Origin of the sequence: Cellulomonas humilata (genome assembly GCF_030814415.1) — a bacterium.
GTDB lineage: Bacteria > Actinomycetota > Actinomycetes > Actinomycetales > Cellulomonadaceae > Cellulomonas > Cellulomonas humilata_A.
This window is the reverse complement of record NZ_JAUSVB010000001.1, coordinates 966,484-1,024,154: the sequence shown is the minus strand read 5'-3', so window position 1 is coordinate 1,024,154 and position 57,671 is coordinate 966,484. Positions and strand designations below refer to the sequence as shown.

General features: G+C 70.1%; 50 protein-coding genes (2 of these 50 only partly in view). 29 read left to right on the top strand and 21 right to left on the bottom strand.

Features of this window, described 5'->3' with window-relative positions; genetic code table 11:
* From J2X26_RS04660 to J2X26_RS04645, 4 genes are all read left to right on the top strand, one after another.
* A protein-coding gene (locus tag J2X26_RS04660; RefSeq protein ID WP_307490210.1) for a squalene cyclase crosses the window boundary here: on the top strand, positions 1-36 show its final stretch. Its footprint begins 963 nt before the window's first position; 36 of the gene's 999 nt are visible here — the last part of the coding sequence; its start codon lies off the left edge, out of view; it ends in the stop codon at positions 34-36.
* 89 nt (positions 37-125) lie between these two features.
* A complete protein-coding gene (locus J2X26_RS04655; RefSeq protein ID WP_307490209.1) occupies positions 126-491 on the top strand; it encodes a hypothetical protein in 366 nt (121 codons plus the stop codon).
* A 197-nt stretch (positions 492-688) separates the two neighbouring features.
* Positions 689-1,342: an HAD family hydrolase gene (locus J2X26_RS04650; RefSeq protein WP_307490711.1), complete on the top strand. Its 654-nt coding sequence runs from the start codon at positions 689-691 to the stop codon at positions 1,340-1,342.
* 154 nt (positions 1,343-1,496) lie between these two features.
* Positions 1,497-2,039 carry a GNAT family N-acetyltransferase gene (locus tag J2X26_RS04645; protein WP_307490208.1) on the top strand — a complete coding sequence of 181 codons (543 nt, stop codon included), beginning with the start codon at positions 1,497-1,499 and terminating at the stop codon, positions 2,037-2,039.
* A gap of 324 nt (positions 2,040-2,363) precedes the next feature.
* Here J2X26_RS04645 and J2X26_RS04640 read toward each other — a convergent pair whose 3' ends face one another.
* A complete protein-coding gene (locus J2X26_RS04640; RefSeq protein ID WP_307490206.1) occupies positions 2,364-3,575 on the bottom strand; it encodes a GNAT family N-acetyltransferase in 1,212 nt (403 codons plus the stop codon).
* Positions 3,576-4,251: 676 nt separating this feature from the next.
* Here J2X26_RS04640 and J2X26_RS04635 point away from each other — a divergent pair.
* A complete protein-coding gene (locus J2X26_RS04635; protein ID WP_307490204.1) occupies positions 4,252-5,229 on the top strand; it encodes a phosphotransferase enzyme family protein in 978 nt (325 codons plus the stop codon).
* 241 nt (positions 5,230-5,470) lie between these two features.
* Here J2X26_RS04635 and J2X26_RS04630 read toward each other — a convergent pair whose 3' ends face one another.
* From J2X26_RS04630 to J2X26_RS04620, 3 genes are all read right to left on the bottom strand, one after another.
* Positions 5,471-5,749 carry a hypothetical protein gene (locus tag J2X26_RS04630; protein WP_307490203.1) on the bottom strand — a complete coding sequence of 93 codons (279 nt, stop codon included), beginning with the start codon at positions 5,747-5,749 and terminating at the stop codon, positions 5,471-5,473.
* A 565-nt stretch (positions 5,750-6,314) separates the two neighbouring features.
* A complete protein-coding gene (locus tag J2X26_RS04625) occupies positions 6,315-7,661 on the bottom strand; it encodes a hypothetical protein (protein WP_307490202.1) in 1,347 nt (448 codons plus the stop codon).
* A gap of 431 nt (positions 7,662-8,092) precedes the next feature.
* On the bottom strand, positions 8,093-9,079 hold the full coding sequence (locus tag J2X26_RS04620) for an aldo/keto reductase (protein ID WP_307490200.1): 987 nt from the start codon (positions 9,077-9,079) through the stop codon (positions 8,093-8,095).
* A gap of 139 nt (positions 9,080-9,218) precedes the next feature.
* On the opposite strand from J2X26_RS04620, the gene J2X26_RS04615 reads away from it, so the two are divergent.
* The 4 genes from J2X26_RS04615 (at position 9,219) to J2X26_RS04600 (ending at position 13,908) form a co-directional block, all read left to right on the top strand.
* On the top strand, positions 9,219-10,106 hold the full coding sequence (locus tag J2X26_RS04615) for a helix-turn-helix transcriptional regulator (RefSeq protein WP_307490198.1): 888 nt from the start codon (positions 9,219-9,221) through the stop codon (positions 10,104-10,106).
* Between the two features lie 476 nt (positions 10,107-10,582).
* Positions 10,583-12,328: a cellulose binding domain-containing protein gene (locus J2X26_RS04610; protein WP_307490197.1), complete on the top strand. Its 1,746-nt coding sequence runs from the start codon at positions 10,583-10,585 to the stop codon at positions 12,326-12,328.
* Between the two features lie 366 nt (positions 12,329-12,694).
* Complete coding sequence (locus J2X26_RS04605) at positions 12,695-13,285, top strand: SigE family RNA polymerase sigma factor (protein WP_307490196.1); 591 nt, start codon at positions 12,695-12,697, stop codon at positions 13,283-13,285.
* Positions 13,282-13,908, top strand: coding sequence for a hypothetical protein (locus J2X26_RS04600; RefSeq protein ID WP_307490195.1), 627 nt, complete (start codon positions 13,282-13,284; stop codon positions 13,906-13,908). Before J2X26_RS04605 ends, J2X26_RS04600 begins: the two co-directional genes overlap by 4 nt.
* Positions 13,909-14,046: 138 nt before the next feature.
* On the opposite strand, the gene J2X26_RS04595 is transcribed toward J2X26_RS04600, so the two are convergent.
* Positions 14,047-14,376 carry a hypothetical protein gene (locus J2X26_RS04595; RefSeq protein ID WP_307490194.1) on the bottom strand — a complete coding sequence of 110 codons (330 nt, stop codon included), beginning with the start codon at positions 14,374-14,376 and terminating at the stop codon, positions 14,047-14,049.
* Positions 14,377-14,785: 409 nt separating this feature from the next.
* On the opposite strand from J2X26_RS04595, the gene J2X26_RS04590 reads away from it, so the two are divergent.
* Positions 14,786-14,989, top strand: a complete 204-nt coding sequence (locus J2X26_RS04590) for a hypothetical protein (RefSeq protein ID WP_307490192.1) — start codon at positions 14,786-14,788, stop codon at positions 14,987-14,989.
* Positions 14,990-15,214: 225 nt separating this feature from the next.
* On the top strand, positions 15,215-15,700 hold the full coding sequence (locus J2X26_RS04585) for a hypothetical protein (protein WP_307490190.1): 486 nt from the start codon (positions 15,215-15,217) through the stop codon (positions 15,698-15,700).
* Positions 15,701-15,764: 64 nt separating this feature from the next.
* Here the strand turns inward: J2X26_RS04585 and J2X26_RS04580 are convergent, their stop codons facing one another.
* On the bottom strand, positions 15,765-16,502 hold the full coding sequence (locus J2X26_RS04580; RefSeq protein ID WP_307490188.1) for a hypothetical protein: 738 nt from the start codon (positions 16,500-16,502) through the stop codon (positions 15,765-15,767).
* Positions 16,503-16,666: 164 nt separating this feature from the next.
* Between J2X26_RS04580 and J2X26_RS04575 the strand changes: the two genes are divergently transcribed.
* The gene (locus tag J2X26_RS04575; RefSeq protein ID WP_307490709.1) at positions 16,667-17,536 is read left to right on the top strand and encodes an HAD hydrolase family protein; all 870 of its coding nucleotides are present in this window, start codon (positions 16,667-16,669) and stop codon (positions 17,534-17,536) included.
* Between the two features lie 130 nt (positions 17,537-17,666).
* On the opposite strand, the gene dnaB is transcribed toward J2X26_RS04575, so the two are convergent.
* The gene (gene dnaB, locus J2X26_RS04570) at positions 17,667-19,043 is read right to left on the bottom strand and encodes a replicative DNA helicase (protein ID WP_055915964.1); all 1,377 of its coding nucleotides are present in this window, start codon (positions 19,041-19,043) and stop codon (positions 17,667-17,669) included.
* A 307-nt stretch (positions 19,044-19,350) separates the two neighbouring features.
* Between dnaB and J2X26_RS04565 the strand changes: the two genes are divergently transcribed.
* Positions 19,351-20,712 carry an MATE family efflux transporter gene (locus J2X26_RS04565; RefSeq protein ID WP_307490707.1) on the top strand — a complete coding sequence of 454 codons (1,362 nt, stop codon included), beginning with the start codon at positions 19,351-19,353 and terminating at the stop codon, positions 20,710-20,712.
* A gap of 207 nt (positions 20,713-20,919) precedes the next feature.
* Here the strand turns inward: J2X26_RS04565 and rplI are convergent, their stop codons facing one another.
* The 5 genes from rplI to J2X26_RS04540 form a co-directional block, all read right to left on the bottom strand.
* The gene (rplI, locus tag J2X26_RS04560) at positions 20,920-21,369 is read right to left on the bottom strand and encodes a 50S ribosomal protein L9 (RefSeq protein WP_055915966.1); all 450 of its coding nucleotides are present in this window, start codon (positions 21,367-21,369) and stop codon (positions 20,920-20,922) included.
* Positions 21,370-21,383: 14 nt separating this feature from the next.
* A complete protein-coding gene (rpsR, locus tag J2X26_RS04555) occupies positions 21,384-21,620 on the bottom strand; it encodes a 30S ribosomal protein S18 (RefSeq protein WP_028051084.1) in 237 nt (78 codons plus the stop codon).
* 77 nt (positions 21,621-21,697) lie between these two features.
* Positions 21,698-22,240 carry a single-stranded DNA-binding protein gene (locus J2X26_RS04550; RefSeq protein WP_307490183.1) on the bottom strand — a complete coding sequence of 181 codons (543 nt, stop codon included), beginning with the start codon at positions 22,238-22,240 and terminating at the stop codon, positions 21,698-21,700.
* 72 nt (positions 22,241-22,312) lie between these two features.
* Positions 22,313-22,606, bottom strand: a complete 294-nt coding sequence (rpsF, locus tag J2X26_RS04545) for a 30S ribosomal protein S6 (protein ID WP_055915972.1) — start codon at positions 22,604-22,606, stop codon at positions 22,313-22,315.
* Between the two features lie 211 nt (positions 22,607-22,817).
* On the bottom strand, positions 22,818-25,187 hold the full coding sequence (locus J2X26_RS04540) for a transglycosylase domain-containing protein (protein ID WP_307490179.1): 2,370 nt from the start codon (positions 25,185-25,187) through the stop codon (positions 22,818-22,820).
* Between the two features lie 299 nt (positions 25,188-25,486).
* Here J2X26_RS04540 and J2X26_RS04535 point away from each other — a divergent pair, with 299 nt between their 5' ends.
* The 4 genes from J2X26_RS04535 to J2X26_RS04520 all read left to right on the top strand — a co-directional run bounded on the left by J2X26_RS04535 (position 25,487) and on the right by J2X26_RS04520 (position 30,341).
* A complete protein-coding gene (locus J2X26_RS04535) occupies positions 25,487-26,137 on the top strand; it encodes a PadR family transcriptional regulator (RefSeq protein WP_307490178.1) in 651 nt (216 codons plus the stop codon).
* Positions 26,134-27,225 carry an inositol-3-phosphate synthase gene (locus J2X26_RS04530; RefSeq protein ID WP_307490177.1) on the top strand — a complete coding sequence of 364 codons (1,092 nt, stop codon included), beginning with the start codon at positions 26,134-26,136 and terminating at the stop codon, positions 27,223-27,225. The genes J2X26_RS04535 and J2X26_RS04530 overlap by 4 nt, the downstream gene beginning before the upstream one ends.
* A gap of 120 nt (positions 27,226-27,345) precedes the next feature.
* Positions 27,346-28,656 carry an MFS transporter gene (locus tag J2X26_RS04525; RefSeq protein ID WP_307490175.1) on the top strand — a complete coding sequence of 437 codons (1,311 nt, stop codon included), beginning with the start codon at positions 27,346-27,348 and terminating at the stop codon, positions 28,654-28,656.
* Positions 28,653-30,341, top strand: coding sequence for a SpoIIE family protein phosphatase (locus tag J2X26_RS04520; RefSeq protein ID WP_307490173.1), 1,689 nt, complete (start codon positions 28,653-28,655; stop codon positions 30,339-30,341). Before J2X26_RS04525 ends, J2X26_RS04520 begins: the two co-directional genes overlap by 4 nt.
* Here J2X26_RS04520 and J2X26_RS04515 read toward each other — a convergent pair.
* A complete protein-coding gene (locus J2X26_RS04515; RefSeq protein WP_307490169.1) occupies positions 30,316-31,824 on the bottom strand; it encodes a CCA tRNA nucleotidyltransferase in 1,509 nt (502 codons plus the stop codon). The genes J2X26_RS04520 and J2X26_RS04515 overlap by 26 nt on opposite strands.
* A gap of 80 nt (positions 31,825-31,904) precedes the next feature.
* Between J2X26_RS04515 and J2X26_RS04510 the strand changes: the two genes are divergently transcribed.
* The 8 genes from J2X26_RS04510 (at position 31,905) to J2X26_RS04475 (ending at position 42,184) form a co-directional block, all read left to right on the top strand.
* A complete protein-coding gene (locus J2X26_RS04510) occupies positions 31,905-32,459 on the top strand; it encodes an NUDIX hydrolase (protein ID WP_307490167.1) in 555 nt (184 codons plus the stop codon).
* Positions 32,456-34,582 (top strand): DUF6049 family protein, encoded by a 2,127-nt coding sequence (locus J2X26_RS04505; protein WP_307490165.1) that lies wholly within the window; start codon positions 32,456-32,458, stop codon positions 34,580-34,582. The genes J2X26_RS04510 and J2X26_RS04505 overlap by 4 nt, the downstream gene beginning before the upstream one ends.
* Positions 34,579-36,225: a murein biosynthesis integral membrane protein MurJ gene (gene murJ / locus J2X26_RS04500; RefSeq protein ID WP_307490163.1), complete on the top strand. Its 1,647-nt coding sequence runs from the start codon at positions 34,579-34,581 to the stop codon at positions 36,223-36,225. The genes J2X26_RS04505 and murJ overlap by 4 nt, the downstream gene beginning before the upstream one ends.
* Positions 36,226-36,254: 29 nt before the next feature.
* A complete protein-coding gene (locus J2X26_RS04495; protein ID WP_307490161.1) occupies positions 36,255-38,186 on the top strand; it encodes a protein kinase family protein in 1,932 nt (643 codons plus the stop codon).
* A 93-nt stretch (positions 38,187-38,279) separates the two neighbouring features.
* A complete protein-coding gene (gene trxB / locus J2X26_RS04490) occupies positions 38,280-39,275 on the top strand; it encodes a thioredoxin-disulfide reductase (protein WP_307490159.1) in 996 nt (331 codons plus the stop codon).
* Entirely contained in the window at positions 39,275-39,607 is a 333-nt protein-coding gene (gene trxA, locus J2X26_RS04485; RefSeq protein ID WP_307490158.1) for a thioredoxin, read from the top strand. The genes trxB and trxA overlap by 1 nt, the downstream gene beginning before the upstream one ends.
* 102 nt (positions 39,608-39,709) lie before the next feature.
* Positions 39,710-41,056 (top strand): PLP-dependent aminotransferase family protein, encoded by a 1,347-nt coding sequence (locus tag J2X26_RS04480; protein WP_307490157.1) that lies wholly within the window; start codon positions 39,710-39,712, stop codon positions 41,054-41,056.
* A 174-nt stretch (positions 41,057-41,230) separates the two neighbouring features.
* The gene (locus J2X26_RS04475) at positions 41,231-42,184 is read left to right on the top strand and encodes a D-alanine--D-alanine ligase family protein (RefSeq protein ID WP_307490156.1); all 954 of its coding nucleotides are present in this window, start codon (positions 41,231-41,233) and stop codon (positions 42,182-42,184) included.
* Positions 42,185-42,234: 50 nt separating this feature from the next.
* On the opposite strand, the gene J2X26_RS04470 is transcribed toward J2X26_RS04475, so the two are convergent.
* The 8 genes from J2X26_RS04470 to rpmH form a co-directional block, all read right to left on the bottom strand.
* Positions 42,235-43,398: a ParB/RepB/Spo0J family partition protein gene (locus tag J2X26_RS04470; protein WP_307490155.1), complete on the bottom strand. Its 1,164-nt coding sequence runs from the start codon at positions 43,396-43,398 to the stop codon at positions 42,235-42,237.
* Positions 43,395-44,777: an AAA family ATPase gene (locus J2X26_RS04465; RefSeq protein ID WP_307490154.1), complete on the bottom strand. Its 1,383-nt coding sequence runs from the start codon at positions 44,775-44,777 to the stop codon at positions 43,395-43,397. The genes J2X26_RS04470 and J2X26_RS04465 overlap by 4 nt, the downstream gene beginning before the upstream one ends.
* Positions 44,778-45,528: 751 nt before the next feature.
* Entirely contained in the window at positions 45,529-46,206 is a 678-nt protein-coding gene (rsmG, locus tag J2X26_RS04460; RefSeq protein WP_307490153.1) for a 16S rRNA (guanine(527)-N(7))-methyltransferase RsmG, read from the bottom strand.
* 4,033 nt (positions 46,207-50,239) lie between these two features.
* Positions 50,240-50,755 carry a Jag family protein gene (locus tag J2X26_RS04455; RefSeq protein WP_307490151.1) on the bottom strand — a complete coding sequence of 172 codons (516 nt, stop codon included), beginning with the start codon at positions 50,753-50,755 and terminating at the stop codon, positions 50,240-50,242.
* A gap of 35 nt (positions 50,756-50,790) precedes the next feature.
* Positions 50,791-51,843: a membrane protein insertase YidC gene (gene yidC / locus J2X26_RS04450; protein ID WP_307490150.1), complete on the bottom strand. Its 1,053-nt coding sequence runs from the start codon at positions 51,841-51,843 to the stop codon at positions 50,791-50,793.
* A 21-nt stretch (positions 51,844-51,864) separates the two neighbouring features.
* The gene (yidD, locus tag J2X26_RS04445; RefSeq protein WP_307490149.1) at positions 51,865-52,161 is read right to left on the bottom strand and encodes a membrane protein insertion efficiency factor YidD; all 297 of its coding nucleotides are present in this window, start codon (positions 52,159-52,161) and stop codon (positions 51,865-51,867) included.
* A gap of 7 nt (positions 52,162-52,168) precedes the next feature.
* Positions 52,169-52,534, bottom strand: coding sequence for a ribonuclease P protein component (gene rnpA / locus J2X26_RS04440; protein ID WP_307490147.1), 366 nt, complete (start codon positions 52,532-52,534; stop codon positions 52,169-52,171).
* Positions 52,535-52,545: 11 nt separating this feature from the next.
* On the bottom strand, positions 52,546-52,683 hold the full coding sequence (rpmH, locus tag J2X26_RS04435) for a 50S ribosomal protein L34 (protein WP_010849920.1): 138 nt from the start codon (positions 52,681-52,683) through the stop codon (positions 52,546-52,548).
* A gap of 490 nt (positions 52,684-53,173) precedes the next feature.
* On the opposite strand from rpmH, the gene dnaA reads away from it, so the two are divergent.
* From dnaA to recF, 4 genes are all read left to right on the top strand, one after another.
* Positions 53,174-54,718, top strand: coding sequence for a chromosomal replication initiator protein DnaA (gene dnaA, locus J2X26_RS04430; protein WP_307490146.1), 1,545 nt, complete (start codon positions 53,174-53,176; stop codon positions 54,716-54,718).
* A 708-nt stretch (positions 54,719-55,426) separates the two neighbouring features.
* Positions 55,427-56,557, top strand: coding sequence for a DNA polymerase III subunit beta (gene dnaN / locus J2X26_RS04425; RefSeq protein WP_056018536.1), 1,131 nt, complete (start codon positions 55,427-55,429; stop codon positions 56,555-56,557).
* Between the two features lie 66 nt (positions 56,558-56,623).
* Positions 56,624-57,553, top strand: a complete 930-nt coding sequence (gene gnd / locus J2X26_RS04420; protein WP_307490145.1) for a phosphogluconate dehydrogenase (NAD(+)-dependent, decarboxylating) — start codon at positions 56,624-56,626, stop codon at positions 57,551-57,553.
* A 9-nt stretch (positions 57,554-57,562) separates the two neighbouring features.
* Positions 57,563-57,671 carry the 5' end (the start) of a DNA replication/repair protein RecF gene (gene recF, locus J2X26_RS04415; RefSeq protein ID WP_307490144.1) on the top strand. Its footprint extends 1,073 nt past the window's final position, so 109 of the gene's 1,182 nt are visible here — the first part of the coding sequence; the start codon lies at positions 57,563-57,565; its stop codon lies off the right edge, out of view.

Genomic DNA, 57,671 nt, shown 5'->3' with positions numbered 1-57,671 from the left:
CCGGCTCGAACCGCTGGAGGCGCGACGGGGCGGTAGTGGGCCGGTGAACCGGCCGTGGCCTGACTCCTCGTGGTCTTCATCGGGCTGACCCTCACGGATCCCGCCGAGCGGTGTGACCATGAGACATGGCCGTGCTTGAGGATGTCCGATCGCTGGGCACCGAGCTGGAGCGGTCCTATCCGGTCTACGTGCGCGGCCGGCTGAAGTTCCGCGTCAAGCAGATCGTCTACGTCGCGTTCTCTCTCGACGAGCGAGTCATGGGCTTCGCCTTCCCCAGGGAGGAGCGGGCAGCGCTCGTGGCGAGCGACCCCCGCAAGTTCCAGCTACCGGGGGAATCCGACCTGCGGTTCAACTGGGTGCAAGCCGACCTCGCGGCGCTTGATCCGGCCGAGGCGCGCGAGCTCGTCGTGGACGCGTGGCGCATGGTCGTCCCGCTGAAGGTCGCCCGCGTCTACGATCTCGCCCATCCCGCCGGTCCCGGCCGAGCCTGACCATGGGGACCGAAGTCGCGCCGACGTCCGGCCCGTGATCAGGATCGATGACCTCGATCGCGCGAGAACCTGCGCGTCACCACTCCCCGCCCTGCCGGTGACGCCCCATGCACGTTGCCGGATCGGCCGACAGTCAGCCAGTGCTGGTGCTGGTGCTCCCGGTAGCGACGGGGTGGCGACAGGATCGGCAGGTGGCGATGATCGCCGACGTGAAGAAGTTCATCCTGTTCGACCACGACGGCGTCCTGGTCGACACCGAGCACTGGTACTTCACGGCCGGCGAGCGGGCGCTGGCCGAGATCGGAGTGAGGCTGGACAAAGAGCAGTACCTGCTCGACATGGCTAGCGGCGCAGGGACGTGGGTCCAAGCGAAGGCTGCTGGGATCAGCGACGGCACCATCGACAGACTGCGCCGGATCCGGGACGGCTACTACCAGGAGTACCTGAGGACCGAGCCGATCGAGATCGACGGTGTGGTCGAGGCTCTCGCGGAACTGTCCCCATACGTGCGCATGGCGATCGTGACCACGTCCAAGCGTGAGGACTTCGAGCTGATCCATCGAGGCCGTCACATCCGGCAACACATGGACTTCGTTCTCGTTCGCGACGACTACGCCCGTGCCAAGCCGGACCCGGAGCCGTACGTCACGGCGCTGCAGAGGTTCGGGGCAGAGAAGCACGAAGCGCTGGTTGTCGAAGACTCGTCGAGAGGACTGCGCTCCGCCGTGGCGGCCGGCATCGACTGCGCCATCGTCGACAACACGTTCACGAGGTCGCAGGACTTCTCTCAGGCGACCTATCGGATCCACTCGCTGGCGGAGCTCAAAGGGGTCGTCCTCGGCTTGGCGTGACGAGCGGCGCATGCTCATCAGCCGGCTCGACGAGCCTTCGCGTAGCTCGCAGCCGCCCACACCCCGGGCGTGAGGGTCGTTGAACTCGCGGTCGAACTACGCCGTGTGCACGGGATCGCGGGCACCGTCAGGGCCGCGTCCGTACTGTCGGGGCATGGCAGAGCTTGGGTGCGTCACGTGGCCACCCGGACCGATCGAGACGGCTCGACTTCTGCTCCGCCCGCCGGAGGCGCGCGATCGCGCGGCATTCGTCGAGCTCTACGCATCACCCGAGGTCGGGACCTACACAGGCGGATCACGATCGCGTGAGGCGGTCGAACGCGCGCTGCCAGCGGCTCCGCACGGGCGACCCGGTCATTTCGTGATCGACCTCGACGGAGCGATGGTCGGGATCGTTCAGTTCGAACGCCGGGACGTCGACTACGAGGTTCGCCAGGCGGCCGGCCACGTGGACCTGGGGTACCTCCTTCTCCCGGAGGCATGGGGACGGCGATACGCCACCGAAGCCTGCGAAGCCGCACTCAGCTGGTTCGCTGGCGCACTGCCCGGTGAAGCCGTCGTACTCATCACCCAGACCGCGAACGTGCCGTCGATGCGCCTGGCAGGGAGGCTGGGGTTTGTCGAGGTCGAGCGGTTCGAGGCATACAACGCCGAGCAGTGGGTCGGTACGTGGACCCCAGCCGCAGCGACCGGCTGAGCTGTACCGACCAGAGCTCCATCGGAAGCAGCGCCCCTGCCACCGTCACCGGCACCGTGCCGCTCGAGTCGGGCAGCCTGTGGGAGTTCAGCACGATGACCATCACGATCACTCACCTCTGAGAGGCATGCAGCACGCCGCACGGAAGAGGTCGAACGGGTGTCGGGATGCGGCACAGACTGCCCGGCTGCGAGCGCATTGCTTTGACCGCGTCCCTCGCGATGAGCGTGTTCGGTCGAAGTACGCCGCGTCCGCCTGGCGGGCTCGCGCGCGGCCAGCTCCCCGACGTGGTCCGTGCCACCGAGGAGCGATGTTGCCGCAGGGTCACCAGGGGAGGTAGTAGGTGAGGAGGTCGGCGGTGAGCGGCGGGAACAGGGCACCGAAGAACTCGGCGTCGGGTGCGTAGACGTCCGGGTAGAGGCGCGCGAGGCCGTGGATGCCGAGCTGACCGAGGAGCAGCGCCGGAAGGTGGTCCGGGGCCACGCCCGCGCCCCGAGCGACGCCGGGCGCCTGCATGGGGCCGCCGACCTCCACCGGGCCGAGGCCGGCGTCCGGCGTCCACGGCAGCCGGTAGTGGCGGCCGAACGTCGAGATCACGACGTCCCGGCCGAGCCCGGCGGCGCGCAGGCGCGCCGTGAGCATCGGGCGCAGCGCGTCCAGCACCAGCTCGGGGCGCTCCAGCCGCGCGTAGTACTGCGTCGCGTCGGTCCCGCTGGGCTCGAGGAGGTCCGCCCAGGCCCGTCCCGGCGTGGTGAGCGGCCGGTGCACGATCGTCAGCGGCTCGCCGAGCCCGCGCAAGGCGTCGAGGAGGTCGTGCGCCGCCGCCGTGTCTGACGCGGCCGCCTCCGCGACGAGCAGCCCTTCGTCCGGGGGGCCCGTCCGCGCCGACGCGACGACGACACCGTCGCGCTCGAGGACCCGGGTCGTGCTGCCCTCGTGCGCGAGCAGCCAGCGCCAGCGCTCCTCCGGGTGCGGCATCGCCACGTCGTACGGCGCCTGGGCCGCCTCCTGCAGCGCGACGAGCGCCGGGATGTCGGCCGTCGTCGCCTCGCGGAGGGGGGATCCCGCCGCACGTTCGCGGGTCCCGGACCCGGGTCGCGGCGACTCGCGCAACGCTCGTGCCCTGGGGATGTCGATCGCGTACTCGTAGCCGAAGAGCCGGTAGAAGTACGGGATCCCGATCATGACTTGGAGCAGGTGCCCGCGGTCGCGCGAGCGGTCGTGCGCCCAGCTCATCAGGGCACGGACCAGGCCCTGGCCCTCGTACCCGGTGTCGGTGGCCACCAGCTCGACCTGACCCGCCGGGAGCACGACCTCACCGACCCGGACCGCCTCGTCGAGCAGCGTCGCGGTCGAGACCACGCGGTCGCCGTCCACGACGACGGCGCACGCGTCCCAGCCGAGCTCGCCCTCCACGACGAGCCGGTGGTCCAGCGCGTCCGGCTCCTCGCCGCGTTCGACGAGCAGCGTCCCGATCTGGTCGAGGTCGGACGGTCGGGCTGTGCGGAGCTCGAGCCCGCCGGGCATCGTCGTCATGGTCCGCAGCCTCGCCCTCTCCGGGTGCCGGGTCCAGCCGATTCTCGGACGTAGCCTCGACGAGGGCCGGCGCGCCCGCACCGGAGGTCCGCCCGTTCCGTGGGCCTTGCGTGGTGCGGAGGGCGCGATCCGCGACGACCTATCTGTCTCAGGCGGATCTGCCGGGAAATGATGCACCCGCTCGCACATGAGCTCGCCGCGGACGGGATTCCCGTCGCGGTGACGTGCCGGGTCCTCGTCCTCGCCCGACAGCCCTACGACCGCTCGCTAGGCCGCGGCCGACGTACTCGCCGACGACGACGCGCTCGGGTGGGTGGCCGGAGCTATCGACAGCATCGAGCCCTACGACTGGTCCGCACGCACGTCCATCGTGGCCTGGTGTGGCGAGCGCGGGAGAGGGATGCCGGTCACCGGTCACCCCGACCTCTGAGCACGCGAGCTGAAGGCACCGACGACCGGTGCGCCTCAGCACGTTGCTCACGTAGTGATCAGAGGCGGCGGTAGTCGGCGATGGGCCAGTGTCGAGATGCGCGACAGATTGGTCGCGCTCGTGCGGTGCACCTTGACCGAGCGGCTCCACGACTGAGCCCGCACGGTGCGGCGGGCCACCAGTCAGATGCGAGTCGGCCAGCACGTCGGGTGACGCTGCCGGACGGGACTGTGCTGCAGTAGGTACGTGGACGGTCCCGAGCTCGCCCGACAGTTCGCCCTCGGCGGTGGCGCGAGGCTGTCCGAGGGCCCGGTCGCGCGAGGCAAGCAGGGCGTGGTGTGGCGGCTGGACACGACGGAGGGCAGCTGGGCGGTGAAGGCGCCGTTCACCCCGTCGCAGGAGGACGAGGTGCGACTGTCGGCGGAGCTCCAGGAGGCGGCGTACCTCGCCGGCGTGCCCACGCCGCAGATCCGACGCACGACTGACGGGTTCGTGTTCGCGGACGTGGGAGGTCGACGGGTGAGGGTGTACGAGTGGGTCGACCTCGGAGCCCCGGACACCGGTCTCGACCCGGCGCTCGTGGGCGCGGTCGTCGCCCGTATCCACGGCGTGAAGATCGACGACCCCCGCCCGCTCCACCCGTGGTACCACGAACCCGTCGGCGCTGGCCGCTGGGACGAGGTGGTCGAGCAGGTGCGGGACGGCGGCGCACCGTTCGCGGGTCGGCTCGCCGCTCTGCGCGACGAGCTGGTCGCGCTCGAGTCCTGGATCGAGCCACCCGAAGCTGTGCAGGCGTGCCACCGCGACCTGTGGGCCGACAACGTGCTGCCCACGGCGGACGGTGGGCTGTGCGTCATCGACTGGGACAACAGCGGACCGGCAGATCCGAGCCAGGAGCTCGCGTGCGTGCTGTTTGAGTTCGGGCGCTCCGACCCGGGTCGAGCGCGCGCGCTGATCGGGGCCTACCAGGAGGCCGGCGGGCCGGGGCACGTCGGCCGGCCTGGGCACTTCTCGATGCTCATCGCCGCACTGGGGCACATCACCGAGATGGCGGCCACGGACTGGTTGCAGCCCAACCCTCGCTCCCCCGACCGCGCGGACTCGACCGCGCGGATCAGCGAGGTGCTGGGGGATCCACACACCCGCACGAGCCTTCGAGACCTGCTCGATGCGACCCGCGCCATGCCGCCCCGCCCGGGAACCGGAACCGAGGCTTCTGCCTAGCGGTTCCCTGGCCGTACAACGGACGCCTCGGCGACAGGACCGGACGAATCGGGTAGTCAGACTATCCAGGCCGCTTGGTCAAAGAACCCGGCTGTCGAGATGCGCGACAGGTTGATCGACGCTGAGCGCCGTTCCGGGCCACGCATCCCTGCCGCACGGCCTCTGGTCAGAGTCCGGAGCCGCATCGTGTCCACCCGCTCGCGCAGGTGCCCTGGTGGGTGAATCGCGTTCACGGGTCCGTTCATGTCGCCCACGGGGTGCGGGCGCAGATGCTCTCCAGGGTGTCGCTGGGGCTCACGACGACCGACTCGCAACCGGAGTCCTCCATGGCAACGACCGGCCCCCACACGGCGGACATCGCGCACGCCGCTCGCAGGACGGCGTGCGGGTGCGGCTTGGAGAAGGAGATGGCCTCGACAAGCCCGTCGGCGGGCAACGGTCGTTCGTAGGCGGCGCGGATCTCCGCCGGAGTGCCCTCGGGGACCTTGGCGCCGTGCAGGTGGAGAGACACGCCACCCATGTCGACCTCCGGTCGTGGTTCGTCAGCCGATTCGGCCTCGAACATCGCGGACGACTCACCCTCGTCGAGGGTGAACCACGCATCGCCCTGGCAGCCCGCGTCACGGAGAACACGAAGAACGTGACGCACCGTCGGCGCTGGGCGCCCGGCTGGTGGGACCGCGGGCATCGGACCGACCACGACTCCCGTGAGCCAGTCCCAGCTCTCGACGGTGTCAAAGAAGGACAGTGGAAACACCGACGCTCCCCAGCCCATCCATCTCTCCTTCGTGCAGTCCGACTCGCCAACCTAGTTGCTCCGGCCGCGGCCACCGGGTGGCCGGCGATGCACTTCTGGAATCAGCGGGTGCCGGCTGGCCTGTCGCGGGGGCGGCCACCACTGGGGGCGGCGGCGGTGGTGGCGGCGGCGGGTGTCGAGATGCACGGCGGCTTGCCCGTGGCCGCGCGTCATACATGGACCGGCGGCCGGTCTCATTGATGTCGCGGAAGGTGAGTCGCCTCGGTGGCTCTCTCTGATCGGCGCACGCGCACTCGCATGGTGGGACCAGGATCTGGTTGGAACATAGTCAGTCTGTCGACGCCGCTGAGAAGGGGTACTTCACCGGCCCTTGCCATGCCCCAGCTGGACGCCCGCCCGGCACCTTGACCTCGAGGTTGCTGTACGCAGTGCCTAACTCCCTGATGAACATGCTGACGTGCATGTTCTTCTTCGCGAGACTCGCGACGAGTCGGCGCTTGACTTGCTCGCCGCTCCCGCGCAACGCGTCGCCCTTGATCGCCCCCTCATCCAGCCAGTCGCTGGACAGCCAAAGGTTCGGGATCGACGCGAAATCGAACTCCGCGAACCACTTGCAGTTCTTCAGGTACTGCTGATCCGAGGCGAGGACTCCGTCGATACACAGCACGAAGAAGGTATTGCCGATGTTGCCGTATTTGTTCCAGTCCTTGTCGCCGGTGTGGCCGTTCTTCTTCTTCGCGCTCTTGTCCGGCGGATCGACGGCCAGGGAGACGGTTGAGCGGACTGATGCGAATCCCGGCTCAGCATCGCTCTCGTCGCCATGCAGCTTCGCCTTACCGCTCGGGGTGTAGTGCCGCAGCGTCCACCTGGCTTTGTAGGCCGGAAATTCCTTCATGCGGTCGTCCTGCTCCGGGACGTCCTTGATCGCGGTCTTCTTCAGGAACATCGCATCGACGACGTGCTCGCGCACAGCCTGCTGCAGGGCATAGACGAACCTCGGGTTATTGAGATCGCCCTCGTCGTACTGCTGCAATGTGAGCGCCTCGACAAAGTCCTCCTGACTCGGGGAGTGCGCCTGGTAGAGCGCATCGACCCACACTGCGACCTCGGAATACAAGCCGTTGGCCACCCGAACGATCGGCTTGGTCGCCAGGGCCGGCTCGGAGGATGCCGCAGTGGACTCCGACGCCGCCGACTGCGCACTCGAGATGATCTGCTCGACGGGCTTGGGCATGGTGCGAGACTTCGACACTGTGGGGGTCACTGGACTGGATGCGCGCTTCTCAAGGTCGGCCTCGATGTCGTCCAGAGTCATCTTCTGCGGCGACGACAAATATTCGCTCACCACCTTGATCGTCAGCGCGCCAGCGTGCCGGGGGAATCGAACCCGCAACTTCTTCGCGGCAGTCATGACGTCGATATCGGCCGGATACTCGGCATCGTCGATGGTCCGGCGAATCGTCGGCGACGATTCCGCGGCCCGCCTGCGAAGCGCGGAGAGCGTCTGACCCGCCGACCGCTTCGGGACGACGGGGACGCGCGGGGAGCCGAATGCCAATCCGGCCATTGCCACGCCGCGGCCCGACGACTCGGGCGACGCCTCGACCGCGTCATCCGTCTCCCGGAACGCGCGGAGGCCGTGGATCGGAGCGGACTTGCGTAGAAGTTCGGACACGGCGGGTCCTCGCAATGATGATCCAACCCGGATGGCGGGCCCCGTCGAACAGCGGAGTAACGGGTGATCCGTCCTGCTCCAACACACGGACCCTACTGCGGAGCTGTCGCGCTGAGAAGGCTGCCGGGTACTCCGCGCGACCGCAGCAACGGCCAGTTTGTTAGGACTTCGTATCTCGTGCTTCGTGCACGGATCTTCGACGTAGGCAGCATCTCGACAATCTCGACAGCTGCTCCAGCAAATGTCGAGATGCACGACAGGTTGACCGACGCTGAGCGTCGTACTTTGACTGGCTGGAAGGTTTTCCGGTCTCGCGGGCAAGGTACGCCGCGGCCGGTACCGCGTCTTGGCGGCAACCTCGGCGGTACGAGCGATCAGCGTCGCGCTGCTCGGCGGTCCAGTGCGTCACGGTGCCCTCCTGTGGTTCGAGGTCAGTGGTCGATCGAGGCCATGTTGGCCTCGTCGTGCCGCTCACCGGCGGCGGGCTCGAGGTTGTCGAGGCGGTGCAGCTGTGCCGGGGTCAGGTCGATGGCGTCGGCGGCGGTGTTCTCTTCAACGCGGGACACGCGGCGGGTGCCGGGGATCGGGGCGATGTCCTCGCCGCGGCTGAGCAGCCAGGCCAGCGCGGTCTGTGCGGGCGTGGCGCCGTTCTCGGCGCCGATGGCCCGGACCTCGTCGACGATCGCGAGGTTGCGCGCGAAGTTCTCGCCGGTGAAGCGGGGGTTGGTCTTGCGCCAGTCGTCGTCGGCGAAGTCGGCCACGGTGCGGATCTGCCCGGTGAGCAGGCCGTGGCCAAGCGGGGAGTAGGGCACGAACCCGATGCCGAGCTCACGCAACAGCGGCAGGATCTCTGCCTCGACGTCCCGTGTCCACAGCGAGTACTCGGTCTGCAGAGCGGTGAGCGGGTGCACGGCGTGCGCGCGGCGGATGGTGTCCGCACCCGCCTCGGACAGGCCGATGTATCGGATCTTGCCCTCGGTGACGAGCTCGGCCAGCGCCCCGACGGTGTCTTCGATGGGCGTGGCCGGGTCGACGCGGTGCTGGTAGTACAGGTCGATGTGGTCGGTGCCCAGCCGGCGCAGGGAGCCCTCGACGGCGGCCCGCACGTTGGCAGGACTGCTGTCGGTCACGCCGGGGACCGGCTCGCCGCCCGTGTGCTGGACGAGCCCGAACTTGGTCGCGATGACGACCTCGTCGCGTCGGCCCCGGACAGCCGTCCCGACGACCTCTTCGCTGTGGAACGGTCCGTAGATCTCGGCGGTGTCGATGTGGGTGACGCCCAGGTCCAGCGCGCGGTGGATCGTGCGGATCGACTCGGTGTCGTCCAGGGCGCCTTCGCTGGTGTACGTGCCGGCCATCGTCATGGCGCCCAGCCCGATGCGGGAGACCTCGAGGTCTGCCAGGTGTGCGGTCTTCATGAAGGTGACTCCTTGTCGTGAGGTTCAGGCCGAGCGGTACGGGCCATGCAACCCGCCACGAGAGAGGCGAAGAAGTCACTGCTGGAAGGTGTACCGACAGCCCACCCCGGGGCCGATCGGCCGGTCGTACGGTGGCGAAGTGGACAACCGCGACGAGATCAAGGACTTCCTGCGCACCCGTCGAGCCCGGCTCACCCCAGAGGACGCCGGCCTGACCGCGTTCGCCAGCAACCGGCGGGTGCCCGGGCTCAAGCGCGGCGAGGTCGCCGACCTGGCCGGGGTCAGCGTCGAGTACTACGCCCAGCTCGAACGCGGCAACCTGGCCGGGGTCTCCGACAGCGTCCTGGACGCCCTGGGACGCGCCCTGCAGCTCGACGAAGCCGAACGCACCCACCTGGCCGACCTCGCCCGCGCCGCTGGTCCGGCGACCCGGCAGCGCCGCAGGCCGGCGCCCGGTCAGATCCGCCCCGGGGTGCAGCGCCTGCTCGACCTCATCGGCGACGCCGTCCCGGTCATCGTGAACAACGGCCGCCTCGACCTGGTGGCCGCCAACACCCTCGGCCGCTCCCTGTTCTCACCGGTGTACGCCACACCCCACCCGGTCGGCAGCCCCGCCAACCACGCCCGGTTCACCTTCCTTGACGACCGCGCCCGCGACTTCTGGATCGACTGGGAACGCGCCGCCGACGACTCTGTCTCCCAGCTGCGCACCGAAGCCGGGCGGGACCCCTACGACCGGGCGCTGACTGACCTGGTCGGCGAGCTCAGCACCCAGAGCCCACCGTTCCGCACCCGCTGGGCCGCGCACGATGTCCGCCTGCACCGCACCGGACGCAAGCACGTCCGCCACCCCGTCGTCGGCGAGCTCCACCTCGATTTCGAGGTCCTCGACCTGCCCGCCGACCCCGGCCTGACTCTCATCACCTTCACCAGCCCGGCAGGCTCGCCCGACGAAGACGCCATCCGCATGCTGGCCAGCTGGGCAGCGACCACTACCGAGACCGCACCGAGCACGCGTCGTCCGTAGCCACGTTCAGAGCGTGACTGGCCGTACGACTGAGCTTGCACGCAAAGTACACGTGGGCCGTACGGACGACGCGTCGCTGACGTCAGCGGTTCTTGACGAATACCACGCCGCCGCCGCGGCGGCTCATCTGGGCGGCTGGCAACCGTGGCAGGTGTGGCCGCGGAGGGACCCCGAGGATGACGTCGATGTCGCTATACGCACGTACGCGGGCAGGCTCGCGGCGTCGTCGTTCTCGATGGCGGCAGCCCGACTGTCCACATCCCGCACCTAATCGTTTGTGCCGATCACACGTCACACGAGCCCCGTGCCAAACTGGGCAGATCCCGCCGTGTTAGCGCTCACATTGGCGGGACCTCATTGCCCAGGGTCGTCACCGACCCCGAACACGTCAGTACCCGGTGCGCCCGGGTCCCTGTCCGCCGGCAGCCAGCGGGGACACGAGGCACACATCGACCGACAATGACGATCGGACAATCATGCAGAGCTCTCAACGATGGCGCCGGATCTGGCCGGCGGTGCTGGCCGCGGCCACGCTGATCACAGCGGGAACAGTCGCCGACGCACCCGTAGCGTCCGCCGCGACCGCGTGCCGCGTGGACTACGTCATCTCATCGCAGTGGTCCAGCGGTTTCGGTGCCAACGTCACGATCACCAACCTGGGTGACGCAGTCAGCAGCTGGCGGCTCACCTGGAGCTTCTCCGCTGGTCAGACCGTGACCCAGGCCTGGAACACGAGCCTCACCCAGAGCGGCTCGACGGTGTCCGCGAGCAACGCGTCGTACAACGGCTCGCTCGGCACCGGGGCGTCGACGCAGTTCGGCTTCAACGGCAGCCTGACCGGCTCCAACCCCGCGCCGACGTCCTTCGCCCTCAACGGGACCGCCTGCAACGGGCCGGTGAGCACGCCGACCCCGACCCCCACACGGACCGCGACCCCGACCCCCACGCCGACCCCCACACGGACCGCGACGCCGAGTCCGACGCCCACGGCCGCGGCCGCGGACATCACGGTGAACACGAGCCGCAAGTACCAGACGATCGACGGCTTCGGTGCCGCCGTCTCCATCTGGGGCGGCGCCTGGTCGACCACCGACACCCAGACCCTGGTCGGGATGGGCGACAACCAGCTCGGCCTCTCGATCGTGCGTACCGGGATCTCGCCGGTGTCGGGCGAGTGGGGCGCCCAGGTCAGTGCGCTGAAGACGGCGAAGGCCTACGGCTCCGAGGTGAAGATCCTTGCCTCACCGTGGACGGCGCCGGCGGCGTGGAAGTCGAACAACAGCCGGATCAACGGCGGCACCCTGCTGACCTCCCGCTACGGGGACTACGCGAACCACCTGAACAGCTACGTCCAGTACATGCGGAACCAGGGCGTGACGATCGACGTGACGTCGGTCCAGAACGAGCCCGACTGGCACCCGGCCTACGACTCGATGGCGTGGACGGGCGACACGATGCGCAACTTCGTGCGCGACTACGGTGCGAACATCACGAACACGAAGCTCCTCGTCGCCGAGTCGCTGGGTACGAACCGGTCCTACTCCGACCCCACGCTCAACGACGCGACCGCCCGCAACAACATCGGGTACGTAGGCGGCCACATCTACGGCCAGGAGAACGGACCGAACCTCTCGGCGTACCCGCTCGCCGCGCAGTACGGCAAGAACCAGTGGATGACCGAGTGGAACTTCCACGAGGCCGACGGCAACGGTTCGAACATCTGGGGCGACCCGTCCAACCTCGCCGCGTGGAACGAGACCCTCGACAAGATCATGCCCTCGGTGAACCGGACGATGGAGTCGAACTGGAGCGCCTACATCTGGTGGTACGGACGGCGCTACTACTCCTTCATCGGCGATGGTGAGTCGGCGTTCGGGACGACGGGCGGCTCCGTCCTCAAGCGCGGTTGGGCGTTCTCGCAGTACTCCAAGTACGTCCGTCCGGGCTACCAGCGCATCGGCGTGACGGAGAGCTCGAAGGCGTCGCCCCTGGACGTCACGGCCTACCAGGGCGACGGCAAGATCACCCTCGTCATCCTCAACCGCACGACCAACGCCGTGAACGGCGCCGTCATCCAGGCGCCCGAGGGCATCACGTCCGCGTTGCAGACCATGACGTCGCGCTACTCCAGCCGCGCCGGTCAGACGACGAGCGTCAACGGGAGCCAGGTGACGGTCTCCGTGCCGGCCCGGAGCATCTCCACCGTCGTGATCACTCTCTGAGGTGCCGCCGGGCATCTGAGGTGTCACGACACGTCAGATGCCCGGCGGCGTAGTTCCCGTCAACCGGTGAAGGACTTCGCCACCTCGCGTTGGGGTGGGAGACGGCCGGTCGAGCTCCGCAGCCGCTGAGTCGACCTGCAGGCTGCGCCGTGGTGCGACCGGCGGCCCATGCTGACCGCGGCCGAGCGTCGGACTCTGACCGGGGCCGCCATCGACCGATTTCCAGTCAGTGTGCGCAGTCCGCCCAGTGCGCCGGACGCGGGATCGTCCCGCGGCACGCGTCCCCGCGCCCCCCGTGCCGTGGGGCGTGCAACCGTTCACCGTGCCGGCCGCGTCTGAGGGGTATGAAGGAACGGAGAGCACCCCATGAGATCTGACGAGGACTTCCGGGCGTGGGCCGCGCAGCGCCGCCAGTCGCTGGTCCGCACCGCAACCCTGCTCACGGCCGGCGACCCGCACACGGCGGAGGACGTGGTCCAGACCGCGATGACCAAGCTGTACCTCGCATGGCCGCGCCTGTGCGACGTACGGGACCGCGACGCGTACGCCCGCCGCGTCCTGGTCAACGCGTTCACCGACGAGATGCGCACGAGCCGGCGCAAGCGAGAGGACCTCCGATCGGAGCTGCCCGACCGGGCCGTCGGGACCGGGGCCGTCGACGACGACTCCCGGCTGCTGTTCGCGGCACTCGGCGAGCTGCCGGACCGGATGCGGGCGACGGTGGTGCTGCGCTATTTCCACGACCTGAGCGTCGCCGACACCGCGAAGGCGCTGCGGTGCACCCAGGGGACGGTCAAGAGCCAGACGGCGCGAGCGCTCGAGAAGCTCAAGCTCCGGCTCGGACCGGCCCTGCGCGACGACCGGGGTCCGCGCCCGGACCACACCGGCCGGCCGCAAGGCGACACCGCCCCGATCCCCTCGACCCACACCACCCTCACCGCTGGGAGACTGTCATGAGCGACCTGACCACCCTGATGTCCCGCGCGACCGCCACCGTCGACGCGACGCCCGCCGCGGTGCTCGACGACGACGTGAACCGCGGGCAGCGCGCCCGCCGTCGCCGCACGCGCCTGGTCGGCACCGGCGTTGCGGCCGTCCTCGCGGCCGCGGTCGCGGTCGGCGCGCCGCTCACCTCGACCACCCCGTCGGCCGCCGCGGCCGAGCTCGTCGCCTACACGGCCGAGCAGCCCGCGGGGTTCACGATCGCGGCGGTCCCCGAGGGCTGGCACGTGCTGTCCTCCGACCGGAGCAGCCTGGTGCTCGCCGACAGCGACGACGACGGCTCGGACCCGAACAGCTTCGAGGGTCGGATCGTCGCAAGCCTCGTCGGTTCGGAGTCGCTGCCGGGCGGCGACCTCGAGGCGCAGACCTTCGCGGTCGGCGGTCAGGAGGTGCTCGTGTACGAGATGCTCGACGCGGACGGCGAGCCCGGCGGGACCCTCGGGGTGTTCGTGCCCGAGGGCGACGGGGACTACCTCTCGGTCCAGCTCCCCCCCGAGCTCCACTGGACGGGCGAGGTCGCCGCACGGTTCGTCGACGGGCTCGACGTCACCGACGAGGCGGGCCACACGGTCGGCTGACCACTGAGCGGTGGTGCGGCGCGGCGGCGCGAGCCCGCGCCGCACCACCGGCTCAGTCCGGGTTGCAGCGCGCCCCCAGGACCGTGAGCGAGCCGGCACCCGACGAGCGCCGCCGATCCTCTTCGACCCGCAAGCCGACTAGGAGAAGATCGCGACCGCGATAGCCGTGCATGGCACCAGGAGGGCGAGCTCGGTGGGCCACCCGGCGACCACCCGTGCCGGCGTCGTGGCTCGACGGGTGACCTGCAACGACAGACGCAGGTGGAGCGCGCCCGAGCACAAGCCGAAGAACAGCATCGCGAACCAGGGTGCCGGCGAGGCGCGGTCCGGCCACTGCTCGTCGACGAGCCACAGGAGGACGGCGGTCACGGCGAGCAGCGGATAGCCGGCACGCAGCCATGCCTCGAACGCGCGGCCGTGGACCTCGTCCGGAGCGATCGACGGGTCTGCGCGCCAGAACGAGACCATTCCTGCAGCCTGCGCGCCCGCTCCCCGCGAGGTGCGTCGACGGGGAGCAGCGCACACACGAGGATCGTGGCGACCACGCTCGTCAGGCCCGAGGCACTCCGCCCCGATCCCGCGTCGCCCACAGCTCGCGAGGTGCTCGCGCCTTGAACCGACGTGCTCCGTCGTCGACGGGCACCGAGTCCCACGAGGACCTCCGCTCGCTGCCGACGTCCGCGGCTGACGTGAATGTAGCGGCCGGGGCGGCTCCACGTCTCCGATCACCGCGCGTCCCGACTGAGTCCCTCGAGCCCACGAAACCCTTCTCCACTCGCGGTCGTCGTGACCGTGCGCCATGATCCGGGTGCTTTCGAATCACCGGAAGCATCACACCCTCCGGCAGGCTCGCCGGACCCCTTCCCTTGGAGTGCCCATGCTCGCGCTCGTCGCTGCCGCGATCTTCGCCCTCGCCCTGCTCCTCGACCTCCTCGAGGCGAACCTCGGGGACGCCTTCACCCCACAGACGCTGATGTTTGCCGGTCTGTTCTTCCTCGCGCTGCACCTGGGAGGAGTCGGCGGCTCGTCGCCGGTGAACGGCGGCTGGCGGGGGCGTGGGGGGAGCTCCCGCCGGCGGTAGAGGCTCGTACCACCCGCTCCCGTCATCACGCCGGAATGCACCAAGAGGTCACGACGCGCTCCGCGAGTTCGTGGCCTCTTGGTGTCGAGGTGCACGACACAGTGGCCGCGCTCGAGCGGCGCACTTTGACCGGAGGGCTTCACACTGAGCCGGCGGCAAAGTAGGGGATGGCGTGTTGATCAGACGGTCCGTCGGGCGGCCTCGGGGAGCACCTAGGATCACGCCGTGGACGAGTTCGTGGCGGCCAAGGTTCAGCCGTTCTACCTGAAGATGATGGGGCTCAACGCGACGTCCGCGGACCCTGCATCGCTGGCTGCGGTCCGGGCCGCCGCATCGGGCGTGACGCTGGAGCAGGTCCTGCGGCTGCTCCACGACTCCTGGCGTGAGCGCGTGATGGGTGCCTGGTACTCGTTGACGTTTCCTCACGAGCAGGTCGGTGACGGGCTCGCCCAGAGCATGCGGACCTCCGCCGGGAGCTTGACGGCGCCGGCGCTCGCCACCGCGTGCGTGGTTCTTGGCGCGTCTGCGGCTCCGGCTCTGCGGGCGTACATAGCAAACGCCCCCGCGGATGGATCGCCAGGTTTCGTCTCAGCAGCACTCGAGCACGTCGGCGGGGAACCCGTACTGCGGGCCCAGCAGCAGGACCGCGACGCGCTCAGCGGCATGCTCGCAGTCGCCCGCGTCCTGGGTGAGCCCGACCCGCCCTCGTGATACGTCTGGCAACCGCCGGCGGTCTCGGCCGAGTCGCCCGCGACGCGCGGCCGACTCCTGCACGTCACAAGGGGAGGAGTCTCGCCCGCAAGGAGCTGATCACAGGCCCCTCCCTGTCCTGGTTGGTGCAGCCCGGGAACCCGCCCAGGTCGAGGGCCAGACGGACGTAGTCGACGAACGACATCTCCTCAGCGGCGACGATGCGGCCGACCGCGCCGGAGTCGGGGAGGACGATGCCGTAGGGCGGTCCGCCGCTCACGTTGTCCTTGTGCAGCGCGTCGGGCGACACGGGGAGCTGGAACGGCTCGCCGTCGGAGTACTCCTCCCACGCCTCTCGCTCGCCCACGAGGTACGCGCGCATGTCGTCCCCCGGGCACCGCGTGCCCTCGATCTCCAGGACGAAGGGGTCGGCCGCGGACGCGTCGGGCCACCGCGGGTGCGTCCCGACCAGCCAGACGTCGCCGACGACCCGCACCCACGACGAGACCGTCATCGGGACTGGGCCGAACGTCGCCTCCAGCCACCGCACGTGCTCCTCGGCGCTCGAGCTCGGCGGGGTCCAGGGCACCACGGGCGTCTGAGTGTCGTCGTTCACCTGGAAGCGGTAGCCCTGATCGGCCAGCCGCTGGATGATGCGGTCCAGGTTGATCCGCACCCGCCGGGCCCACTCGTCGCACACCTCTTGCGCTTCCCCCGCGTATGCAGGTTCGCGGACGCGGTCGCCGAGCCTGCCCAGCTCACGCCAGACCCCGTGGTGATCCCCAGCGCCGTAGCGCGCCAGCCAGTCCGGGCGTGAGCTCATGCCGCAGATCATCCCGCCTCTGGCTCGGTGGCCATATGACTGTCGAGATGTACGACGGATTGGCCGCGGCTGAGCGTCGTACCTTGACCGGTCGGCTGGTCCCAGCCCGGCTGGTCAAGTCCGGCGTCGGCCGGAATTCTTGCGACCATGGGCCCGTGCCAGCCATGAGCCCCGTGCGGAGCAAGCTCGTCTTCCTCGACATCGACGGCACCTACGCGGTGCACGGAGTGGTGCCACCGGGTCACGAAGACGCCGTGCGCCGGGTGAGGGCGGCCGGCCACCGCGTCTTCCTGTGCACCGGCCGCTCCAAGGCGCTGCTGCCGACCGGCATCCTCGACGTCGGCTTCGACGGCCTGGTCGCCTCGGCAGGGTGCTATGTCGAGGTCGACGGGAACCTGCTCATGGATCGCCGCTTCCCTGGTGACCTGGCCCGACGGGTGGTGTCGCTCCTGGTCGAGCACGACGCGGCGTTCGTCCTCGAAGCGCCGGAGGCGCTGTACGGACCGCCCGGCGTAGACGACCGGTTGAGGGCGCTGCTCGGACCAGGGGGCGGCCAGGAGCAGCATGGCGCCGACGACTTCCTCCGCGCGCTCCGGATGCTCGAGGACCTCTCGGAAGTCTCGTTCGCCAAGGTCACCTACCTGGCGGCAACGGCACCGTGGACCGAGCTGCTGAGCTCGCTGGGGCCGAGGGTGGGATTCGTGCCCAGCTCGATCGTCGAGGCCCACGACTTTGCCGGCGAGCTGTACCTGATCGACGTCCACAAGGCCCTCGGGATCGAGCTGGTCCAACGACACCTCGCGGCTGAGCGAAGCGATGTCATCGCGTTCGGAGACGGCATCAACGACCTGGAGATGCTGGAGTACGCCGGGGTTGGCGTCGCGATCGAAGGGTCGGACGACAGGGTCATGGCGGTCGCGGACGCGTTCGCACGGGGCCCTCACGTCGAGGGACTCGTCGCGTCGTTCGACGACCTGGGTCTGTACCGACCAGGGCACACCCGGCTCGATCCGGAACCGGGACATATCGCGTAGTTGAACCACCGGGTCGGTTAGTCCGAGAACCTTGCACTTCGACAGCCGCGCCAGTCGGGTAGTTAAACTTGGAGACCCGAATAGTCAAAGTATCTCGACGTCTCGACATCTCGACAGCAGACAACGAGCGTCAGGCCTGCATGTCCACGAAGCGCGAGTAATGCCCCTGGAATGCCACGACGAGCGTGTCGGTCGGTCCGTTTCGGTGCTTGGCCACGATCACGTCGGCCTCGCCGGCGCGGGGTGACTCCTTCTCGTAGGCGTCCTCGCGGTGCAGCAGGATGACGATGTCGGCGTCCTGCTCGATCGATCCCGACTCACGCAGGTCGCTCATCTGCGGCCGCTTGTCGGTGCGCTGCTCGGCGCCACGATTCAGCTGCGAGATGGCGATGACGGGGACCTCGAGCTCCTTGGCCAGCAGCTTGAGCGCTCGGGAGAACTCGGAGACCTCCTGCTGACGGGACTCGACGCGCTTCCCGGAGGACATCAGCTGCAGGTAGTCGATGACCACGAGCTTGAGGTCGTGCTTCTGCTTGAGCCGCCGGCACTTGGCGCGGATCTCCATCAGCGACATGTTCGGCGAGTCGTCGATGAAGAGCGGCGCCTCGGAGATCTTGCCCATGGTTGCGGCGATCTTGGCCCAGTCGTCCTCGCCCATCTGGCCGTTCCGCAGCTTCTGCAGGTGCACGCGCGCCTCGGCGGAGAGCAGACGCATCGTGATCTCGTTGCGGCTCATCTCGAGCGAGAACACGACGGACGTCATGTTGTGCTTGATCGACGCCGATCGTGCAATATCAATTCCCATGGTTGATTTGCCAATTGCGGGCCTCGCAGCCAGAACAATCATTTGCCCGGGGTGCAGTCCATTGGTCAATCTATCCAGGTCCGAGAACCCCGTCGGGACGCCGATCATGCCCTCGCCGCGGTGGCCGGCGGCCTCGATCTCGTCGACCGCGCCGCCGATGATGTCGCCGAGGATCAGGTAGTCCTCCGACGACCGGCGCTCGGTGACGGCGTAGACCTCGGCCTGCGCGTTGTTCACGATCTCGTCGACGTCCCCGCCGTCGGTGCCGTAGCCGAGCTGGACGATGCGGGTGCCGGCCTCGACGAGCTTGCGGAGGACCGACCGCTCGCGCACGATCCGCGCGTAGTAGCCGGCGTTCGCGGCGGTGGGGACCGACGAGATGAGGGTGTGCAGGTAGGGCGCGCCGCCGATGCGCTGGATCTCGCCGCGCTTGGTCAGCTCGTCCGCGACCGTGATGGCGTCGGCCGGTTCGCCGCGGCCGTAGAGGTCGATGATCGCGTCGTACACGACCTCGTGCGCCGGGCGGTAGAAGTCGGTCCCGCGGATCTGCTCGACGACGTCGGCGATCGCGTCCTTGGAGATCATCATGCCGCCGAGCACGCTGCGCTCGGCGTCGAGGTCCTGCGGCGGGGTGCGGTCGTAGCCGCCGCCACCGCGGTTGGTCCCGGACGGCGCGCCGTACTCGAGGTCCTCGATCGTCACTTGATCCCCATCGTCGTCATCCGAACACATGTTCCATGGGGGGTCTGACATCCGCGCCCAGACGAGTTCCCAGGCGCAGCATCGGGTCCTCGCACTCGCGACGTTAGGCGTCCGCGGGGCCGTCGTCCAAACGCGTCGGAACGCCCTGTGGGCAACCTTCGGACTTCTGTGGAGCGAGCCCTCACCTACTGTGAGCGAGGCTGTGGATCACGTCCGATTCTGTCCACAGTCCGTGGACAGGGGTGTGGACAGAGGGGTGAACTTCGCCTCCGATCCGCTTGTCACCCGCAGGAACGCTGTGCACCTGCTGTGGATTCGAGAAAGGTTGGCTGCGATTTCATCTGTCGGACATCGACCGCCCGGCATCGACCGCCAGATACTGGCCCTCGCCGTCCCGGCGCTGGGTGCTCTGGTGGCCGAGCCGCTCTTCGTGCTCGTCGACTCCGCCGTCGTCGGCCACCTGGGGACCGCCCCGCTGGCCGGCCTGGCGCTCGCGTCGACCGTCCTGATGACCGTCATCGGGCTCTGCGTCTTCCTCGCCTACGCGACGACAGCGGCCGTCGCCCGACGGCTCGGATCAGGCGACCGCGCGGGTGCGCTCCAGGTCGGCGTCGACGGGATGTGGCTCGCGCTCGGTCTCGGCATCGTGCTGGCCACCGTCACGTGGCTCAGCGCGCCGTGGCTGATCGAGGCCCTCGGGGCTTCCGACGAGGTCGCACAGCAGGCCGTGACCTACCTGCGCTGGTCGGCGCCGGGCCTCCCCGGCATGCTCCTGGTCCTCGCGTCCACCGGCGCCCTGCGCGGGCTGCTGGACACCCGCACGCCGCTGGTCGTCGCCGCGGCCGGTGCCGTCGTCAACGCCGTGCTCAACGTGGTGCTCGTCTACGGCGTGGGCATGGGGATCGCCGGCTCCGGGCTCGGCACCGCCGTCACGCAGCTGGCGATGGCCGTGGCACTCACCGTGGTCGTCGTCCGCGGTGCGCGTGGCTCGGGAGCCCAGCTCCGCCCGGCCGCCGGGGGCATCTGGGCCAACGCGCGCGCTGGGACACCCCTGTTCGTCCGCACGCTGTCGCTGCGGCTCGCCATCATTCTGACCGTGTGGGTGGCCACCGGTCTCGGGGCGGTCGAGCTCGCCGGTCACCAGGTGGTCAACGCCGTCTGGGGGCTCGCCGCGTTCGCGCTCGACGCCCTCGCCATCGCCGCACAGGCCCTGATCGGCCACGGCCTGGGCGCCGCCGACGTCCCCCGCGTCCGCGCGGTGCTGCGGCGGACGCTCCAGTGGGGTGTCGGGGCCGGCGCCGCGCTCGGCCTCCTCGTCGGCGGGCTCTCGTGGGTCTACGTCCCGCTCTTCACGTCGGCCGACGACGTCCGAGCAGCCGCCGTCGCCGCCCTCGTCGTCGCTGCCGTGACGATGCCGATGGCCGGCTGGGTGTTCGTCCTCGACGGCGTGCTCATCGGCGCCGGCGACGGTCGGTTCCTCGCCTGGGCCGGCATGGCCACGCTGGTGGTCTACGTGCCGTTCGCACTGGCCGTCCGCGAGGCCGCCCCGCCGGGCGCTGCGGGTCTGGCGTGGCTGTGGGCGGCGTTCGCGGGCGTCTTCATGCTGGCCCGCGCCGTCACCACCGGCTGGCGTGCCCGCGGCACAGCCTGGATGGTCACGGGAGCCTGACGTCCGCGCATTCGAGCGTCCCAGCGACCGATCGTGCGGACGCAACAGTGCCAGGCTCACGACGTCCGCGGGATCGAGCGTCCCGACGACCGAATGCGCGGACGTTCCGTCGGTGACGTCCGAGCGTGTGGTCGGACGTCGCGGTCCTGAACGCAGGAGCGCCCCGCTCCCAACAAGGGAACGGGGCGCTGCTGGGTGGTGCTCAGGTCAGGCTGCGACGACCTTGACGGTCACCGTCGCGGACACGCCTGCGTGCAGACGGACCGACACCTGGTACTCGCCGAGGGCCTTGATCGGCTGACCGATCTCGACCTTCCGCTTGTCGATCTGCGGTGCGCCGGACTTCTTGACCGCGTCGGCGATCTCGGCGGTCGTGACGGCGCCGAACAGACGGCCCGACTCGCCGGCCTTGGCCGACACGACGACCGGCTTGCTCTGCAGCGAGTCGCGGATCGCCTTGGCGTCGTCGAGCGTCGCGATCTCGCGGGCCTTGCGGGCCTTGCGGATCGCGGTCACGTCCTTCTCGGCGCCCTTGGTCCAGGGCGTCGCCAGGTTGCGCGGGACGAGGAAGTTCCGGGCGTACCCGTCCTTCACCTCGACCACGTCACCGGGCTCACCGAGACCGGTGACCTCGTGGGTCAGGATGATCTTCGCCATGATGGTCCCCTTTCTCAGCGCGCCGACGACGAGTACGGCAGGAGAGCCATCTCGCGGGCGTTCTTGACGGCACGCGCGATCGCGCGCTGCTCCTGGACGGACACGCCGGTCACCCGGCGAGCGCGGATCTTCCCGCGGTCGGAGATGAACTTGCGCAGCAGCGCAGTGTCCTTGTAGTCGACGACATCGATCTTCGCCGCCTTGAGCGGGTTCTGCTTCTTCTTCGGCTTGCGGACCACGGCCTTGGCCATCGTGGTGCTCCTTGTCTGCTGGAGCCCTGGGCGTTGCCGTGCCCAGGGATGGGGAATGTCTGAGTGTCAGGCGCCGATCAGAACGGGGGCTCGTCGGAGTAGCCGGCACCGCCAGCACCACCTGCGGGCGTCGCCCACGGGTCGTCCTGCTGGTTGCCGCCACCGCCGCCGGAGCCACCGAATCCGCCGCCACCGCCACCGTTGCTGAAGCCGCCGCCGCCCCCGCCACCGAAGCCACCGCCCCCGCCGCCCGAACGCTGAGTCCGGGTGACCTTGGCTGTGGCGTAGCGCAGGGACGGGCCGACCTCGTCGACCTGGAGCTCGTACACGGTGCGCTTCTCGCCCTCGCGGGTCTCATACGAGCGCTGCACGAGCCGGCCGGTCACGATGACGCGGGTGCCCTTGGTGAGCGACTCGGCGACCGACTCGGCCGCCTCCCGCCAGATCGAGCAGCGGAGGAACAGCGTGTCGCCGTCCTTCCACTCATTGCTCTGGCGGTCGAACGTACGGGGGGTGGACGCGACGGTGAAGTTCGCGACAGCGGCCCCCGAAGGGGTGAAGCGCAGCTCGGGATCCCCGGTCAGGTTCCCGATCACCGTGATGACGGTCTCACCGCTCATGCCCAGCTCCTCGTTCGTTCGATCAGTCGGAAGGTGTGGGACCGCACACTAGATGCGGCCACCCACAAGAGATCAGGCGTCGGCGCGCAGGACCTTGGTCCGCAGGACGACCTCGTTGAGGCCGAGCTGACGGTCGAGCTCCTTGGCGGTCGCGGGCGTCGCGTGGAAGTCGATGACGGCGTAGATGCCCTCGGACTTCTTCTGGATGTCGTAGGCAAGCCGACGACGACCCCAGATGTCGACCTTGTCGACAGTGCCACCGTCGGTCTTGATGACCGTCAGGTACTTGTCGAGCGACGGAGCAACGGTGCGCTCTTCGATCTCGGGGTCAAGGATGATCATGAGTTCGTACTGACGCAGGCTCATACCCACCTCCTCTGGTCTTCGCGGCCACGGTCGATCCGTGGCAGGAGGGTGTGTGCGTCGCTGGCCTCAGGGAGCCGTCCATGACGACGGGACTCTGAGGGCACAGCAATCTCCTAGGCTACCCGGCTCGGAGCCACCGCCGAAATCGGCTGTGGACAGAGACGGACCTGGAAGCTCCGGCGAGGGGCGGACGTCCGCCCCCCGCCGAGGATCAGGGTGTCGGCGCCGGCGTCGGCGCGACCGTCGGCGGGGGTTCCGTGGCGACCGGCTTCGGTCCGCTCGAGATGACGAGCGTCACCGACCCGCCGGATGCGAGCATCGTGCCGCCCTTCGGGTCCACCCGGATGACACGGCCGGACGTCACGGTGTCGGACGACTCCGAGACGACGCTCGCGACGAGCCCGGCGTTGACGATCGCCGCCGTGGCGTCGCCCTCGAGCTTGCCCTCGAGACCCGACGGGACCGCGATCTCCGTCGGAGCCGCCTGTGTGGGCTCCTCCGTCGGGACGACCGTCTCCGTCGGGGCCGACGCGGTCGGCGTCGGCTTGCCGCCGACGTTGGCCCGGGCGGGGAACTGGAGCACCTCGGCGTACTGCGGCTGCGCGAAGACGTCCTTCATGTACGACTGCCACAGGAACGCCGGCCAGGTGCCGCCGGTGACGTTCTTGACCTTGCCGATCTGCGAGATCGACTCCTGCGTCGTGCCGAGCTCGTCCATCTGGCTCAGCGACACCTCGGTGACGATGTTGGGCGTGAAGCCGACGAACCAGGCGGACTTGTTGTCCTGCGAGGTTCCGGTCTTCCCTGCGATCGGTCGGGCGAGAGGCTTGATCCACGTCTTGCCGGACCCCTTCTCGACGACCTGGGTCATCGCGAAGGTGGTGTCGGCCATGACGTCCGCGGCGAACGCGCGCTCCGTCGGGTCCTTGTGCTCGTACGCGATCTTGCCGTCGTCGTAGCTGACCGTGCGGACGATGTACGGGTCCACCCGCATCCCGCCCGAGGCGATCGTGGCGTAGGCGCCCGCGACGTCGATCGGCTGGACGTCCGCGGTACCGAGCACGTTCGCCCTGTTGGTGTCGACCGGTGCCGGGAGGCCCGCACGCTCGGCCACCTTCGCGGTCGTCTCCGGTCCGACCTGGAGGTTGAGCTGGGCGTAGACGGTGTTCACCGAGTCCGCGGTCGCCTGCACCAGGTCGATGTCGCCGTACTGGCCGTTGCTGAAGTTGTTGACCTTCCAGTCCCCGAACTCCTGCGGCGTGCGCCCGTTGAACTTCGTCGTGAGACCGACGCCCTGCTCGAGCGCGGCGATCAGCGTGAACGGCTTGAACGTCGACCCCGGCTGGACGTTGTCGTAGGTGACCGTGTTCCGCTGGTCCGTGATGAAGTCGGCGCCTCCGTACAGCGACACGATCGCGCCGTCCTTGGGGTCCACCGACGAGAGAGAGATGCGGGTGCGCGGGTCGGGGACAGCGCCGTCCTGCGACGGCAGCGTCCCGGCGCGGAACGCGTCGACCTGCGCCACGGCCGCGTCCTGCAGCGGCTTCTGGATGGTGGTGACGACCGTCAGGCCACGACGCCTGATCTCGTCGTCGCTGAACGCGAGGGGCTCGTCGCGGAGCTCGTCGAGGACCATGTCGAGCAGGTAGCCGGAGGTGCCACCCATCGTGTCGGCCCGCTGATAGGCGATCGTCGGCGGGAAGACCATCGGAGCGCGCTCGGCTGCGGTGAGCCAGCCCTCCTCCTCCATGGAGTCGAGCACGATGTTCCAGCGCTGCTCGGCCTTCTCGGGGCTCTCGGCGGGGTCCCAGTTGTTGGGCGACGGGATGATGCCCGCCAGCAGGGCGGCCTGCTCGCGGGTCAGCGCGGCGGCGTCGACCCCGAAGTACGCCTGGGCGGCAGCCTGGATGCCGTACGAGTCACGACCGAAGTAGATCGTGTTCAGGTACCGCTCCATGATCTCGGACTTCGACTCCACCTTGGCGATCTTGATCGCCAGGAGCGTCTCCTTGAACTTCCCGACGTAGTCGGTCGTCGTCTTGTTGACGTAGTAGCGCTCGACGTACTGCTGCGTGAGGGTCGATCCACCCTGCGTGGCGCCGCCACGCAGGTTGTTGAGCAGCGCGCGGCCCATACCGGTGATCGAGACACCGCTGTTGTTGGTGAAGAACGTCTTGTCCTCGGCCGCGGCGACGGACTGGCCCACGTACTCGGGCAGCGTGGCGTAGTCGACAAGCGTGCGCTTCTGCGCCGCGAACGTGCCCATCACCTCGCCCGGGGACCCGTCCGGGTTGTTGGCGTAGTAGACCGTCGTCGTCTGCGCCTTGGTGTCGTCGGCCTGGTCCGGGATCGTCGTGCTCGCGTACGCGGCCACGGCCGCGCCGGCACCGAGGAAGCCGAACGCAAGGATGGTCCCGACGGAGAAGCGCCACGACGGCAGCCAGCGGTGCAGACCTTCGTAGCCCGACCGCGGGTAGTCGAAGAAGCGTCGCTTGGGGGCGCTGCTGCGCGACGAGGTCGCCGTGCCGCGGGGCGCACTGCGCTTGCCCCGAGCGGGAGCCCTCCGATTCGTGCCTGCCAACGCGCTGCCTTCCGTCCGACGACTGGGTCCGGCCTCTGCCCACCCGGTTTCGGGCAGGCGTCAGCCGCGGAGCCCAGTATGGGGGACCCTCCTGTGCCCGTCAGAGGACCGAAGGCCCAGATCCGACGAGCCTTCACACGATCGGCACGGCGTGCGCGAACCGCCGACGCACCGACGCGCCGACGCTCACACCTGGTGTGGTCCAGGTCACCGACTTGCTTGGTTCGTCGTATTCGACATACTCTCCGGATGTATCGAGTTGATACATCGAGTCACTCAAATCCTGAGGAGGTGCCCCCGTGCGCGGTCGTTCCGACGTGCTCGAGCCGGCCATCCTCGGGCTGCTCCACGAGTCCCCGATGCACGGGTACGAGCTGCGCAAGCGCCTCAACCTCGTGCTCGGCTCGTTCCGTGCACTCTCGTACGGCTCGCTCTACCCGTGCCTCAAGTCGCTGGTCGAGCGCAACTGGATCCAGGGCACGGAGTCCGTCGTGACACCGCACACCGTGGCGTCCAAGCGAGCACGCATCGTCTACCAGCTGACCGCCGACGGCAAGGAGCACCTCCAGGAGGTGCTCGCGTCGTCCGGGCCGGCCACCTGGGAGGACGAGAACTTCGACGTCCGGTTCGCCTTCTTCGGGCAGACCGACGCCGAGACCAGGCTTCGGATCCTCGAAGGTCGGCGCACCCGCCTGACCGAGCGTCTCGAGACGATCCGCCTGTCCTTCGCCCGCACCCGCGAGCGCATGGACGAGTACACCCTCGAGCTCCAGCGGCACGGCCTCGAACAGGTCGAGCGTGAGGTCCGCTGGCTCGACGGACTGATCGACAACGAGCGCGGCATTCGTCGCACCCGTCCTGCAGGCACCGGTCGTCCGGCCGTTGCTGACACACCCGCTGGGGACGACGATGTCGCCCCCGCGCGAACCACCGAGAAGGAGCGAGGATGACCTCCATCCGCGTCGCCATCGTCGGCGTCGGCAACTGCGCCGCGTCGCTTGTCCAGGGCGTGCACTACTACGCCGACGCAGACGCCAACAGCACCGTGCCGGGTCTCATGCACGTGCAGTTCGGCGACTACCACGTGCGCGACATCGAGTTCGTCGCCGCATTCGACGTGGACGCGAAGAAGGTCGGCTTCGACCTGTCCGAGGCCATCGGCGCCTCGGAGAACAACACCATCAAGATCGCCGACGTCCCCCCGCTCGGCGTGACCGTGCAGCGTGGCGTGACCAACGACGGTCTCGGCAAGTACTACCGCGAGACGATCACCGAGTCCGACGCCGAGCCGGTCGACATCGTCGCCGCCCTGCGCGAGGCCCAGGCCGACGTCCTCATCTGCTACCTGCCCGTCGGGTCCGAGATCGCCGCGAAGTACTACGCGCAGTGCGCCATCGACGCCGGTGTCGCGTTCGTCAACGCCCTGCCCGTCTTCATCGCGTCCGACCCGGTCTGGGCCGCGAAGTTCGAGGCTGCCGGCGTCCCGATCGTCGGCGACGACATCAAGTCGCAGGTCGGCGCCACCATCACGCACCGCGTCCTCGCGAAGCTGTTCGAGGACCGCGGCGTCGTGCTGGACCGCACGTACCAGCTGAACGTCGGCGGCAACATGGACTTCAAGAACATGCTCGAGCGCGAGCGCCTGGAGTCCAAGAAGCTCTCCAAGACGCAGGCCGTGACCTCCAACCTGACCGGCCCCCTGGGCGGCAAGAAGGAGGACCGCAACGTCCACATCGGCCCGTCGGACTACGTCGCCTGGCTCGACGACCGCAAGTGGGCCTACGTCCGCCTCGAGGGTCGCGCCTTCGGCGAGGTGCCCCTGAACCTCGAGTACAAGCTTGAGGTCTGGGACTCGCCCAACTCGGCCGGCATCATCATCGACGCCCTGCGCGCCGCGAAGATCGCCAAGGACCGTGGCATCGGCGGCCCGATCCTGTCGGCGTCGACGTACTTCATGAAGTCCCCGCCGGTCCAGATGGAGGACACCCTCGGCCGCGCCGAGCTGGAGTCATTCATCCGCGGCGAGAACGAGCGCTGAGCTTCGGCCACCCGCTGATCTGACGACGAAGGCGCGCATCCCTCGGGGTGTGCGCCTTCGTCGTGCCACGAGCCGTCGGCACCGGACCGGCGAGCCGGCGCCGGGTGCGAGGATGACCCGGTGCAGGTGATCGCCGACCTCAAGGCCCTGTGGCCTCTGCGGGACTTCCGCAAGCTGTTCGCCGTCCGGCTCGTGAGCCAGACGGCCGACGGGATGTTCCAGGTCGGGCTGGCCACCCTGTTCTTCTTCTCGCCGGAGAACGCCAGCACCGCCGCGGGCGTCGCGACGGCCTTCGCCGTGCTGCTGCTCCCCTTCACGATCGTCGGTCCGTGGGCCGGCGTCCTGCTCGACCGGTGGCGGCGCCGGCAGGTGCTGTTCGTCGGCAACCTGGTGCGCGTCGGGATCACGGTCGTCATCGCGGTGCTCATGGTCACCGTCGGGGTCGGTCCGGCCGTCTACGTGCTGGCCCTGGTGAACCTGTCCATCAACCGCTTCCTGCTGTCGGCCCTCAGTGCGTCGCTGCCGCGCACGGTCGACGGTCCGCTGCTGCTCACCGCGAACTCCCTGACCCCGACGCTCGGTGCCGCGGCGGCGGGGGTCGGCGGCGCGATCGGCCTGGTGCTCAGCCTGGTGCTGCCTGCCGGGCGGGGCCGGGACGCGACGGCGCTGTTCCTCGCGGCGGCGGTCATGGCGACCGCGGCGGCGCTGGCCACCCGGCTGGGCAAGGACCGGCTGGGTCCCGACGAGCGCGCCGACGCCGCCCAGCTGCGGGCCGCGCTGGGCATCCTCGCTCGTGGCCTGGTCGCCGGGGCGCGGCACCTGGTCGAGCGCCGGACCCCCGCCCGGGCCCTCGGGATCATGGCGGCGCACCGGTTCCTGTACGGCGTCACGTTCATCGCCAGCATCCTCATCGCCCGCAACCTGCTGTCGGACCCGACGGACGCGGACGAGGGCCTGCGCACGTTCGGGCTGGTGCTGGGGGCGTCGGCGCTCGGGTTCGTGCTGGCCGTCGTGCTCACGCCGGTGCTGTCGCCGCGCACGGGTCCGCACGTGTGGATCGTCCTGTGCCTCTGCCTCGCGGCGGTCAGCCAGCTCCTGCTCGTCGCCTCCGACGCACGCACGTCCGTGCTCGTCGCCGCCGGCTTCCTCGGCCTGGCGGCCCAGGGCGCCAAGATCGCCGTCGACACGATCGTGCAGCGCGACACCGACGACGCCTTCCGTGGCCGCGCGTTCGCGCTCTACGACGTCCTCTACAACGCCGCGTTCGTCGGCGCCGCCGCGCTCGGTGCGGTCACCCTGCCGGACACCGGCTACTCCCAGGGGTTGTTCCTCGTGCTCGCCGTGGCGTACGCCGGGTTCGCCGCCCTCTACGGCTCGGCCTCCCGAGGGGTACCCGCCGCGCGTCCCGCCGCGGCGTCGGTCGCGTCGTGAGCAGCGACGACAAGGTGGTCGGACGGCAGGACGACCTGCCGCTGAACGCGGTCCTCGGCAGCGACCTCGCACTGTCGATCTCGGACGCGCTCCGTGACGACGACCCCCTCGTCTGGGTCAACGCCGCGTTCACCCGGCTCACCGGCTACCCGGCCGAGGACATCCTCGGCCGCAACTGCCGCTTCCTGCAGGGTGCGGACACCGACCCGGTCGCCGTAGCGCGCATCCGGAACGCCCTCGACCAGCAGCGCGCCGTCGCCACGGTCATCCGCAACTACCGGCGCGACGGGACCCCGTTCTGGAACCAGGTCGTGATCAGCCCGGTCGTCGACGAGGGCGGGAGGGTCACCCACCACATCGGGATCCAGGTCGACGTCACCGACAGGGTGGAGTCCGAGCGGGCGCAGGACCTCGAGATCGACGTACCCCACCAGGCGACGGCCCGGCTGGACCTGCTCGCCCGGATCAGCGACGAGCTGGCCCAGCACCTCGAGTACGACGACGCTGTGGACGCCCTCGGCGACATCGCCGTCCCCGCGCTGGCCACGTGGGGGTTCGTCGCGGTGACCGACGACCGGGGGCGGTTCGACCGCATCCACCTGGTCGTCGCGGACCCGGACGACCGGGAGACCGCGCGCGCCCTCGCGGACGAGGACATCGGCTGGCTCTCGCACGCACCCAAGATCACCGAGGCGCTCACCAGCGGCCCGGGCTTCGTCGCGACGCCGTACGCGATCGACGTGGCCGGCCTGCCGGCCCGGACCACCCCCGTGCAGCTGGACCTGCTGCGCAGGCTCGGGCTGGGCAGCGCGATGGTGGTCCCGCTGCGCGCGCGTGACCGCGTCCTCGGCGTGCTGACCCTCGTGGCCGTCGACGGGTTCACGGCCGACGCCGTGGTCACGGCCGCGCACCTGGGACGCCGCGCGGGTCTGGCGCTCGACAACGTCCGGCTGTTCCTCGCCGAGCGGACCGCGGCGCTCACCCTGCAGCGCAGCCTGCTGCCCGAGATCCCGCAGATCCCGGGGCTCGACGTCGCCGCCGCGTACATCCCGTCCGGTCGCCGCGCCGAGGTGGGTGGCGACTGGTTCGACGTCCTCCCGCTGCCGGACGGTGCCATCGGTCTGGCAGTCGGGGACGTCGTCGGGCACGACCTGCGCGCCGCCGCCGCGATGGGCCAGCTCCGGTCGCTGCTGCGGTCGTACGCCTGGGAGGGCTCCTCGCCGGGAGAGGTCCTCGGGCGCGCCGACGAGCTGGTCCGCGGCCTCGACATCGCCGACATCGCAACCTGTGCGTACCTGCGCTGGCGGTCCACCGACGACGGCGCCCACGTCACCTACGCGCGGGCCGGCCACCCACCGCCGCTGCTGCGGCTGGCCGGCGGCGAGGTCCGACCGCTGGACGGCGGGCTCTCCACTCCCATCGGGCTCGACGGGTCCGGCCGCTCCGAGGCGACCGTCGAGGTGCCCGTCGGCGCGACCCTCGTCCTCTACACGGACGGGCTGGTCGAGCGGCGCGACCGTGGCCTGCGCGACGGCATCGCGGCCCTGACCGCGGAGCTCGGGGCGGTTCCCGACGACGCCGACGCGGCGACCGTCCGGGACCGGCTGGTCGCGACGTTCATCGGCACCCACCAGGAGGACGACGTGTGCCTGCTCGTGGTCAGGCGCGCGCTGCCCACCACGTGAGCAGCTCGTCGCGTGCGGCGTCCGGGCCCAGCGGTCCGCGCTCCATCCGCAGCTCGAGCAGGTGCTTGTAGGCCTCGCCCACCTCGCGCCCCGGCGTCAGCCCGAGGATCTCCATGATCTGGGTGCCGTCCAGGTCGGGCCGGATCGAGCTGAGCTCCTCCTGCTCGCGCAGCCGGGCGATCCGCTCCTCGAGGTCGTCGTACGCCGCCGACAGCCGCGCCGCCTTGCGCAGGTTCCGCGTGGTGCAGTCGGACCGGGTCAGCCGGTGCAGCCGCTCCAGCAGGGGGCCCGCGTCCGTGACGTAACGACGCACCGCGGAGTCGGTCCAGCCGCCCTCGCCGTACCCGTGGAACCGCAGGTGCAGCTCCGTCAGCCGCGCGACCGCCTGCACGGTGGCCTTGTCGAACCGCAGCTCCTTGAGCCGCTTGGCGACGAGCTTGGCACCGACCATCTCGTGGTGGTGGAAGCTGACGCCGCCGCCCGCCTCGTTGCGCTTGGTCTTCGGCTTGCCGATGTCGTGCAGCAGCGCCGCCAGCCGGAGCACCAGGTCCGGACCGGGCACCGCGCCGTCCGGGCCGGTCTCCAGCGCGATCGCCTTGTCGAGCACCATCAGCGAGTGCTCGTAGACGTCCTTGTGCCGGTGGTGCTCGTCGATCTCCAGCCGCAGCGCCGGCAGCTCGGGCAGGACGTGCGCCGCCAGACCGGTGTCGACCAGCACCTCCAGGCCCGCGCGCGGCTGCGCCGAGACCAGCAGCTTGCTCAGCTCGTCGCGCACCCGCTCGGCCGACACGATGGTGATCCGGTCGGCCATGTCCACGATCGCAGCGTGCGCGGCGGGGTCCACCGCGAACCCGAGCTGTGCGGCGAACCGCGCGGCGCGCATCATCCGCAGCGGGTCGTCGTCGAACGACTGCCGCGGGTCCACCGGGGTCCGCAGCACGCCGGCGGCGAGGTCGGTCAGCCCGTCGAACGGGTCGACGAAGGTCAGGTCCGGCACGCGGACGGCCATCGAGTTCACCGTGAAGTCGCGGCGCGACAGGTCCCCCTCGAGCGAGTCGCCGAACGCGACCTGCGGCTTGCGCGACGTCGGGTCGTACTCGTCGGACCGGTACGTGGTCACCTCGACGACGACGTCGTCCGCCAGCGACGAACGCCGACCGGCGAAGCGGCGGGCGCCGATGGTGCCGAACTCCTTGCCGATGTCCCAGTGCGCGTCGCCCCAGCGGGCCAGGATCGCCTGCGTCTCGTCCGGCGTCGCCGACGTCGCGAAGTCGAGGTCCGCCGACACCCGACCGAGGAACGCGTCCCGCACCGGACCGCCCACGAGCGCGAGCTCGTGCCCGGCCGCGCGGAACAGGTCACCGAGCTCGAGGGCGTCGCTGGGCAGCCCGGCCAGCACGCTGAGCGCACGCTTCTGCAACGCGACCAGGGCTGCGCTCAGGTCAGGGGAGTCGGGGCCGACGGACGGATCGAGGGAGGGCACTCGTCCAAGCCTGCCAGATACGCACTCCGGCACGACCCCTCCGGGCAGGAGGGACGCGCCCAAGTCGTTACAGTGTCGATATGTCGAGCCCGGCGCGTCCACCCGTCCCCGGGGGCGTGCCAGCGCCGCCGGGCGGTCATCCGCTGCGCATCGACCCCCGCCACAGCATCACGCGGGTCCCGTCCGCACCCCTGCCGGTCGTCGACGAGACCTCCGCGGGCGGCATCGTCGTGAGCCGTCGGCAGGGCGTCGACCACGCCGCCGTGATCGCGCGCCGCAACCGCGCGGGCCGTCTCGAGTGGTGCCTGCCGAAGGGGCACCTGGAGGGGAACGAGACGCCCGAGGAGGCCGCCGTCCGCGAGATCGCGGAGGAGACCGGGATCACGGGCGAGGTCCTGCGCCGCCTCGGCGTCATCGACTACTGGTTCAGCGGCGACGACCGCCGCGTGCACAAGGTCGTCCACCACTTCCTGCTGGGGGCGACCGGGGGGTTCCTCACGGTCGAGGGCGACCCCGACGGTGAGGCGGAGGACGCCGCGTGGATCCCCGTGGCGGAGCTGAACGGGGTCCTCGCGTACCCGAACGAACGGCGTCTCGCCGAGGCAGCACTCGTCGTGCTCGTCGGCGAGGAATGAGCGCGCGCTCGCGGGTGCTCGGTGCGGCCCTGGCTCTCGTCGGCGCCCTCGCGCTCGCCGTCCCGGTCAGCGGAGCCGCCGGCGCGCCGACCCCGAGCCCGACCCCGAGCCTGGACCCGGACCTCCCGGTCAGCGTGCAGATCACCGAGGTGGCGCCCAGCGTGCTGCGCCCCGGCGAGGACCTGCGCGTGCGGGCGACGCTGCGCAACGACGGCGACGAGGCGATCGAGAGGCCCGGTGCGGCGCTCCGGATCAGCCGGTTCCGCATCAGCGTGCGCGCCGACCTGGACGCATGGACGTCCGCGGGGACCACGGGGCTGGGCCGCACGAGGCAGGACGCCACCGCGCCGGTCGCCGCACCGCTCCTGCCCGGCGCGAGCGTCCCGGTCGAGCTCGTCGTCCCCGCGGCCGACGTCGACCTGCTCGAGGGTGCCGACACGTGGGGGCCGCGCGGGCTCGTGGTCGAGGCGCTCGACGGCACGGCACGGGTCGGCATCCAGCGCACGTTCCTGCTCTGGCTCCCCTCCGACGACGTCCCCCAGACGCCACTGTCCGTGCTGGTCCCGGTGGTCGGCCCGCCGTCGGCACCCTCGCTGGACGGTCCCGGCCCGAGCGCGGCCACCGTCGCCGGGATCGACGAGCTGACCCGGGCAGGCGGACGGCTGCGGGAGCTCGCCGCGGCGGTCGCCGTCGCGCCGCAGATCGGCGTCGCCATCGACCCGGCCCTGGTCGCGGCAGCGAGCGCGGGGACGCTGGGGACGCAGGACTGGGCGGCCGACCTCACGGCGGAGCTCCGCGACCACGACGTCGTCGCCCTGCCGTGGTCCGACCCCGACATCGCCGCGGCGGCGCACGCCGACCGCCCGGACCTGGTCCAGCTCGCGCTGGACCGCACCGCGCAGACCGGCATCCCTGGGCTGTCGACGTCGTCGGGGCTGCTGTGGGCGCCGGGTTCCGGGCTGCCGGACGAGACGACGGCGGCCGTGACCTCGCAGGTCGGCGCGGACGCGATCGTGCTGCCACCGACGACGAACGACGAGGCCGACGACGACACCCCCGGCGCCGCTCGCCGGGTGCAGACCACCGACGGCCAGGTGACCGCGTACGAGCCGGACGCGATGCTCACCCGTCTCTACACGGCACCGTCGGGTGTCGACGCGGGCGCGACGACGGCCACCACCGTCCAGCGGGCGCTCGCCGAGCTCGCCGTCATCACGCGGGAGACCGAGGCCGACCAGCCGCACCTGCTGATCGCTCCCGGGCGTGGCTGGGACCCCGACGTCGCGACCGTCGCAGCCCTGACGACGGCGTTCGCCAGCACCCCCTGGGTGCGCCTGGCACCGGTGGCCACGCTCCTGGACGCCGACGTGCCGGACACCCGCGGCACGCTGCCCACGAGCGCCGTGAGCACGGACGAGCTCGCGCCGGCGAGCGTGCGCGCACTGGCCGACGCCCGGAGCCGTGCCGTCGCGTTCGCCGGGGTCACCAGCGAGCCCGCCGTCCTGCTCGACGGGGTGGACGACGAGGTCCTCGCACCGCTGTCGGTCGCGTGGCGCGTCGCCCCCGGCGGGCGGGACGCCCTGGTGTCGGCGGTCATCGCGGACGTCGACGCCCGGACGACCGGCCTGAGCATCGCCCCCGTCAGCGACCTCGTGGTGACCGCTGCCGACAGCCCGCTGCCCATCGTCGTGCGCAACGAGCTCGCCGTCCCCGCGACGGTGCTGCTCGCCGTCAACCCGAGCAAGGCCTGTCTCGAGGTGGGCGAGATCGCGCCCGTCGTCGTCGAGGCGCAGAGCGAGACCAACGTCCGCGTGCCGCTGCACGCCCGCGCCAACTGCACGGTCGACGTCTCCGCGCAGCTCACGGCGACCGACGGCCTCGCCGTGTCCCCCGCCGTGCGGTTCACCGCACAGGTCGCCCCCACCATCGAGAGCATCGGCACGATCGTCGTCGGCATCCTGCTCGCGATCGGCCTCGTGCTCGGTATCGTCCGCACCGTGCGTCGCGGGCAGAGTGCCCGACGCGGCGCCCGCACCGAGGCCGAAGCCGGCACGTCGACGTCGCTGCCCGTCCTGGGCGGTACCGCGCCCGAGGACGACACCACCGAGCAGGAGACCCGATGACCGACGACGGGATGCGCCGCGGCGCTGCCCTCATGGCCTCGGGGACCGCCGTCTCGCGCGTGCTGGGGCTCCTGCGCGGCATGGTCATGGTCAGCGCGATCGGCGCGACCGGCCAGGCGGCGGACGCCTTCGCGGTGGCGAACAACCTGCCCAACGTGCTCTACATGCTCCTGGCCGGCGGGGTGCTGAACGCGATCCTCGTGCCGCAGGTCGTGCGCGCCTACAAGCGCAAGGCCGGGCAGGAGTACGTCGACCGGCTGCTCACGTTCGGGTTCGTGGTGCTGGCCGGGGCGACCGTGGTCCTCACGCTCCTGGCGCCGGTGCTCGTCAACCTCTACTCGAACTTCGGCAACCCGACGCAGGACGCTCTTGCGACGACGTTCGCCTACTGGTGCATCCCCCAGCTGTTCTTCTACGGCGCCTACGCGCTGCTGGGCCAGGTCCTGAACGCACGGGGCTCGTTCGGGCCGTACATGTGGGCGCCCGTGGTCAACAACGTCGTCGCGATCGTCGGGTTCGGTGTCTTCATCGCCGTGTTCGGGCTCTGGGACTCCTCGGGCGTCACCGACGCCTCCACCTGGACGGGCGGGCAGATCGCGCTGCTCGCCGGGTCCGCGACCCTCGGCGTCGTGGCCCAGGCCGCCGTCCTCTTCCCCGCCCTGCGGCGGGCGGGGGTCCACTACCGCCCGCGCTGGGGGCTGCGCGGATCGGGCCTGAGCACCGCCGGGGGCGTGGCGACGTGGACCCTCCTGGGCCTCACGGTGGGCCAGGTCGGGTACCTCGTGGGCTCCCGGGTGTCGTCGGCCGCACCGGCCGCGGCCGTCGCCGACGGGGTACCGGCCTCCGCCGTGGCGGGCCCCGGTGCCTACAGCGTCGCGTTCCTGATCTTCATGCTGCCGCACTCGCTGGTGACCGTCTCCCTGGCGACCGCACTGTTCACGCGGCTCTCCGGGCAGGCGCACGACGCCGACGTCGCGGGCGTGCGCGCCACCCTCTCCTCGGGACTGCGCGTGGTCGGCGTGTTCACCGTCTTCGCGACCGCCGCCATCCTGGTGCTCGCGCTGCCGCTGACCCGCGTCGTGCTCGCCACCGCGACCGCGGGATCGGCCGACGCCGTCTCCACGGTCGTGATCACGATGATCCTCGGCCTCCCCGCGTTCGGCGCCTGGTCGATGTTCCAGCGCGCGTACTACGCGTACGAGGACGCCCGGGCGATGGTGCCGATCCAGGTCGTGATGGCCGCGGTCGTCGTGGTGGGCGCCTGGGCCGCCCAGCTGATCCTGCGACCGACGCTGTGGGTCGCGGGCGTCGGCGCTGCCATGACCGTCTCCTACGTCGTGGGCGCGTGGATCGCCCAGTGGCGGCTGCGGCGACGGCTCGGCGGGATCGACGGCGCCCGCGTCCTGCAGGTCATCGCACGAGCCACCCTCGCCGCGGTCCTGTCGGCCGCCCTGGGGTTCGGTGTCCTGCTGCTGCTCCGGCTCTGGTTGTCCACAGGTCTCGTGGCGTCGATCATCCAGTGCGCCGTCGTCGGTACCGTGATGGCCCTCGTCTACGCGGGCATCCTGCGTCTGCTGCGGGTGAAGGAGCTGGACAACCTGCTCCTACCGCTCCTCCGGCGCCTGCGCGGGGGACGCCGCTGAGCATGCACGTCTAGCATGCAGGTGTTCTGGTGCGGGTTGTCGACATGGAGGTGCTGGTGAGCGAGGTCGTCGGACGGGGCACGGTGCTCGCGGGCCGCTACCGCGTGCTGTCCCCAGTGGTGTCCGACCTCGAGGGCGCCAGCGCCTGGCAGGCCACGGACCAGATCCTCGACCGCCCCGTCCGGGTCCGCATCCTCGAGCACGGCGCCGTGGCCCCCGCGCTCGACGCCGCACGCCGCGCCGCCCTCGTCACCGACGCCCGCCTGGTGCGGGTGCTCGACGTCGGCACGCATGAGGGCTACGGCTACGTCGTGTCGGAACAGCTCGTCGGGCAGTCGCTCGCACGTCTCGTCGCGCAGGGCCCGCTGACCGCCGACCAGGCCCGCGCCGTCGTCGGCGAGGCCGCGTCCGCGCTGGAGATCGCCCGTCGCCGCGGCGTGCACCACCTCGCGCTGCGCCCGTCCGTCCTGCACGTGAGTCCCGACGGCCGCGTGCTGCTCGGCGGCCTCGCGCTCGACGCCGCCCTGCTCGGTGACTCCGGCGGGGACGCACGCTCGACCACACGCGCCGACGCCGTCGGCCTCGTCCGTCTCCTGTACGCCGCCCTGACCGGCCTGTGGCCCGCCGACCCGCGCGCTCCGCAGACCCCGGGCGGGGAGACGCTGCCGCCCGCGCCCATCGTCGACGGCGCCCCCGTCGCACCCGCCGACCTCGTCCCCGGGGTGCCCAACGACCTCGACACCCTCTGCGTCGTGACCCTCGGTCCCAACGACGACGGGCCGCACAGCCCGGGCGAGCTGGTCCGCGAGCTGGAGCCGTGGGGTGAGATCCGGGCGTCGGTCGCCGAGACCGCGGTCCTGGGAGGTCCTGCGACCGCGCAGTTCCCCCCGACCGGTGCCGCCGCGCCCGGTGGGGGGATCCCCGTCCCGTCCGAGCACGACGACCAGGACACCGCGCCCGTGACCGTGCAGCGGCAGTCCGTGCGGACCGCGTTCGCGCAGCAGGACCCCCCGGGCGCCAACCGCCCCGGCACGCCTCCGCCGGCGACGCCCTCGCGGGCGACCGCACTCGGCGCGGCAGTCCCCTCCGACACCGAGACACCCCCCACCGGGCAGCCGGTCATCACCCCACCCGTGTTCGCGCAGGCGGCACCCCCGCCGCCACCGCCGCCCGTGGTGCCGGCTGTCGTCCGGCGACCAGTCGCCCAGGCGACGGCAGCGGCGGCGGCCGCACCGCCACCACCACCGCCACGCGAGGAACCCCTCGAGGCGTTCGGCTTCAGCGACGTCATCGGGGCCGAGACCGAGCCGACCAGCACCCGTCGGTTCGACCCCACCGCGCTGATCCTGATCCTCGTCGTCATCGCCGTGATCGTCGGCGTCGTCCTCGCCTTCAAGGCGCTGTTCGCCTCACTCGACCCCAGCGGGTCGTCCGCGGACCCGGACCCGTCCTCGAGCGAGTCGGCCCCCGCCGTCGCGGGCGAGCCGTCGCAGGAGCCGTCCGCCCCCGAGGAGTCGGCCGCCCCCGACGGCTCCCCGCCGGTCATCGCCTCCACCACGTCGATCGACCCGTCCGACGCCGACGGTGAGCACCAGGAGGACGTCGCCAAGGCGTACGACGGCGACCCGTCGACGTTCTGGTACACCCAGACGTACAAGCGGGACGACTTCGCCGGGTTCAAGGACGCCGTCGGCTACGCCATCACGCTGACCCAGAAGACGACCGTCACCACGGTCACGCTGCGGACCAACAGCAACGGCGGGAACGTCGAGATCCGGGCCACCGACGCGGCGAACCCGACCGGCGGACCCGTCCTGGCCTCGGGACCGTTCGGCCCGGAGACCGTCTTCACGCTCGACCCCGCCACCGAGACCCAGTCGCTCGTCCTGTGGATCACCCAGCTGCCGACGGCCGCCGACGGTGGCTTCCGGCTGGAGCTGACGGAGATCGCCCTGTCCTGACGCGGGAACCGGAACAGAACCCGCCTAGGATCGGTTGATCCCGTCAGCCCCCGCCGGACCGTCTCCGGCACGCCGAACACGCAAGGACCTCACGTGACCGACCAGTCCACCACCGTCCGCGATCTCGTCATCGTCGGATCGGGTCCTGCCGGCTACACCGCCGCGATCTACGCGGCACGCGCGGGCCTGGCCCCGCTGGTGATCGCGGGGTCCGTCACCGCCGGCGGCGCCCTGATGAACACCACCGAGGTCGAGAACTTTCCCGGGTTCCCCGACGGCATCCAGGGCCCCGAGCTGATGGAGGGTCTGCAGAAGCAGGCCGAGAAGTTCGGCGCCGAGGTGCTGTGGGACGACGCGTCCGTGCTCGACCTGGACGGTGACGTCAAGACGATCCAGACGCTCGGCGGAGAGACGTTCCAGGCGCGCTCCGTCGTCCTGGCCACCGGCTCCGCGTACCGCGAGCTCGGCCTCGACGACGAGAAGCGGATGTCCGGCCGCGGCGTCTCGTGGTGTGCCACGTGCGACGGGTTCTTCTTCCGTGACCAGGAGATCATCGTGGTCGGCGGCGGCGACTCGGCGGTCGAGGAAGCCACGTTCCTGACCCGGTTCGGCAAGCGCGTCACGCTCGTGCACCGCCGCGACCACCTGCGGGCCTCCAAGATCATGGCGGACCGCGCCGCGAACGACCCGAAGATCGAGTTCGCGTGGAACAGCGAGGTCGTCGCCATCCATGGCGAGAACAAGGTCACCGGCGTCACCCTGCGCGACACCGTCACGGGCGAGACGCGTGAGCACCCCGCCACGGGCGTGTTCGTCGCGATCGGCCACGTGCCGCGCTCCGAGCTGCTGAAGGGCCAGATCGACCTCGACGAGAACGGCTACGTCCAGGTCATCGGCCGCACCACGGCCACCAACCTGTCCGGTGTCTTCGCGTGCGGCGACCTGGTCGACCACACCTACCGGCAGGCCATCACGGCGGCCGGCTCGGGCTGCGCCGCTGCGCTGGACGCCCAGAACTTCCTGGCAGCCCTGGCCGATCTGGGCCACCCGGTCCCGCCCACCGAGGGCCTGTTCTTCGAGGAGAGCTGATGAGCACCACCACCCCCGTCACCGACGAGACGTTCCAGGCCGAGGTCCTCGAGTCGGAGATCCCCGTGATCGTCGACTTCTGGGCACCGTGGTGCGGACCGTGCCGGATGGTGGCGCCGGTGCTGGAGGAGCTCGCCGGGCAGTACGAGGGCCGCGTGAAGATCGTCAAGCTCAACTCCGACGAGAATCCCAAGGTCACCGGCGACTACGGCATCGTCTCCATCCCGACGCTGAACTTCTACGCCGGCGGTGAGCTGGTGAAGTCCGTGATCGGCGCGCGGCCGAAGTCGATGATCGCCGAGGACATCGAGAAGGTTCTCGCCGACGTCTGAGGTGTGTTCCCGTGTGCCCCTCGCCCGTTCGGGCGGGGGGCACACGTGTGTCGACGTGGAACGGTGCGAGGTGCACGGCTCCGCCGTGCGAAACTCGGGTGCATGACTGAGCACCCGGTTCCCGACGGCGAGACGTCGGGCCCCCCCACGTCCTCCGCCGCCGGCACCGGGACACGCCTCGACCGCTGGATCGGCTCCTATGCCGAACGCACCCACGGCATGCGCTCCTCGGAGATCCGCGCGCTGTTCGCCGTCGCCAACCGGCCCGAGGTCGTCTCGCTCGCCGGCGGCATGCCGTTCCTCGAGGGCCTCCCGCTGGACATCCTCGGCGAGCTGGCTCAGCGCGTCGTCGCCACCCGGGGCCTGCAGGCACTCCAGTACGGCTCCGGCCAGGGCGACGAGACCCTGCGCGAGCAGATCCTCGACGTCATGGCGCTCGAAGGGATCGACGCGCACCCCGACGACGTCGTCGTCACCACCGGCTCCCAGCAGGCGCTCGACCTCGTGACCCGCATCTTCATCGACCCGGGCGACGTCGTCGTCGCGGAGGCCCCGTCCTACGTCGGGGCGCTCGGGGTGTTCCGGGCCTACCAGGCCGACGTCGTGCACGTCCCCATCGACGCCGACGGCCTGATCCCGGCCGCGCTCGAGTCCACCCTCGCCGCGCTCGCCCGCGAGGGACGCCGGGTCAAGTTCCTCTACACCGTGCCCAACTTCCACAACCCCGCCGGTGTCTCCCTCTCCGCGGACCGTCGCCCACAGGTCCTCGAGATCGCGCGCCGCTACGGCGTGCTGGTGCTGGAGGACAACCCGTACGGCCTGCTCGGGTTCTCCGGCGAACCCGTCCCCGCCCTGCGCTCCCTCGACGACGAGGGTGTGCTCTACCTCGGGTCGTTCTCCAAGACGTTCGCCCCCGGGTACCGCGTCGGCTGGGTCGTCGCCCCGCACGCCGTGCGCGAGAAGCTGGTCCTGGCCAGCGAGTCCGCGATCCTCTGCCCCTCGAACGCGTCGCAGATCGCGATCTCGACCTACCTGGCCACCTGCGACTGGCGCGGTCAGATCAAGTCGTACCGCGAGCAGTACCGCGAGCGGCGCGACGCCATGATCTCCGCGCTCACCGAGCACCTTCCCGAGGCCTCCTGGAACGTCCCCGACGGCGGTTTCTACACCTGGGTGCGGCTCCCCGACGGTCTCGACGCCAAGGACATGCTGCCGCGGGCCGTCACCGCCCGGGTCGCCTACGTGCCCGGCACTGCCTTCTACTTCGACGGCTCGGGCGCCGACCACATGCGGCTCTCCTTCTGCTACCCCACCCCCGAACGCATCCGTGAGGGTGTCAGACGGCTCGCGGGGGTCGTCGCCGGCGAGCGTGAGCTCGTCGAGCTGTTCGGCACCACTGGTTCGGTCGGCCATGCGGACGTGCAGCAACCTGGTCCGGATGTCGCCTGACCTGCGGTTTCGTGGGAATCTCGTGAGGTGCCCGGCTGACTCGGCCTCCTTCTCTTCCGTCGCTCGTCCCGCGGTCCTCGCTCGTCCCGCGGTTCTGGTTCGTCCTGCCGTCATCGCTCGTCACGTCATCGCTCGTCACGTCACCGCTCGTCACGCCATCGGAGTCCACTCACCGTGAGCACCACTGCACCGTCGCCTCGCGTCGTCGTCCTCGCCGGGGGGCTCTCCCACGAGCGCGACGTCTCGCTGCGATCCGGTCGACGCGTCGCCGACGCCCTGCGCTCCGTCGGGGTGGACGTCTCGATCCACGACGTCGACGCCGACCTGGTGCCCGCGCTCGTGCAGCTGCAGCCCGACCTCGTCTGGCCGCTCCTCCACGGGACCAGCGGCGAGGACGGCTCCGTGCGCGACGTCGTCCAGCTGCTCGGACTGCGACTGCTGGGCACCGGTCCGCGCGAGAGCCGGATCGCCTGGAGCAAGCCGATCGCCAAGACGGTCGCCGCCCAGGCCGGCTTCGCGACACCTGACTTCGTGACGCTCCCGCAGTCGCTGTTCCGGGAGCTCGGTGCGCGTCAGGTCCTCGACGCCATCGTCGGCACGCTCGGGTTGCCCGTCGTGGTGAAGCCCTCCCGCGGTGGGTCCGCCCTGGGCGTCACCCTCGTCACCAGCGCCGACGCGCTCCCCGAGGCGATGGTGGGCTGCTTCGCGTACAGCGACACCGCCCTCGTCGAGCGAGCCGTCATCGGGACCGAGGTCGCGGTGAGCGTCGTCGACACCGGCGACGGACCGTTCGCGCTGCCCGCCGTCGAGATCGTGACCGACGGGCCGTACGACTTCGACGCCCGCTACAACCCCGGCCGCACCGAGTACTTCACGCCCGCACGGCTGTCGCCCGAGGTGTCGACCGCGGTCGCGGATCTCGCCGTCGCCGCACACCGCGCCTTCGGGCTCGACGGACTGTCTCGCACCGACCTGATCGTCGACGCCGAAGGCACCCCGTGGTTCCTCGAGGTCAACGTGGCGCCGGGGATGACCGAGACATCACTCCTGCCGCAGGCCGCGGAGGCAGCCGGACTGTCGCTCGGTACGCTCTACCGGGCGCTCGTCGAGGCGTCGCTGAGACGCTGACCTGCGGAGTCACCACATTTGTACGACTCGTACGCTTTCGATCGTACAGATCAGCCCTTGAGCAGGCCCGGGTCCTCGGGGGCAAGGCTCGCCAGGATGCGGTTCAGGTCCTGGACCGACGCGAACTCGACCGTGAGCCGGCCGCGGGACTTCCCCAGGCTGACCTTGACGCGGGTCTCGAAGCGGTCGGAGAGCCGCGCCGCCAGGTGGTCGAGGGCCTCGTTCTTCACACCCGCCCGCGGTGCAGCGCGACGCGCGGTCGGCTCCGCGTCGCCGCCGAGCGAGACGATCTCCTCGACCGCACGGACCGACAGCCCTTCGGCGACGATCCGCTGCGCGAGACGCTCGATGGCGGCACCGTCGCTCAGCCCGAGCAGCGCGCGAGCGTGCCCCGCGGACAGCACCCCGGCCGCGACCCGGCGCTGCACCAGCGGCGGCAGCTTGAGCAGACGGAGCGTGTTCGAGATCTGCGGGCGGGACCGCTGGATGCGCGTCGCCAGCTGCTCGTGCGTGCAGCCGAAGTCGTCGAGCAGCTGCTGGTACGCAGCAGCCTCCTCCAACGGGTTCAGCTCGGACCGGTGCAGGTTCTCCAGCAGCGCGTCGCGCAGCAGGTCGGAGTCCTCGGTGTCCCGGATGATCGCCGGGATCGTCGCCAGCCCGGCCGCCTGCGTCGCACGCCAACGCCGCTCGCCCATGATCAGCTCGTAGCCGTCGCCCGCGTCACGCACGACGATCGGCTGGAGCACACCGACCTCGCGGATCGAGCCGACCAGCTCTTCGAGCGCGTCCTCGTCGAACACCGTGCGCGGCTGCTTCGGGTTCGGGCGGATCTCGCCCACCGGAAGCTCCGCGAACCGTGCCCCGGGCACAGGCACCAGTCCGTCGACGGGAGAGACGTCCGCCGGCTTCGGCTCCACGACGGCCGGCTGCGCGACCTCTGCCGCTGCCACGGTCACGTCGGCAGCCGTGACGTCCGCCGTCGGTGTGCCGTTCGTGGCCGCTGCCGCCGTGCCGTCAGGCGTCGACGTGGGCGGTACCTCCGTCAGCGTCGCCGTCGCGACCGCGACCGGTGCCGCCGGCTCGCCGTTCTCCCGCTTGGGGTCCGGGAAGAACACGTCGACGGGACGCTCGGCCCCGGTGGGTCGCTGACCGTCCAGGCCTGTCGGTATGAGGGCCCCGAGGCCCCGGCCCAGACCGCGTCGCTTCTCGCTCACTGTTCCTCCTGAAGGACGGGCGAAGCCGCCTGGTACTCGTGTGCTGCTTGGTGGGTGCCGCCGTTCGACGACCGCCCGTCGTTCGTGTCGTCCTTGAACTCCATGGCTCCCCGCTCCGCCACCTCACGGGCGGCCTCGAGGTATGCCAGCGCGCCGGACGAGCCCGGGTCGTAGGTCATCACGGTCTGGCCGTAGCTCGGCGCCTCGGAGATCCGGACCGAGCGGGGAACGGTCGTGCGGAGTGTTCGCTCCGGGAAGTGCGTCCGCACCTCGGTCGCTACCTGCTGCGCGAGGTTGGTCCGCGCGTCGTACATGGTGAGCAGGATCGTCGAGACGTGCAGCTGCGGGTTCAGGTGTGCCTGGATCAGCTGGATCGTCTTGAGCAGCTGGCTCAGTCCTTCCAGCGCGTAGTACTCGCACTGGATCGGGATGAGGACCTCACGTGCCACGACGAACGCGTTGACCGTCAGGAGCCCGAGGCTCGGCGGGCAGTCGACGAACACGTAGTCGATGCGTTCGTGCCCGTTCGCCACCCGCCACTCCAGGTAGGTGTCGAGCGCGTTCCGCAGCCGGGTCTCTCGGGCGACCATCGAGACCAGCTCGATCTCAGCGCCCGACAGGTCGATCGTCGCCGGCAGGCACCAGAGGTTCGGGACGTCTGGGCTCTCCTGCACAGCTTCCGCCAGCGGCGCCCCGTCGACCAGGACCTCGTAGATGGACGGCGTGCCCGCGCGGTGCTCGACGCCGAGTGCTGTCGACGCATTGCCCTGCGGGTCGTTGTCGAGCACGAGGACGTTCAGCCCCGCCTGCGCCAACGCCGCAGCGATGTTCACGGTGGTCGTCGTCTTGCCGACGCCGCCCTTCTGGTTGGCGACCGTGATCACCCGGGTCTGCTCGGGGCGCGGGAACCGGCGCCCCTGCAGCTCGATCCGGCGTCGGGCGTCTTGCTTGAGCTCGGCCATCAACGGGGTGTCGTCAGTGACCACCGGCAGGCTCTCGACCAGCGCAGCGCGACGAGTCTCCTCCGGGTCGAGGTCATGTCGCGGCGCCATGGGCGAGATGGTGTCACGCTCGCGATCGACTTCTGAGCCATCACGGCCCTCGGCGCCGGGTGAGTCGACTGTGAGATCCGCCTCGGACGACACGATGGCCGCGCCGATCAGCGGAGGAGTTCCTTCGTCGGAGCGATGACCTGCGGCGACATCCTCGTCATCCCATGACCTGGCGGTGTCCGCCGGAAGCACGCCAGCATCAGCGGCGGCTGGTGTTTCACGTGAAACAGAGGCCTGCGACGGGCTGGCTGGGGCACTCACCATGGGAATGTACGGCTCGCCCGCGCTCACCGGCTTGCGGTCGGCGGTGCGCAGCTTGGCGGTCATCCCGCCGGCGTCGGACGCCCCGCGATCCTCGCCCGGAGCGCCCTCGGTCGGCGACGTCGAGCCACCCCCGCCAGCACCAGAAGGTGACCCTCGGTCCATGGCCGCACCGCGCTCGTCGTCTCCTACGGCGTTCTGTGCGCCGACCGTCCCTGCCGGGGATTCCTGCCCTTCCCGGACGGCGGAGGTGCCTGTCGTCACCTGGTCTGCCGACCCCGCCGCCTCCGTGGGCACCGTCTGCGACGCGGCAGGACTGGGCGGAGGGCCTGCCGGCGGTGGCGCCTGCCGCAGGCCGGTCGGCTCTGCAACCGTCGGGGTCGCTGCAGCGACGGGTGGCTGGTCGACTCGACCGTCCCCCACCGGGCCAGAGCCGGGGTGCCCCAGCGGTAACGACGCCCGTGCCTGCTGCGTCGGCTGCGGCAGAAGGGCCGCGGGCGGCGCCTGAGTCGGCGCAGGCTCGGTCACGTGCGGTGCCGGAGCGACAGGCTGCTGCGGCTGAGTCGCGGATCCCTGTGTCGAGAGCGGCGCCGGAGCGACGGGCTGCTGCGGTTGGGCGAGCACCGGTTGGGGCTGGGCTGGGACCGCCTGGGACGGTGCGAAGGTCGGCGTCGGCTGTGCGACGGGCGGCTGCGACGCGGGAGTCGCCGGCTGTGGCGACCACTCCGCGGAGGCGTCTGGCTCTGGCGCCCTGCCCTGGCTGCTTGCTGCGTCGGAAGCCTGTGCGGCCGCCGCCTCTTCCTGTCGACGCTTCTTCCTACCGAACACCAGGCACAGCCTCCCGTACGACGCGGACCACCCTCGTCACCTCGACCCCCTCGATCGTGGGTGCGTCCACGACGGACGCAACTCCAGCACCGAGCTTGCGGCCGACGTGCTTGGCCGTTTCGATCTCCTCTTCCGCCTTGCTCCCCTTGAGCGCGACGAGTGTTCCGCCACGCTTCAACAGCGGGATGGCCCAGCGATAGAGCTTCTCCAGAGATGCAACGGCTCGAACCGTGACAGCGTCGCCGACCAGGGTGCCGTGCTCGTCCTGCGCACGACCACGCCGGACCACGACGTTGTCGAGCTGCAAGCTCTCCGCCACCTCGCTCAACCAGTCCGTTCGGCGTTCCATCGGTTCCAGGAGCACAACCTCGGCCGAGGGCAGCATCGCTGCCACCACGATCCCCGGCAGACCGGCGCCGCTCCCCAGGTCGATGATCCGACCTTCCGTCGGAAGGAACGGCACCACCGCGGCGGAGTTCAAGAGGTGCCGCTCCCACAAGCGTGAGAACTCCCGAGGGCCGACGAGGCCCCGCAGCTCACCCTGGTCGACGAGCAGATCATGGAACCCCTTGACGGCAGGCCACGCGGAGCCGAAGAACGGTTCAAGCCGATCGTCGCCGTCGAGCGGGTCTGCTCCGTCGGTCATTTCCGACTGAGCTTCCGTCACCGTCAGGTCCCCCAGGTTTCACGTGAAACGAGATGCGTGCCGACTCTCAGAAGCGTCTGCGTGAGCCGCGCGACGACCTGGTCTCGGCCCGTCGCGGCCCTACCGTACCGTGCTGGACTCCAACCATCCCGCTGTCCACGACGACTGCAGGAAACAACAAGCGGGACTCATTCGCGCGGTCCTCCTGGAGACGTCGCGGGTCGCCGGTCAGGAGCGGCGAGGAGTGACCAGCGCTGAGCCCACCTGCACGCGGCTGCTGGCGCTGCTCGACGCATAGGTGCAGTTCGCAGGCCTGCAACGTCCACCTCTGCGCTCCTCGGGCGGAGCGGACGACGTCGACCCTGAGGCTGCGAGTCACGGCCCAGCGAGTCGTTGATCGCGTGAGAAGCTCTTCAGAGTCAGCGGCGCAGACCGTACCGCACGCCCGACGACGCGGGGCTAGTCGACCACCGCATCGTGCTTCCCGGTCGGACCGCGACGCCCAGCCATCGCGCTGGTCAGTTCACTCGCCCCGGCCATGTCGCCCGGGCCTGGCGCCCTCTGATCCGCAGGCTGGCCGGAGCGACGGACTGTTCATCTCATCGACCGTGGATGTCGGCAACCGCAAAGCAGGATCCCCTCCTGCCGGAGACCTGGGCATCGCCTGCTCCTCGGCGGCACGCCCTTGTTTCACGTGAAACAGATCCAGGGTGCCTATGTTGCGCTGGCGCGACCATCTCCCGGCTGACGCGCTCACATGACTGCGTCCTCACCGGCAGACCCACCCGTCGCCTCGTCCGCCCGTCGTTGGCATGCTCCGGTGCCAAGCACCCGCACCAGACTCCAAGAGCGCGTGGCGCCGTGGCGTGCTGTCGATCCGCGGCCCTCCGCCGCATGTCCGTCAGAAGCGTGCGCCTCCGCGACTGGTCGCAGCACGCTCGCCATGGGGGCATGATCTGCGCACGTCGTTGCGTGTTTCACGTGAAACACCATCGGCTCGCAGGTGTGCTGGCCTGCCTTGTGGCCCCCGGCCCGGAGCGCTCAGGTGGGCGATGCGCCGCCCCGGGCTTGCAGGTCGCTCGTCGCCGCGGCCGGCCGTCGCTCACCAGCATCGCGTCGATGTAGAACCGTCCCTTCTGGCTCGGCCAGATCGCTGCAGCCAGCGACTCGCCAGAGTCCGTGCGTCAGCGTGGGGCACGTCTCCCGCTGCGCATCTCCGAGGGACGCTGGACTCGCGCCCACGGCACACCGGAGCGTCCTTCGTTCCGGGACAGCCGTCATTCGTTGCGCTCGTTGCCCGGTGCCCGGTCGGGCGGCGTGGAACGGCTGACGGCTTCGAGTCGTGTCTGGACCGGACCGCCCCTTGCACCTGTGACAGAGCCGTCTCGCGTGCTGTCTGCACTCGATCGCTTCCGGTCGAGGCGCTCCCTGTTGGTTAGCGCTACGTCTGGGTGATGGCGCGTCGGCAGGACTGCCATTACTCGGACATCCAGATTCGCCCTGCTCGGACATCCAGAGTCGCCCGCGCGCCTGCGCGATGCGCGGGCAGCTCCGCTCGGTCTCGGGGGTTCTCGCCGCACTGGTTCCAGGCCGTCGAGTCCCCGGCCTGAACTTCGACAACCCGGTGACCAGCGTCGTGGCGCCTACTGCACCCGACGACCGTGGTCGGGAACCTGGCCCGCACCTCCGGTTAAGGCTTTCGAGCGTCGACAAGAGACTGCCTCTGCGCGGATGGCTCCAACGAGGCTGGCGCTCCCAGACTCGCTCTCGGCGCCCGTCACGGCTCGGAGTTCGGATCACCTGCCGATCAGCGGGAGGTGCTGTGCCTGGCCCGCCACCTCATGGAGTGCGTCGCTCGTCAGTTCCAGCGTCTAGCGACAGCGACGCGGAAGCCTCCTGTGAGGGAATCGAAGCGCCACCAGCTCGGACCGGCACGTGGGAGGGATCGGGGCCCGACATCGCCGTTCAACCGATGTCGTTGGCCAGGCGGCCCTCGTGCCGACGGTGCCGCGCCCTGCCTGCTCGCCGCCGCCCCATTTCGTCAGGTCGTGCGGGAGCCCGCCGAGCACCCTCCGGAGCACTCGCAAGATCTCCAGCAGCGGGTACTTGCCGCCCCGACCACGCCAGGTGGTCATTGCCCGAGTGGGCGAGCACCACGGGAAGGACGCGCTCGGCAACGTCCCCGAGGTCGGCCGCCGGAGCGCGGCTTCCCGCGAATCGCATTGTTGCCCACGCTCTGTTTCACGTGAAACAGAGCACGACCGTGTCTGACTCCCGCCTCGTTTGCGAGCGCCGAGCTGACCGCTTCTCACGCCCGACCTTCTCTGCCTAGCCCGAACGTGAGTTCAGGCACGAGCAGTGTGGCGAAGGGCTCCCGGCGTGAGGAGCGGGCGCAGGTTCGAGCGGCAGATCGGCGCAGCCGAGCGTCGTCCCACGGCCGATCGGCGCAGCCGAGCGTCGCATCACGGCATCGTTCCATCGTCGTGGGTGAGGTTCCGCGGGCGACTCGTTCGTCGGCAGACGGCTCCAGTCAGGGCTGTGGCAGTTCGCGCCCGCGAAGTCAGAGTGTGACGTGTCCCGAGCGCCATCGGACGACTACAGCAAGCTTCCAATGCAGAGAGTCACCCCTGCGTGGTTGGCTCACGACGACGGTCAGCCCATCGAGTGGCCTGTTCGGCACCGCGGCTTGGGTTGGTGCCGCTCAATGACCTGCGTGTCCGCACTGGCTGTGCTCGACATGTACTGAGGGAGTCCGATGCTGGCGCCACGGGCGGCTCCTGGTCAACGGGGGTGTCGTGGCGACCCCTTCCGCCGAATCGCGGACGACGCCCCACTGTGAGGATGTGTGGACCGCGCTTGATCAACGGTCCTTCTAGCCACCGGCACGCATCGCTCCACCCCCACACGCGTGCTGCAGGGCAGCCTGGGAGTGGAAGGAGCGACGGCCCACTGCGAGCACACCGGGGCGAACTTTCAGGGCCGCAGGTTTCACGTGAAACAACAGGGCTGCAGACCTCTGCGTGCCAAGCACGCCCACACGCCCCCTGCAGCCGGCACGACTCCCAAGACTCGGTCGGGCGCCGACAGGAACCGGCAATCGCGATGGGACGGGCCCAGACTCCAGTCAGCGCTGTCGCGCGACGTCGTGCAGTCGACCGTGGCGAACCCTGAGAGCACCGATGAAGCCAGTGCGTCATGCAGCTCCGTGAAGAGCAGCCGACGGTTCCACGTGAAACAACGCGACCTACGGCCCAGGTACGCCATTCGCGCGCACCCTTTTGGGGACGGACGGGGCAGACGCAGGTGCACGTCCGCACGAACAGGCCAGCGGCAACGCGCCCGGTGGCAGTCCGCATGCCCAGGGAGCGGTGGCGGTCTCGAGCGGACCCATCGAAGCGTCTACGCGACACCCTCCCGAGCGTGGATCGCCATGAAGTCCCACGGACCGACATCACGGCACCACGGCACCACCGCGGCAGTGTGGTCGAACTGACGACCGATCGCCTCGGAATGAACCGACGCGCGCGATGCCCGGCCGACTGCCCTGGGGGTGTTGGCCACCCCGACTCACATGTGAGAACCGGCTCTCCACCGGCGCGGCGAGCTTCGCCAAGCTGGCACCCGCACTCGCGGACCAGGGCCGGAACGCACGCTCGCGTTCGGCTGGCGCTCGAATGTTCCACGTGAAACAAGGCCTAGGACTCGAAGACGTCAGCCGACCCTGGCAATGTGTTTGAAGCGCTCGCGCCGAGCGATTCACGGGCGAGGGTCTCGCGCAATCCTGCTGAGCTCGCGTCCGCGCACCAGGCAAGAGCGCACAGGCGCCCCCAGGTTCTGACACGCCTGTGACGGTCGGTGACCCGACTCCATCGCCCACCGCGCGACGCGGAGCCCGCCACAGAGCAACTCACCCTGGCGGCAGAACACACCTGACGTCACAGCACAGTCGCAATACGTCCCGCACCGTGCGCTCCCGTTCCACGTGAAACATCGCCACCAACGACGAAGGGGTAGGCCACCGGCCCACCCCTTCGTCCACGCTATGGAGGCTATGTCACGCCGGCCGGATCACCACGTGCCGGTTCGGCTCGACACCGTCGGAGTCGCTCGACATCCCTGCTGTCGCGACGGCGTCGTGGACGACCTTGCGCTCGAACGGGTTCATGGCGTCGAGCGCAACGGCTGCGCCGGACTCCTTCACTCGCGCGATGGCCTCCTCGGCCACGGTCACCAGCTCCGCCCGACGAGCGGAGCGGTAGCCGGCGACGTCGAGCATCAGGCGGCTGCGCTCGCCGGTCTTCGCCTGGACAGCGAGACGCGTCAGCTCCTGGAGAGCGTCGAGGACCTCTCCGTCATGGCCGGCCAGCCGGGAGAGCGACTTGTCGGCCGGGTCCTCGGACACGATCTCCACGGCCGCCCTGCCGTGGTCGATGTCGATGTCGATGTCACCGTCGAGGTCGGCGATGTCGAGGAGCTCCTCGAGGTAGTCGGCGGCGATCTCGCCTTCCTCCTCGAGACGCTTGGTGCTGGTGCTCTCGACGGGGACAGCGTCGGGCTGGGTCGAAGTCATGGAGTTCTCTCTCCGATCATCGTCGCGCGGGTGCGCTACTTCTTTGGCTTGGTGGGTGCGCCTGGCGCTGGAGTACTGGGCCCGTCGGCGTCGCCGTCTGTGGGAGCGACGGGCTTGTCCTTGATCTCGTCGATCACAGGCTTCGGCTTGTTGCGGTCCTTGCGCTTCGGCTGCTCGCGCTGGCCGCGCGGCTTCTCCTCGATGATCACGGGCGCAGCGTCTTCCTCGATCACGCCATGCGCCTTGGCCTTCTTGGCCTTGCGCTCCTTCATGGCGATCTCGGCCTGGGAGCCCGGGGCCGGCATGCGACGGATCGTGTAGAACTGCTGACCCATCGACCACAGGTTGGTGGTGGTCCAGTAGATGAGGACACCGATGGGGAAGTTGACGCCGGAGAAGGCGAAGATCAGCGGCAGCACGTAGAGCAGGACCTTCTGCTGCTGTGCCATCGGACCCTGCAGTGCGGCGGGCGGCATGTTCTTCATCGTGAGCTGGCGCTGCGTGAGGAACGTGGTCGCGGACATCGCGATGATCAGGACCACCGTGACAACCCTGATGTGCCAGTTGTCGCCGGCCTGCATGAACGTGCCGGACAGCGGCGCACCGAAGATCGTCGCCGCCTCGGCCTGGGCCGCGAGCTCGGGCGACAGCGGCCCGATCGGGGGATAGGTGCCGTCGGCGATGCCCGGGAGCTCGATGAGGACGCGGAAGAGCGCGAAGAAGATGGGGGACTGCAGCAGGATCGGCAGGCAGGAGGCGAACGGGTTGGTGCCGTGCTCGCGGTAGAGCGCCATCGTCTCGCGGCTCATCGCCTCCCGGGAGGCGGGGTCCGTCTTGCCCTTGTACTTCTTCTGGATCGCCTGCATCTCGGGGGCGAGCAGCTGCATGCCGCGCGACGCCTTGATCTGCCGGAAGAAGAGCGGGATCAGCAGGATCCGGATCACGATCACGAGTCCCACGATGGACAGTGCCCATGCGGCACCGCCGGCGGGGTCGAGCCCGATGGTGCTGAAGAGCGCGTGGAACTGGACCATGATCCAGGCCACGACGACCATGATCGGTTTGAGCAGACCGTCGAACCAGTCCATCGGGCAGAACTCCTCGGGGGGTCAGTGTGTGGACGGGGCCACGTCGTGATGGTGGTGAACGGATCGTGCTGGTGGAACGTCGTCCACGCCACCCAGGTTCCACGGGTTGCAGCGGAGCACCCGCCAGGCGGCGAGCGCCGTCCCGCGGATCGCGCCGTGGCGCTGCACCGCGATGACGGCGTACTGCGAGCAGGACGGGTAGAACTTGCAGGTCGGCGGGGTCATCGGGGAGATGAACCGCTGATACGCCTTCAGCAGGAGCAGCAGGAGACGGGCGGGCGCACGCACGATTCCGCGGACAACCGATCGCATAGTCATGGGATGACTACGCCTCGGTCCGGCGTCGAGCGCGACGGGCGGCTGTCTCCAGCGCGGCGTCCAGGTCGGCACCCAGCAGGTCGAACGAGCGTGTCGCAGCGGGCGGGAGGGCCCGCACGACGATGCCGGCATCGGTGGGCATCGCTGCCAACCGCGCGCGGACGAGCTCGCGCAGACGACGCTTGACGAGGTTGCGTGTCACCGCAGTCCCGACCGCCTTGGACACGACAAGACCGACCACCGGCCCGGAGGGCGAGTGATCGGTCCTGGTCGTCAGATGCACCACGAGGGTGTCCCGTCCGCCGCGCGCGCCTCGGCGCACCGCCTGCTCGAAGTCGGCAGCGCGGCGCATCCGGTGCGCAGCGGACAGCACCGACGGTGGTGTCAGGCCGAGAGCTCCGCGCGGCCCTTGCGACGACGTGCCGCCAGGATCGCGCGGCCGGCGCGGGTACGCATCCGCAGGCGGAAGCCGTGGGTCTTGGCCCGGCGCCGGTTGTTCGGCTGGAAGGTGCGCTTGCTCACGAGAGTCTCCAAGTACATCGGGTGGGCCTCGCATGTGCCGCGCGACCAGGTTCAGGCTGCCGAGATCGAACTGCTCCCAGGACACGCATCGCGTGCGTGCGGCGTCAGGGCGCGCCAGCAGGGGCCATCGAGAAGGCTGCAATACCGTACTTCCCGCCGTACTGGCCGGTCAAATGCGCGCGACTCGCCGGAACGATCCGCCCACACGGGCAACGACGTCACCCCACCGGGCTCTCCCCGTACCTGCCTCGGACCACTAGCATCGGTCATCGTCGCCGGGGGCGTGCGGCCTGTGGATCACGACGTGGTGGACGGCTGCGAAGCCCGACGGCCAGCAACTGCAGAACGGCGACTGACGGGCCGTCCTCATCGTGTCTGAGCACCCATGACGCCGGCGCGGCCAACTGCTCACAGGTGTGGACAACTGTGTGGACAACGCACGGTCGTGCGAGACTCGACCACCCACGCGATCGAACAGCTGAGGTAGCACGTGTCACAGGACGAAGAGCTTTCCCGGGTCTGGGGTCACGTGGTGTCGACCCTCGAGTCGAGTCCGGACATCACGCCGCGCCAGATCGCGTTCGTCCGGCTGGCACGGCCGCTGGGACTCCTCGACGGGACGCTCCTGCTCGCGGTCGGCAACGACCTGACGAAGGACTACCTCGAGTCGCGTGTCCGCGGCGAGGTGACTGCTGCTCTGAGCGCCGCCCTCGACCGTGAGGCTCGCTTCGCCATCACGGTGGACCCGGAGCTCGCCGAGGACGCACCTCCTGCCCTCCGTGTCGTCGGCTCGGGTGCGGACCAGCGGCACGAGCCGTACAGCCAGTCGCGCGACGAGCGGGAGGCCGACGAGGCCGACGCTCGTCGCGACGCCCGCCCCGACCTGTCGCTGGTGCCCGACGACGGGCAGGACGACCGGGACGACCAGGTGCGTGAGCGCCGGTACGGCGGTCGCAACGACGACCGGCCGCCGCCGGCGAACCGCCGGATGCCGGCCGAGCCCGCACGGCTGAACCCGAAGTACCTCTTCGAGACGTTCGTCATCGGCAGCTCGAACCGGTTCGCGCACGCGGCCGCGGTCGCGGTCGCCGAGGCACCGGCCAAGGCGTACAACCCGCTGTTCATCTACGGCGACTCGGGTCTGGGCAAGACCCACCTGCTGCACGCGATCGGCCACTACGCGCAGAACCTCTATCCGAGCGTGCGCGTGCGCTACGTGAACTCCGAGGAGTTCACCAACGACTTCATCAACTCGATCAGCGAGGGCAAGGCCGGCGCGTTCCAGCGGCGCTACCGCGAGGTCGACGTGCTCCTCATCGACGACATCCAGTTCCTGCAGGGCAAGGAACAGACGATGGAGGAGTTCTTCCACACGTTCAACACCCTGCACAACGCGAACAAGCAGGTCGTGATCACGTCCGACCTGCCGCCCAAGCAGCTGAACGGCTTCGAGGACCGGATGCGGTCGCGCTTCGAGTGGGGCCTGATCACCGACGTCCAGCCGCCCGACCTCGAGACCCGCATCGCGATCCTGCGCAAGAAGGCCGGCAGTGAGCGCCTCCAGGCGCCGCCGGACGTCCTCGAGTACATCGCGAGCAAGATCTCGACCAACATCCGCGAGCTCGAGGGTGCGTTGATCCGGGTCACGGCGTTCGCCAACCTGAACCGGCAGCAGGTCGACCTGTCGCTCGCGGAGATCGTCCTCAAGGACCTCATCACCGACGACCAGACGACGGAGATCACCGCGACGCAGGTGATCGGCCAGACGGCGGCGTACTTCGGGCTGAGCATCGACGACCTGTGCGGGTCCAGCCGCTCGCGCGTGCTCGTCACGGCCCGTCAGATCGCCATGTACCTGTGCCGTGAGCTGACCGACCTGTCGCTGCCCAAGATCGGGCAGGCGTTCGGTGGCCGGGACCACACCACGGTGATGCACGCGAACCGCAAGATCCGCGAGCTGATGGCGGAACGACGGTCGATCTACAACCAGGTCACCGAGCTGACGAACCGGATCAAGCAGCAGAACAGGGGCTGACGGGGCAGGAATCGGCCCTAGTTATCCACAGCTGTCCACAGGAGCCTGGGGACACTTGTGACACGGTTCACCCATTCGGCGCATCGTTGCTCCTGACAACGCCTTGCGGTCACCTGACCTGCGACAACGCCACCAAACGGACATCGCGGGAGCAATGTGTGCGTTCACAAACGGGCGTTCCGGGCATCTGGGCATGAGACAACTCTCACCGTCGAATCGATTCGAAGCCCTTGACTCGAACCTTCACCCTCCGGATGAGACATGCATGGGACGAATCTCCACACCTGTGCACTCACCTGTGGACGACGGTGGATGACACGCCATCGCGATGTGGACGGCGCGCACCTGACCGGTGGACACAGAACCGGCCGTCGACAGCCGTCCACGCTCGTCCACCGCACGTCCGGATCGGCCCACAACCGGGATACACAGCCTGATCGGGACCTGACCTGCACGGACATCGACGATCCACACAGTGCACAGGACCGATGACGACGATGACACTTCTCTAGTAGGGGGATCCACACACCGCCAGAGGACGTGAGGCGGCCGACGCACCGCGGCGAACGACACGGTTGTCGTTGTCATCCCCATGCCCGTACCGAGCGTCGGACCACTCGCGTAGTGTTCGCCTGACGCCTGCCCGCCTGGACCCCCGCACAACCCGTGACGGAGTGCCGGCCAGGCCAGCTCGACGAGAGGTGAGGTATGAGGTTCCGGGTCGACCGTGACGTTCTCGCGGACGCCGTCACGTGGACGGCGCGCAGCCTGCCCACTCGGCCGCCGGTCCCTGTCCTGGCAGGTGTACGCCTCGAGGCCGACACCACGGGCACGGTCCAGCTCTCGAGCTTCGACTACGAGGTCTCCGCGCGGTCGCAGATCCCCGCCGACGTGAGCGAGGCCGGCACGGTCCTGGTCTCGGGTCGCCTGCTCGCGGAGATCTCCCGTGCCCTGCCCGACAAGCCCGTGGACGTCGTCCTCGACGGCACCAAGGTCGTCGTGACCTGCGGAGCCAGCCGGTTCACGCTCCTGACGATGCCGGTCGAGGACTACCCGAACCTTCCGGTCATGCCGCCGACCACCGGGACCGTCGACGGCGACGAGCTCACCCACGCGGTCGCCCAGGTCTCCGTCGCCGCCAGCCGGGACGACACGTTGCCGCTGCTCACAGGCGTGCGGGTCGAGATCGAGGGCGAGAAGGTCACGCTCCTGGCCACCGACCGCTACCGGCTCGCCCTGCGCGAGCTCACGTGGAAGCCGTCGTCGCCGGACATCTCGACGGTCGCGCTCGTGCGTGCCCGGACGCTGTCCGACGCCGCCAAGTCGCTCGGCAGCGCCGGCTCCGTCACGGTGGCGCTGTCCACGGGCTCCGGCGTCGACATGATCGGGTTCGAGGCGGCCGGCCGGCAGACCACCAGCCTCCTGGTCGACGGGGACTACCCCGCCGTCCGTCGGCTGTTCCCGGACGAGACCCCCATCCACGCGATCGTCGGCACGCACGCCCTGGCGGACGCCGCGAAGCGCGTGAGCCTCGTCGCCGAGCGCAACACCCCGATCCGCCTGTCGTTCAGCGAGGGTCAGGTCGTCCTCGACGCCGGCCAGGGCGACGACGCGCAGGCGTCCGAGGCGCTCGAGGCGACGCTCGTCGGTGACGACATCTCCGTGGCGTTCAACCCGCAGTTCCTGCTGGACGGTCTGGGCGCGCTGAGCACCACGTTCGTCCGGTTGTCGTTCACGCACCCGAACAAGCCCGTGGAGTTCACGGGTCAGGAGTCGCTCGACGGCGAGGACAACCCGGAGTACCGCTACCTGCTGGTCCCCATCCGCTTCGCCAGCTGACCGGCGCACCGCCGCCACGTGCGGCACAGTGGGACGCGCGATCGCGGCTCCGAGAGAGGCACAGTCATGCACATCGGTCTGGTGGGTCTGGGCAAGATGGGTGCGAACATGCGCACCCGGATCCGTGCTGCGGGCATCGAGGTCACGGGGTACGACCGGAACCCGGACGTCACCGACGTCCCCTCGCTCGAGGCGCTGGTCGAGGCACTCCCTGCCGGTGAGCGTGTCGTCTGGGTGATGGTTCCGTCGGGTGTCATCACCGACAGCGTCGTGAACGACCTCGCCGGCCTGCTGACAGCGGGTGACGTCCTCATCGACGGCGGCAACTCGTACTACCAGGATGACCAGAAGCACTCCGACGTCCTCGCCAAGACCGGTGTCGACTTCCTGGACGCCGGTGTCTCGGGGGGTGTCTGGGGTCTCGAGAACGGCTACGGGCTCATGGTGGGCGGCCACGAGGACGTCGTCGCCAAGGTCATGCCGGTGTTCGACGCGCTACGTCCGGAGGGCCCGCGCGACGAGGGCTTCGTGCACGCCGGAACGGTCGGCGCCGGGCACTTCGCCAAGATGGTGCACAACGGCATCGAGTACGGACTGATGCAGGCCTACGCCGAGGGCTACGAGCTGCTCGCTGCGAAAGACCTGGTCACGGACGTGCACGGCACCATGCGCGCATGGCAGCGGGGCACCGTCGTGCGGTCCTGGCTGCTGGAGCTGCTGGTCAAGGCGCTCGAGCAGGACCCGGGTCTGGGCGAGATCGACGACTGGGTCGAGGACTCCGGCGAGGGCCGGTGGACCGTCGACGAGGCGATCGACCTGGCGGTGCCGGCACCGGTCATCTCCGCATCGCTGTTCGCCCGGTTCGCCTCCCGTCAGGAGGAGAGCCCGGCGATGAAGGCGGTCGCGGCGCTGCGCCAGCAGTTCGGAGGCCACGCCGTGAAGCCCGCGGGAACCACCGGTCCGGTGACCGGCACGCCACCGTCGCAGTCGTTGTAGCCGGACCAGATGTACGTCGCCCACCTCTCCCTGACGGACTTCCGCTCGTACGCGCAGGTCGAGCTCCCGCTGGAGCCGGGGATCACCGCGCTCGTCGGCCCCAACGGGCAGGGCAAGA

Bases quoted from the DNA above. Each gene is read 5' to 3' on its own strand.
- J2X26_RS04655 (WP_307490209.1), top strand. From the start codon at position 126: ATGGCCGTGCTTGAGGATGTCCGATCGCTGGGCACCGAGCTGGAGCGG.
- J2X26_RS04650 (WP_307490711.1), top strand. From the start codon at position 689: ATGATCGCCGACGTGAAGAAGTTCATCCTGTTCGACCACGACGGCGTC.
- J2X26_RS04645 (WP_307490208.1), top strand. From the start codon at position 1,497: ATGGCAGAGCTTGGGTGCGTCACGTGGCCACCCGGACCGATCGAGACG.
- J2X26_RS04640 (WP_307490206.1), bottom strand. From the start codon at position 3,575: ATGACGACGATGCCCGGCGGGCTCGAGCTCCGCACAGCCCGACCGTCC.
- J2X26_RS04630 (WP_307490203.1), bottom strand. From the start codon at position 5,749: ATGGGTGGCGTGTCTCTCCACCTGCACGGCGCCAAGGTCCCCGAGGGC.
- J2X26_RS04620 (WP_307490200.1), bottom strand. From the start codon at position 9,079: ATGAAGACCGCACACCTGGCAGACCTCGAGGTCTCCCGCATCGGGCTG.
- J2X26_RS04610 (WP_307490197.1), top strand. From the start codon at position 10,583: ATGCAGAGCTCTCAACGATGGCGCCGGATCTGGCCGGCGGTGCTGGCC.
- J2X26_RS04605 (WP_307490196.1), top strand. From the start codon at position 12,695: ATGAGATCTGACGAGGACTTCCGGGCGTGGGCCGCGCAGCGCCGCCAG.
- J2X26_RS04600 (WP_307490195.1), top strand. From the start codon at position 13,282: ATGAGCGACCTGACCACCCTGATGTCCCGCGCGACCGCCACCGTCGAC.
- J2X26_RS04595 (WP_307490194.1), bottom strand. From the start codon at position 14,376: ATGGTCTCGTTCTGGCGCGCAGACCCGTCGATCGCTCCGGACGAGGTC.
- J2X26_RS04590 (WP_307490192.1), top strand. From the start codon at position 14,786: ATGCTCGCGCTCGTCGCTGCCGCGATCTTCGCCCTCGCCCTGCTCCTC.
- J2X26_RS04580 (WP_307490188.1), bottom strand. From the start codon at position 16,502: ATGAGCTCACGCCCGGACTGGCTGGCGCGCTACGGCGCTGGGGATCAC.
- J2X26_RS04575 (WP_307490709.1), top strand. From the start codon at position 16,667: ATGAGCCCCGTGCGGAGCAAGCTCGTCTTCCTCGACATCGACGGCACC.
- rplI (WP_055915966.1), bottom strand. From the start codon at position 21,369: ATGGCGAAGATCATCCTGACCCACGAGGTCACCGGTCTCGGTGAGCCC.
- rpsR (WP_028051084.1), bottom strand. From the start codon at position 21,620: ATGGCCAAGGCCGTGGTCCGCAAGCCGAAGAAGAAGCAGAACCCGCTC.
- J2X26_RS04550 (WP_307490183.1), bottom strand. From the start codon at position 22,240: ATGAGCGGTGAGACCGTCATCACGGTGATCGGGAACCTGACCGGGGAT.
- rpsF (WP_055915972.1), bottom strand. From the start codon at position 22,606: ATGAGCCTGCGTCAGTACGAACTCATGATCATCCTTGACCCCGAGATC.
- J2X26_RS04530 (WP_307490177.1), top strand. From the start codon at position 26,134: ATGACCTCCATCCGCGTCGCCATCGTCGGCGTCGGCAACTGCGCCGCG.
- J2X26_RS04510 (WP_307490167.1), top strand. From the start codon at position 31,905: ATGTCGAGCCCGGCGCGTCCACCCGTCCCCGGGGGCGTGCCAGCGCCG.
- J2X26_RS04505 (WP_307490165.1), top strand. From the start codon at position 32,456: ATGAGCGCGCGCTCGCGGGTGCTCGGTGCGGCCCTGGCTCTCGTCGGC.
- murJ (WP_307490163.1), top strand. From the start codon at position 34,579: ATGACCGACGACGGGATGCGCCGCGGCGCTGCCCTCATGGCCTCGGGG.
- trxA (WP_307490158.1), top strand. From the start codon at position 39,275: ATGAGCACCACCACCCCCGTCACCGACGAGACGTTCCAGGCCGAGGTC.
- J2X26_RS04480 (WP_307490157.1), top strand. From the start codon at position 39,710: ATGACTGAGCACCCGGTTCCCGACGGCGAGACGTCGGGCCCCCCCACG.
- J2X26_RS04465 (WP_307490154.1), bottom strand. From the start codon at position 44,777: ATGACCGCCAAGCTGCGCACCGCCGACCGCAAGCCGGTGAGCGCGGGC.
- J2X26_RS04455 (WP_307490151.1), bottom strand. From the start codon at position 50,755: ATGACTTCGACCCAGCCCGACGCTGTCCCCGTCGAGAGCACCAGCACC.
- yidC (WP_307490150.1), bottom strand. From the start codon at position 51,843: ATGGACTGGTTCGACGGTCTGCTCAAACCGATCATGGTCGTCGTGGCC.
- yidD (WP_307490149.1), bottom strand. From the start codon at position 52,161: ATGACTATGCGATCGGTTGTCCGCGGAATCGTGCGTGCGCCCGCCCGT.
- dnaN (WP_056018536.1), top strand. From the start codon at position 55,427: ATGAGGTTCCGGGTCGACCGTGACGTTCTCGCGGACGCCGTCACGTGG.
- gnd (WP_307490145.1), top strand. From the start codon at position 56,624: ATGCACATCGGTCTGGTGGGTCTGGGCAAGATGGGTGCGAACATGCGC.